The organism is Shewanella sp. 10N.7 (assembly GCF_020806285.1).
In the GTDB taxonomy this organism is placed as follows: domain Bacteria; phylum Pseudomonadota; class Gammaproteobacteria; order Enterobacterales; family Shewanellaceae; genus Shewanella; species Shewanella electrodiphila.
Genome location: NZ_JAJGZS010000005.1, coordinates 131,504 through 183,735 on the forward strand (window position 1 = coordinate 131,504; position 52,232 = coordinate 183,735).

The window sequence follows — 52,232 nt, forward strand, 5'->3', positions numbered from 1 at the left end:
GTACGGATTCTGATGTATCCGAACCGCTTGATGATAAGAAAGCTAAAATAGCCGCTGCTGTAGCGCGTGCTAAAGCGAAAAAACTCGCTCAAAAACAAGCTGAGTCAGCTGCCGATACGGATATACAAAGTTCGCCAGTGCAATCATTTCAAGAGCAGTCTTCTCAAGTGCAAGCGCCACAAGTGCAAGTTCAGTCAGAAATAGGTACAGGTACGGATTCTGATGTATCCGAACCGCTTGATGATAAGAAAGCTAAAATAGCCGCAGCTGTCGCACGTGCTAAAGCGAAAAAATTAGCGCAAAAAGCAGCTGAATCTGAAAATAAAACTGATGTTGAGTCTGATGACAGAACAAAGGCTGATGCGCTTATTTCACCAGCTAAAACCGAAACAAGTGCCCTGCCTGTTACGCCTTCTAATGTAAGCGAACCAGTAGACGATAAAAAAGCACGTATAGCTGCAGCGGTTGCAAAAGCCAAAGCGAAAAAACTGGCTAATAAACAGAAGTTGAGCGAAAAGGAATAATCATGGCATTTAAAATTGCATCCTCTCCCCATGTCAGCACCACATTGCACACCAATAAAGTAATGCAACGCGTTGCATTATGTTTAATTCCTGGAATTTTGGCTCAAGTATACTTTTTTGGTATGGGTACTCTGGTACAAATCCTAATTGCTGTATTAACTTGTTTATCGGCAGAAGCTGCAATAATGAAGCTTCGTAATAAATCGATTAAAAATGCCTTATCTGATAACAGTGCATTGGTTACTGGGATATTAATCGCTATAGCAATCCCACCACTTACCCCTTGGTGGATGACTGTCATTGGTTGCGGGTTTGCGATGGTGATTGTTAAGCACTTATATGGCGGATTAGGTAATAACATATTCAACCCTGCCATGGCGGCTTATGTATTACTGCTCGTATCCTTTCCAGTGCAAATGACTAACTGGGTAGCGCCTGCTGAATTAGCTGCGAATCAGGTGGGTATTGTGGCAGCTTTTGCCCATATTTTTGAATTTACCAGTGCGGGCTTAGATCATTTTCGAATTGCCGTTGATGGACATACGATGGCCACGCCGCTTGATACCTTCAAAACAGACTTATCAATGGGTATGACAAGTAGTGAAAGTCTACAGCGTAATGTATTTGATGGCATGACTGGTGTTGGTTGGTTCTGGATCAATTTAGCCTACCTTGCAGGTGGCCTAATTATGTTGAAACTTAAAGTAATACGTTGGCACATTAGCACTGGTATTTTATTAGCAATATTCGTTTGTTCGGGTTTCGGATTTTTACTCAACCCAGACACTCACGCAAGCCCAATGCTGCACCTATTTTCTGGCGGGACAATGTTGTGCGCATTTTTTATTGCAACTGATCCTGTCACTGCGGCGACCAGTACACGTGGAAGACTCTTGTTCGGTGCCATTATTGGTGTATTAGTTTTCGTGATTAGAACTTACGGTGGTTACCCTGATGCCGTAGCGTTTGCAGTGTTACTTGCCAACATGTGTGCACCATTTATCGATTACTATATCCGTCCTCGTTCATATGGTCATCGCGCGGGAAATTAAGCCGCTAAACTACAGGATTAAACATGTTCAATATTATTACTCGAAACGGCCTTATCCTTGCCCTGTTCGCACTCTGTTGCACAGGCTTGGTCGCTTCAGTGAATTTTTTTACCGAAGATCGAATTATCGACCAGCAACGTAAACAGCTTGCAGGTATCTTAGAACAAATTATCCCTAATCATTTGCATGATAATGAGTTAACTGAAGATTGTATTTTAGTGACCAATCAAGAGTTCCTTGGTTCTGATGAAGCGTTGCCTGTTTATATTGCTAAGATGAATAATGAACCTATAGCGATTGCAATTGAAGCTATTGCACCAGATGGTTATAACGGTGACATTAAAATCATTTTAGGTGTTAATAATGACAATGAGTTATTAGGTGTTAGAACCTTAACTCATCAAGAAACCCCAGGGCTTGGCGATAAAATTGAACTTCGTAAATCAGATTGGGTATTAGGCTTTAGCAATTTATTGTACGACCCAAATAGCAAGCCAATGGCAGTTAAAAAAGATGGTGGCGACATAGATCAATTCACTGGGGCAACGATTACACCGCGTGCTTACGTCAACGCCATTAACAATGCGCTCGCTTTTGTCAGCGCGAATAGAGAATCACTTTATAACACCGTCAATCATTGTGGACGTGAAAATGACTAATTATCGTGAAATTGCATGGCAAGGATTATGGAAAAATAACCCTGGGCTTGTACAACTACTTGGGCTTTGCCCTCTTTTAGCTGTTACTGCTACAGTCACTAATGCGTTAGGTTTAGGCCTCGCAACACTCATTGTGCTTGTAGGCTCCAATGTGCTGGTTTCTTTAGTGCGTGAATTTGTTCCCAAAGAAATACGCATCCCTGTATTTGTCATGATCATCGCCGCACTAGTGACTTGTGTACAGTTACTCATCAACGCATATGCTTATGGCCTTTACTTATCCTTAGGGATCTTCTTACCACTTATCGTAACAAACTGCGTCATTATTGGCCGCGCTGAAGCGTTTGCGTCTCGCAATAATGTTACCAGTGCTGCATTTGATGGATTAATGATGGGTGTTGGCTTTACGGCAATTTTGGTTGTTTTAGGCGGTATGAGAGAAATACTTGGCCAAGGAACCTTATTTGATGGAGCTGAACTATTACTGGGAGACTGGGCAGCGAATCTCACCATTCAAGTATTTAATGTTGATACACCGTTTTTGCTAGCAATGTTGCCACCTGGCGCTTTTATCGCTATGGGATTACTGATCGCACTTAAAAACGTTATAGATAGTAAAATTGAGCAAAAGAAACCTCAACAAGCACCAGAAGCTATTGCACGTGCGCGGATCACTAAAGTCGGTTAAATAACTGAAATATCAACATAACGAATAAATAAAATGAATAAATAAAATGAATAAACAAAAACGCTATGAAATGCTGACTAGGCTTAGAGATAATAACCCTAAGCCTGAAACAGAACTTAACTTTGCCAGCCCATTTGAATTGCTAGTCGCGGTAACGCTTTCTGCGCAAGCAACCGATGTGAGTGTCAACAAAGCAACCGATAAACTATTTCCAGTTGCTAATACAGCTCAATCAATTTACGACCTTGGTGTTGATGGCTTAAAAACCTATATTAAAACTATAGGCTTGTATAACAACAAAGCGATTAACGTCATTAAAGCCTGTAAAATGCTAATCGATTTACACGGTGGTGAAGTGCCAGAAAATCGAGAAGCATTAGAAGCCCTACCCGGCGTAGGCAGAAAAACAGCTAATGTTGTGCTCAACACTGCCTTTGGATGGCCGACGATAGCCGTTGATACGCATATTTTCAGAATGGCGAACCGAACCAAGTTTGCTATGGGCAAGAATGTCGATCAAGTTGAAGAAAAAATGCTTAAAGTCACCCCTGCTGAATTTAAAGTTGATGTTCACCATTGGTTTATCTTACATGGACGCTATACCTGCATCGCTAGAAAGCCGCGTTGCGGTAGCTGTATGATAGAAGATTTGTGTGAATTCAAAGACAAGGTTTACCCTGAAGATTGAATCAATTTATTTCAGACACAAAAAAACCGCGTTAAGCGGTTTTTTTATGGCTATTTGGTCAAGGTTATTAAAACAACGATACAAAAAAAGCACTGAAACAAATTGCGATTACTACTGAGGTACCTAGAGCCATTTTTAGTTCTGTTGTCATTATCTTGTCTCCAAATGAATATAAGTTAATTCTAGCTAATATGGATATATTTCACAGCTTTTAACCGTGATTATGTGATGTTAAACAACAAAAAATAATATTCCAAATCAATTTTTTAACTGCAATAGAAATTTGTTATGCTTACAAAAAATACCCAATCAATAACTAAAGAGCACCTATGTCGCAACTATTACATACTATGATCCGAGTCGGTAACCTTGAGCGCAGTATTGAGTTTTATACTCAAGTCATGGGCATGAAATTACTCAGACAATCAGAAAATGCTGAATATCAATATACCCTTGCATTTGTCGGTTTTGCTGAAGAATCAACTGGCCAAGCAGTGATTGAGTTAACTTATAACTGGGGCACTGAAAATTACGATTTAGGTACTGGATTTGGTCATCTCGCCATTGGCGAAGAAGATATCTATCAACGCTGTGATGCGATTGCTGCAGCTGGCGGTAAAGTTACCCGTGCTCCAGGACCTGTAGCAGGCGGAAGTACTGAGATTGCTTTTGTTGAAGATCCAGATGGTTATAAAATTGAACTGATACAGAAGAAAGCAATGAGTGAGGGATTGGGCTAATAATTATTGTTTAGTTCATCAACCAATAAAAAAGCCAGCAAATGCTGGCTTTTTTGATGCTGTAAAGTTCGATTAGAACTTCATTGAGATGCCAGCGTAGATTTGACGCCCTAGAGTGTCATAAACCTCTGGTACAGTACCAGCTTCATTACCACTAGTTACACTTACAGGTTCTTCGTTAGTTAGGTTTTTAACACCTACGTTCGCAGAGAAACCATCGGTAAAGTGATATACACCTGAAATGTTGTGGTACAGCACTGAAGAGATATCTTCACCTGTGTTTACATCATTCATTTCACCGATGTAACGGTTTGAATACATAACACTCCAATCACCACGGCTAGCCGTTAGGTTAAAGTTGTTTTTGTATTCTGCATACCCGCCGTACATACCACCGATTGTACCTGTGTAATCAACACCGTCTTGCTCAAAGTTTAACAAGTAGGTTAAGTCATTGTTGATTTTCCAATCTAAACCTAAACCTTCGAAAGTGTAAGCTAAGTTGAAATCGATACCACTTGTATCTTGATAACCAACGTTAGTTAGCGGGTTAGTCAAATCCGATAAATCGCCATTAGCGCCGATGTTAAATGTGTCACAAGCTGATGCGTCACCAGCAAAACAGTTATCTAAGCCAGCTTGAACATCAAGACGTGCAATAGCACCGTCAATCTTGAATCTCCACCAGTCTAACGTTAGTGACATACCTTCAATGTAGCTAGGTGAGTACACTAAACCGGCAGTGAAAGATTCAGATGTTTCAGCATCTAAGTCTTCATCAGATGTGTAGTTAACTAATATTTGTGGGTCTTGCTCATTGTTCCAAGGGTCAGTTAGGTAATCGTAAGAACCTGAATTACCGCCGTATAGCTCGCTCACGCTTGGTGCACGGAAACCAGTTGCAGCTACAGTACGTAGCATTAAGTCACCTGTTGCTTCGTAAGTTAAGCCAATTTTCCACGTTGCTGCGCTACCAAAAGTAGAGTAGTCATCGTAACGTAATGCAAATTCACCGGTTAGTTTATCGGTAAACGGTACACTAACTTCTTGGTATACTGAGAAAACATCAAAGCTACCATCTGTTGGATCTTGTTGAGCTGCAGTACCTTCACCAGCAACAATCACTGGATCTGGATTGTAATAACCGCTTTCATGACGGTATTCTGCACCAATTGCGAATGCAACTGCACCTGCTTCTAAGTCAAATGCTTCACCACTGATGACACCAGCAACAACGTGTTGTTCGTTACCACCGTTAGTTTGTTCAGTGTAGCTAACCGCATCAATCATCTCTTGGCTCATTGGGTCGCCACCAAACCATGCATCTTGATTTGCATAGATTGATTTTTCCATGTTGCCTTGGTGAATTGAATTATGAACCCAAGTATCAGCTTCGTTTTTACCGTATGTGTAAGAAAGATCCCAATCCATTCCAGTGTTTACATCGATAACACCAGCAAGGCCAGCAGAAATACGGAATGTATCGGTTTCTTGCTCGTAAACACGATTACCCACATCATTCATACGCTTACGGTAATTAATCATGCCTTCTTCATCAGCTGCAACGCCACCGTCAATCATAGCTTGATCAAGGGTAATACAATCGTCTTGCTTAATATTGTTTTCACAAACTTTAAGATCTAGATTGGCTGGTTGAGCTGCCATCATTTGCTTTGATTTACGTTTTGTATATAAAACATCACCAGACAAAATCATGTCATTATTTAGCTCATGCATACCATTTGCAAAGAAGCTATAGCGTTTGTTTGGCGTTTGTAGCCAGCTATCTTGTGTGTAATCATACCCATATTCACGATCACCCCACTCACCTGTTTCAGGGTTGATTTGCTTTCCACCTAAAGTACCTTCAGGAATAAACGAACTTTCACCCTGTTCAACCCAATCACGATCGCCTTGCATAACACCTTTACGTTCAGAGTATGCTAAACCAAATGTGAAGTTGCCGCGGTCAGTGTTGAAACCGTATAAACCACTTAACTCGATGTTTTCGCCGTCGCCTTCAGAAGTCGCGCCGCCATTTACATCGAATTGGAAACCTTCGAAATCTTTCTTAGTGATAATGTTAACTACACCAGCAATGGCATCAGAACCATATACTGCAGATGCGCCATCTTTTAGAATTTCTACACGTGCAATCATGGCTACTGGGATAGTATTCAAATCTACTGCGCTATCAGCACCTGAACCCGAGTTAACCATACGACGGCCGTTTAGCAATACTAAGGTTCTATTTGAACCCATACCACGTAAGTCAACTTGAGCAACACCGTCTGCACCATTGTTGGTAGTAGAACCCACAGCCATACCAGCCATTGCTGGTTGTGATTGTAAAATCTCATCTACTGAGTTGTAACCTTCCGCACGGATAGCACCTGCATCAATTACAGTTACTGGAGAAGCAGTTTCCATGTCTTGACGTTGAATACGGGAGCCTGTGACTGCAATTCTTTCTACGTTTGCAGATTCTTCTTCAGCATAAGCGCTTACTGAAACTGCTGAAGCAGCAGAAACTGAGGCTAATAACGCCACATTAATGCTGTTTGATATTTTAGATTTTTTAATCATTTGTTGCTCCCTGGTGATATCTTTTCTTATTCTGTTTACGCAATTAAATAAGTATTTAAATTTGCGTTGGACTAGATACTGAATAACCAGAGATATTTCGTCAAACCACTAACTTGTAACTTTTGAATCGTTTTTTGTTAATTAATATGCAGTGTATATGTAAACCCAAATAAGTGATAAACATCTCAAAACATTATTAGTTTAATATTTCAGTTGAATAAACTAGTAAAACACCTGTGCAATAGAATTATTACCTAGGTCACAAATAACATTTTTAAAACTTACCCGATTACAAAAGTGTGACGTAGATCACATAAATAGTTTGAACCTTGACTCGGTTAAATCAAATATCTTCAGTTTTCATTCAGAATTTAAATTATTCACAATTAAAAACACTGAAACTCAGTCCTGCTGTGACTCAGAGCTAATTGCTAAATTAAGGAGGTTTATTAACCAAGTTGATTGGCGACAATAAAGGGTGATTATTTTACTGCAGTTGTTTTATTCCTCACTATTGAATGAAGAACATTAAGTAATAACTTTTTACATTCACAGAACAATTAAGCGTTAACTAACAAAAAAATAAACATTTATCGAATTTATGAATTTCACTTTATAAAGTTTAAACAAAAGAAAATGTTAATAAGTTGGTTCTCGGCTCATTGCATAGATATTCATTTTAATTGGGCAATAAAAAAGGAAAGCCTGTGCTTTCCTTTTTCTATTTTATTGTCTTGATTTAATATTAACAATTTATTCTGCAGGTTTGATTATATCAAAATGTTGATATGCTCTGTCAGTCGCTATTCGCCCTCTTGGTGTACGCTGAATAAACCCTTGTTGAATTAAAAAGGGCTCTAGCACATCTTCGATAGTTTCGCGGTCTTCGCCAATTGCAGCCGCTAAGTTATCTAACCCTACCGGTCCGCCCATGAACTTATCAATAATGGCTAATAATAACTTTCTATCAAGGTAATCAAAGCCCTCTAAATCAACATCTAATAAATCTAATGCTTTTTGAGCGACTTCTTCAGTTACAAACCCATCATGTTTTACTTCGGCATAATCTCGCACTCGTCGTAATAACCGGTTAGCAATCCGTGGTGTACCACGTGAGCGCTTTGCAATTTCATATGCCCCCGCTTCATCTATCGGTAACTCCATCACCTTGGCAGAACGGGTGACAATGGTGCACAGATCTTTGACGTTATAAAACTCTAAACGAAGTGGAATACCGAACCTTGCACGTAATGGTGAAGTTAACGCACCCGCGCGGGTAGTTGCGCCAATCAAGGTAAAAGGCGGTAAATCAAGTTTAATAGATCTTGCAGCAGGGCCTTCGCCAATCATGATATCTAATTGGTAATCTTCCATTGCTGGGTATAGGATTTCTTCGACAACAGGGCTCAAACGGTGTATTTCATCTATAAATAACACGTCACCATGTTCAAGGTTTGTTAGAAGAGCAGCTAAATCCCCTGCTTTTTCAAGTACCGGCCCAGAAGTCGATTTGATATTGACGCCCATTTCATTCGCAACGATCATAGCTAATGTGGTTTTTCCGAGTCCTGGAGGGCCGAAGATGAGCATGTGATCAAGTGCTTCTTCGCGCTTTAGCGCGGCCTCAATAAACACCTTTAACTGGGCACGAGTATCATCCTGTCCTGTGTAATCCTCCAACATTTTAGGCCGCATAGCTCTATCAATGTGAACTTCTTGCTCGAATTCTTGTGGCTGGATTAAACGATCCGCTTCTATCATTGTGGCCTCTTTATAACATTGACTTTAGAGAGGCTTTAATTAACACCTCACTTGTCATTCCGTCGCTATAAGCACTTAGCACAGCTTTACTTGCCTGTGCTGGTTTGTAACCTAAAGCAATTAATGCAGCAATGGCATCTTCTTCTGCATTATTTTCGATGGCTGCAGGCTTATAATTACTTTGTAGAGCAAATTCACGTTCAGAACCTACTGATGCTTCTAATAAGCTTTTCAATTTATCACGCATTTCGATAACTAAGCGCTCAGCCGTTTTCTTACCGACACCGGGAAGTTTGACTAAAGTAGCAATATCATCTCTTTCGACACAATTAACAAACTCAGATGCTGTCATGCCAGATAAAATAGTTAAAGCTAACTTGGGACCGACACCATTGGTTTTTATTAATAAGCGAAACAGTGCACGCTCTTGTTTAGTGATAAAACCATATAGTAACTGCGCATCTTCACGAACCACAAAATGAGTGTATAACATTGCAACTTGATTAAGTTCCGGAAGCTCGTAAAAGCTGGTCATAGGTACTTGTAACTCATAACCCACGCCATTAACATCTAACACTATTTCAGGCGCTTGTTTCTCAACAACAAGTCCACTTAATCTTCCTATCATTTATATCGTCCATATGTGCGGCTTTGGGCTTTTCCGCCCATTGCAATTAAACTTTGAAAAGTATGGTTATGACATACAGCAACGCCCAACGCATCTGCCGCATCCGCTTGGGGGGCTGCTGGCAACTTAAAAATTTGTTGGATCATATGCTGAACTTGTGTTTTTTGCGCGCGTCCAGTTCCTACAACCGCACTTTTAATTTGAGTTGCACTGTATTCGGCAACAGGTAAACCCGCATTCATTGCAGCGACAATGGCTACGCCTCTTGCTTGACCCAATTTAAGGGCTGAATCAGCATTTTTTGCCATAAAAACTCGTTCAATAGCAAATTGGTCGGGTTGGTACTGCTTTATTATTTCAGTGACCCCATCAAAGACTTGTTTAAGTCTAGTGGGCAGATCATCTGCTGAGGTGCGAATACAACCACTACCAAGGTATCTTTGCTGTCTACCCTGACATTGAATGACACCATAACCTGTGATCCGCGAACCTGGGTCAATACCCAAAATGATTGTCATCGCTTTACGCTTCCTTGGAACAATTATTCAAGGCTTTCCATCACTTCATCTGAGATTTCAGCATTATGATAAACTTCCTGAACATCATCATGATCTTCTAGGTTATCAATTAAACGCATAAATTTTGCCGCAGTATCGGCATCTAATTCAGCTTTGGTACCTGCTATCATAGTGACTTCTGCATTGATGGCTTCAAATCCAGCAGCATCCAGTGCATCTTTAACACTGCCAAAGGCATCAGGTGTAGTCAGAACATCAAATGCACCATTGTCATGAGTGACAACATCATCAGCGCCAGCTTCTAGTGCAGCGTCCATTAATTCGTCTTCGTCAATGGCTGCATCATAAGAAATAACCCCTGATTTAGTGAACATATATGCCACTGAGCCATCAGTACCTAAATTTCCACCAGATTTACTAAAGGCATTACGTACGCCTGATACGGTACGGTTTTTATTATCTGTCATGGTTTCTACCATAACTGCTGTACCACCAGGCCCATAACCTTCATAAATAATGGTATCTAATTGCTGACCATCGAGTTCACCAGCCCCACGTTTGACAGCACGTTCAACAGTGTCACGAGTCATGTTATTTGATAATGCTTTATCAATTGCTGCACGTAGACGCGGGTTAGCATCAGGATCTGAGCCTCCTTCACGAGCAGATACCGTTAACTCTCGAATAAATTTACTGAATAGCTTACCTCGTTTTGCATCTTGAGCAGCTTTACGGTGTTTAATGTTGTCCCATTTACTGTGACCAGCCATTGTGACTCCTTCAGTTATTTTTGTTCTATATAAAAACAGACCGAGGCAAAAGCCTCGGTATGTGGGTTAACGCTTTAGTACAAACCAATGAGATTTGTAATTTTGCTGATTAACATTATTCGTCAGCGGCAGGCTTTTCTTGAGGGATAACGCTAATCCCTAAATCAACTAATTGCTGAGGATTGGCAAATCCTGGGGCATTCGTTAATGGACATGCTGCAGTCGTTGTTTTCGGGAATGCCATTACATCACGAATTGAACTAGCACCTGTCATTAACATGATAATACGGTCTAAGCCAAATGCTAAACCTGCATGCGGTGGTGTACCGTAACGTAATGCTTCGAGTAAGAAACCAAACTTTTCATTCGCTTCTTTATCATCAATGCCTAAAATACGGAATACCGCACTTTGCATGTCAGCATTATGAATACGAACAGAACCACCACCTAATTCGCAACCATTTAATACCATATCGTAAGCATCTGAAATTGCTGCACCTGGATTGGCTTCAAGTTCTTCAGCAGTTACGCCGCGCGGAGCTGTAAACGGATGGTGAACTGCATGGTAACCACCATTGATTTTTTCGAACATTGGGAAGTCAACAACCCACATCGGGCGCCACTCACCTTCAAGAAGTTCAAAGTCTTCACCGGCTTTAAGACGTAATGCACCCATTGCTTCAGCAACAACGTTTGCTTTATCTGCGCCAAATAAGATGATGTCGCCAGTTTCAGCATTAGTACGTGCGATAATTTGATTGACGATATCTTCGTTTAAGAATTTAAGTACTGGTGATTGAATACCTTCGATACCAGCAGATAAATCATTAATCTTCATCCACGCTAGGCCTTTAGCACCGTAAATGCCAGCATATTTAGTGTAGTTATCGATTTGCTTACGAGATAAAGATGCACCTGTTGGGATACGAAGCGCTGCAACACGACCTTCTTCATCGTTAGCTGGACCACTAAATACTGCGAACTCAACATCTTTAACTAAGTCAGCAACATCAACAAGTTCAAGTGGGTTACGTAAATCTGGCTTATCAGAACCATAACGCGTCATAGCTTCTGCATATGACATACGTGGGAACTCACCTAAATCAACATTCATTAATTCGTTGAATAACCCGCGAACCATAGTTTCAGTTTTTTCCATGACTTGCTCAGCTGACATGAAAGAAGTTTCGATATCAATTTGAGTAAATTCAGGCTGACGATCAGCGCGTAAATCTTCATCACGGAAACATTTTACAATCTGGTAATAACGATCAAAGCCAGACATCATCAGCAATTGTTTAAATAATTGAGGAGACTGTGGCAGAGCAAAGAACTGACCTTTATAAGTACGGCTTGGTACTAGATAATCACGCGCACCTTCTGGTGTGGCTTTGGTCAAAATAGGCGTTTCAATATCCAAGAAACCGCTATCATCAAGGAAACGACGAACCGCGCTAGTGACTTTTGAACGGAAAACAATACGGTCAGCCATTTCAGGGCGACGTAAGTCAAGATAGCGATACTTTAAGCGCTGTTCTTCACTGTTGTTTTGATGATTATCCATGCTCAAAGGAAGCGGCGCTGAAGCATTAATAATTGTTAGGGCTTGACCTAAGACTTCAATTTCGCCAGTTTTCATTTGTGCATTAATTTGACTATCAGGTCTTGCACGAACTAAACCTTTAACTTGTACACAGAACTCACCGCGTAAACTGCTGGCTACTTTGAAAACGTCTTCCAAGTCTGGATCGTAAACAACTTGAACTATCCCTTCTCTGTCACGAAGATCTAAAAAAATTACGCCGCCTAAATCGCGACTACGGTTAACCCAACCGACTAAGGTGACTTCTTGACCAAGATGAGACTTATTAACGTCTCCACAATAATGACTGCGCATTTAACTCTACCCTTTAATTCGGAAATAGGTGTCTAAAAAACAATTTAATTTGGCATTATATTAAAATAATGCAGGCAACTATAGCACTTATAATACGCCTAAAAACGCGTTTATTGAACGTGTGCTACATTTTTGCATGGAAGTATCGATTAGTTTACTGCAATTGAACAGGCTTTAGAGAAAGTTCCCGTTATAACCGAGTAAAAAAACAGCAAATAAGACAATTTTGTTTGTTCATCACCTTGAAAACTCAACCGGTGATTAAAAGCTGCGTTGATCACCACCCTGCTTTTTTACTTTGTACATCTTTTTATCAGCCATCTGTAATATGGCGATAGCATCATCACCATCATCTGGATAAACCGCAATACCGATACTGGCTGATGCAGTTAATGTTATTCCTTCAATAATGAGGGGGTCAGATAACACATTAATAATATTATCTGCGACTTTTATCGCGCATTCGCTGCTGTCGACCTTGTTAAGTAAGATGACAAATTCATCGCCTCCAAAACGCGACACGGTATCAGATTTTCGAACTACTGATTTAAGTGCTGTGGCAATGTGAATTAATAATGCGTCACCAATGTGATGACCATGTTGATCATTAACATTCTTGAATTTGTCTAAATCTATAAATAACAATGCAAACTTGGCTTGTTCACGTTCATGGGCTTTGATCGCACACGCTAAACGGTCATCGAGTAAACCACGATTAGGGAGTTTAGTCACAGGGTCGTGCTCTGCAACAAACTTTATCTTTTGCTCAGCCGTTTTTCTCAAAGTAATTTCACGTTTAAGACGTTTATTACCCAAGAAGACGATAAAGGTGATCATACTGATAATCAGCGAACCTAATAGTACAATTTTAAACCACTTTTGATATTTGTCCGCTTCAGAACGCAAGTCAACCGCCACCCATTTTTGGTACATCTGCTGTTGTTTGGTTTCATCAATCGTTTCAATGGCGCGGTTCAATAATGGAATGATAGTTTTGAGTTTTGGATAAACACCAATATGACTTTTTTGTTCTGTTAAATCTGCAACTAAGGCCATTTTTAAATCAGGAAACTCCCCTTCATTGAGCACATAAGCAAGGGTCACAACTTGTTCGATGAATAAATCGACATCACCAGAAGAAACTGCCTGTAAACCACGTTGAGTATTATCTACTTGAACAATTTCTAAACCTGGAAATTGTTGGCGCAATATATTGATCAAGTTATAGCCTTTGACTACCCCTATTCGCTTACCGTTATATTGGCTTAAATTGAACAACGGCTGTTGAGTTAACGTAGTCGCAATAGCCCAAGGTGATGGCCAATAACCTTCTGTAAACTCAAGTGCTGGCTCTCGATTTTTATTATTTGCCATACTGCCGACTAAATGAATACTGCCGTTTTGTAAGTCTTTATTGAGTTTGTCCCACTGCTGATAGGCAACAGGAATAATATCGATGCCTAGTTGCTCTGTAACAATTTCGATAACTTCTTTATTAATACCGGAAAATTCACCTAATTCATTTTGATACTCCATGGGCGCCCACTGAGTTAAATACCCCAGTTTAATTGCACCCAGTGAGTCTAAATATTTTCTGTCTTTATTACTGATATAGATTTGTTTATCGACAGTAGAAAATGTTCTATCGGCTTTATTTAAAAGCCATTTCTGTTCAAGTTTTGCCATTTCGAAATCACTAATTAGTTGAAAACCATTAGCGATGCGCTCTGCAAGTTCTGTATCTTCTACATTGGTGAGGTTATATATTTGAGTACCAAAATCGAGCTTATTATATTGATAAAACTCAGACCATGATTTTTGATGTAATAGGTAGTGTGAAGTGTAAGCACTTGCAGCAACAAAGCCTGCGATGTCGCCATCACGACTTGCCTTGATTAATTGCTCCATGGAATCGTAATAACGTATCTGCGCATTAGGAAGCACTTTCCTAAGCTCGATGATATAAGGTGATGTGGCAAACAATCCGATACGTTTACCATCAATTTCACTAATATCTTTGATTTCTTTGTTGTAGCTAAAGAATCGACTTTTAACTGAATAAAAATGATTAGCTCTATTAAGACCGGTATTGATTTCTTCACTCTCAGGGTAACCAATATGTACGTCGGCATGACCATCTTTAATGAGTTCAATGCTGCCATTCATGTCGCTTGGGATAAAGTCTATTGAAATTCCTGTTTTTTCAGACCAAAGTCGCCACAAATCGACATATAAACCATGGGGTAAACCGTCTAAACCAATATCCACAAATGGCTCTACATTCATTTGCATCGCAATCAATAGACCGTTGGATTCACGACGATAGCCAAACCAACGCTTTTCAATTTCATCGACATGGGTAGTAGACACTTTCTTAAAACCTTCATTAATAAAGGAGACCCAAGATTGATTTAGCAAAGAGACTACTGGCGCAAGTTCTATTTCTTTAATCAATATGCGTGAAGATATATGGAAATTGTTGGCTAGTTCTAAATTAATAGGAATGCCTTGGTTATAGCCTTGAATCGTTGCAAATACGTATATTTCACCTGCAACAACAGCATCGTATAACGCTTTTTTAGTCTTAAAATATTTAAATGTCAGGCTGGGTTCTATCGCGAGTAAGTCCTGTTCATGTGAAGTCCCTTCAATAATGCCTATTTTAAAAGGACGAATATCACTAATCGCTTTTTTATTAGCAATATCTTTGTGAAGGTAAAGGTAGGAATTAAGAGAAGATACTTTATCTGCATATGAAAATAGTTGCTGTCGCTCTTTGGTTATTGCCATACCAATGTGAGCATCGACGTCACCGTCACCGTCAGCGACTGATTGTAAAGATTGTTGCCATTGCATGGGATAAAACGACACTTTTACGCCTGTTGCAGATGCCCACTCGCGCCATAAATCTACCATGACACCTGCGGGGTTACCGTTATCATCAACAAATTGATAAGGGTAAGCATCTTCACTCATTGAAATGGCTAATGAATTTGGAAAAGCCAATGATGATACCGAGGCGGATTCATTTTCATCGGCTGATACAATAAATGTCATCAACGTAAACAGGAAAAAAGTAAAAATAGTGCTAATTAACTTCAAGCGCGTTCCTTTGTGCTAGTTGTCATTTTATTAGTCGTTATTTGTTATATTCGTTTTTTGACCACACACTTTATCTGGTTGAAATTTTGTTAATCAACCTTAAGCTTAATTGTAAATCATTTTAATTATATGTTCATCATACCGATTTATATCGACCAATTGTCCTACTTAATTAATTATTTAGCCAAAAAAGAGCAAATAAACAAAATAAAACAAAAAATACCAATAGGATACTTGCTGCTATTTGGTAGGATTGGCTAAAATGAAGCTATGATTTTCTCAAGTTACCTCAGATGAACTCTCAACAAGATACAATTTACGCTGCAGCAACCGATAAAATATCAGATTTTCAATTTGATAATCGGGTTGCAGGTGTATTTAATGACATGATACGACGATCAGTACCTGGCTATACCCAAATCATTAGTACGATTGGGGATTTTGCTGACCGTTATGTTACCCCTAAATCTAATATTTATGATTTAGGCAGTTCTTTAGGTTCTGCGACTTTGAGTATTCGACGCCAAATTGAGCAAAGACAATGTCGTATTATCGCTGTTGATAACAGTGAATCGATGATCGAGCGTTGCCAAGAAAATTTATCTGCCTACGTCAGTGACACTGAAGTAGAACTCATTTGTGGTGACATTAGAGACATCGACATCACTAATGCTTCAATGGTGGTATTAAATTTCACTCTACAGTTTTTACCTGTTCATGACAGGGACGAGTTAATCGCCAAGATTTATCAAGGTTTACTCCCTGGCGGTATTTTAGTTATTTCAGAAAAATTACGATTTGAAGATAACGTGATTCAAACACTTTTAGATGAACAACATCTAGACTTCAAACGCGCAAATGGATACAGCGAACTAGAAATTAGCCAAAAGCGCAGTGCACTTGAAAATGTGATGCGCCCAGACAGTTTATCCATGCACCAACAACGCTTTACTGAGAATGGTTTTAGCCATTCAACAGTGTGGTTTCAATGTTTTAATTTTGCATCAATGGTGGCCATCAAGTGATAAGTTTTAGCTCCTTTTATCAACAAATTGCCGATTCAAGCCTGCAACATTGGCTAGAAGAACTTCCAGCAATTTTAGGGAAATGGCAAAGAGAACATAAACATGGCAACTTGCCAAAATGGGAAAAAGTCCTCAATAAATTACATTATCCAGCGCCAACCCATATTGATTTATTCAACGGAGTCAAAATTGGTGACGGTAGCCAGCTGACTCCAGGACAAACAGAAAAGTTACAAAATCTACTTGGGTTATTTCAACCTTGGCGTAAAGGCCCTTTTTACATTCATGGAATCGAAATTGATACTGAATGGCGAAGTGACTGGAAATGGGATCGGGTTAAAGAACATATTTCTCCATTAGATAATCGCACAGTATTAGATGTCGGTTGTGGCAGTGGTTATCACATGTGGCGCATGCTAGGTGCTGGTGCTAAACGTGTCGTCGGGATTGATCCCTCCCCGCTGTTTTTATGTCAATTTGAAGCAGTAAAGCGTTTAGCAGGTAATGAACATCCTGTACATTTATTGCCACTGGGCATTGAAGAGCTTCCAGCATTAGATGCGTTTGATACCGTATTTTCTATGGGGGTCTTGTACCACCGTCGTTCACCCATCGATCATATAATGCAATTGCGTGATCAACTGCGTATGGGCGGTGAACTTGTATTAGAGACCTTAGTGATAGATGGCGATGAAAATGCTGTTTTAGTCCCACAAGACAGATATGGCAAAATGAATAATGTCTGGTTTTTGCCATCTGTCGATGCACTCATGTTATGGTTAAAAAAGTGTGACTTCACCGACATACGTTGCGTTGATGTGGATATTACTTCAATGGCAGAGCAACGCTCAACACAATGGATGAAGAATGAATCTTTAGTAGATTATCTTGACCCCAACGATGTAAGTTTAACGGTCGAAGGTTATCCAGCCCCAAAACGGGCAACGATAATAGCGATAAAAAATCAACCTAATCACGACCTAGTTTAATATAGTATTATAATTATCAAAGTATTAGCTTAGATTAAAGAAAACAGGAATTGTCATGTTAAAGCAGGTATTTATTTTAACCGTCACCGCCGCATTAATATCAGGCTGTGCATCAAGTGCGAAAATCACTCCCGTTGGAAGTGAGGAATTGAGTGCTAATCTTGCAACTTCACAAACTGCGATTATCGAGGCAATAAATGCTCAATGTGCTCACTCATCTACTGAAATGCAAACCTTGAGTGCTGAAGTCAACGACCTAAAATTACAAATTACTGATGCATTAGCAAAACAATCTAAAAAAATGAATGATGATGCTGCAGCACTTGCACAATTAAGTGAGCCACCACAGTGTCCAGAGTCAGTTGTCTCAGACAAAATAGTCTTAGGTGAAATTGAGCATGTATATGTTGATGAGTTAAAAGCGTCATTTGAAACCCGCATCGATACAGGTGCAGAGTCATCTTCATTAGATGCACGTAACATTGTGTTATTTGAGCGTAACGGTGTTCAATGGGTTAGGTTTGATGTGATGACCAACGGTGAAAAGCAACCTGGCAATACTTTCGAGCATAAAGTCGAGCGCTTTGTTCGTATCAAACAAGATGCTGATTTACCAGACGATCGCCGTCCTGTGATTCATGCTCATTTAAAAATTGGTCAATATGCTGCCGAAACAGACTTGAACTTAACCGACCGAAGTCACCTTGAGTTCCCGCTACTTCTTGGCCGTAAATTTATGAAAGACATTGCAGTAGTTGATGTTGGACAAATTTATGTTCATGGCAAAAAACCACAAACAGAATCGACTAAAGAAGCGCAATAGGAATTCAAATGCATTCTCGTAAGCCATTTTTTATCTTTGTAGCCCTATTATTCATATCAGGGATCAGCGCAAGTATTTACCGCAGCGTTGAACACAACGTTCCTTTTTTTCCAGGCAAACAAGTTCAAAGTTGGTCTGTTGAAGCAAAAGTAATGTTCAACGGTACTAGCAAGCCAGCTGAAGCCTCGCTTTCTCTACCTCAAGACCCTGCATTTGATGTGTTAGCAGAAAATGCTACATCTGCCGGTTATGGATTAAATATTTCTGAAGGCGAAGACCGCCGCGCGGTCTGGTCAATTCGTGAAGCATCTGGTCGTCAGTCTTTATACTATCGAGTGACATTAGTGCCTACTGGCCAACTAAAAGTTGATGCTGATGAAGAGCCTGTCACCCCAGAGCCGTTTTTATGGCAAGTTACTGAACGTGGTGCAGCTGAACAAATCATTAACCAAGTATGGGAAAGAAGTGCGAGTAACATTTCTTATGCTCAACAGTTAATGGATGTGATTAATGATAGTAACCAATCGCAAAACCTTGCATTACTATTATCAGTTAATTCGCGAACTCAGCTTTTTGTGCAAATGCTTCAATCAAAAGGTGTTCCAGCCAAGTTAGTTAGTGGCTTGATGCTAGAAGATCAACGTCGTCGTCAACAACTTAATCCTTACGTTCAAGTCTACCAAGATGGTGAATGGATTTTATTTGATGTAGAAAACAACAAGCAAGGTCGCCCAGATAACTTAGTACTATGGCAACACAACGGCATGTCAGTGCTTGATGTCATTGGTGGTAGTAATTCACAAGTTAATTTCTCAATGTTAAAGGAAACTCGTTCTGCGTTAGCGACTTCTATTGACATGATGATGAACACTGATTCGTTAGACTTTTCGCTTTATCAGCTACCCCTTGAGGAACAAAGTACCTTTAAAGGCATCTTACTCATCCCTATCGGTGTGTTAGTTGTTGTATTCCTTCGGGTCATCATTGGTATCAAAACTTCTGGTACTTTCATGCCGGTTCTGATTGCATTGGCATTTATTCAAACCACTTTACTGACTGGTCTAATCGGTTTCTTACTGATTGTCGCATTCGGATTAATGATTCGTTCGTATTTATCGCAACTCAATCTCTTGCTCATATCCCGAATATCCGCGGTGATTATTGTGGTGATATTTATTATTGGGTTGTTCACGCTTATATCTTACAAGCTGGGGCTCAGTGAAGGATTAACGATTACCTTCTTCCCTATGATTATTCTTGCTTGGACCATTGAGCGTATGTCTATCCTTTGGGAAGAAGAAGGTCCTAAGTCAGTATTTATGTCTGGGGGTGGTAGCTTATTTGTCGCCACATTAGCTTACCTCGCGATGAGTAACAGTTGGATCCAACATTGGGTATTTAACTTCCTTGGCATTCACTTAGTTATTTTGGCTATGGTACTGGTAATGGGTCAATACACAGGTTATCGCCTAACTGAGTTAAAACGCTTTAAACCACTGGCTGAGGATAAGTAATGAAGAATTACGCTTGGCCTTGGGAATTACGTCGAAATGGCGTATTGAATATGAATAAGCGCAATATCGATTACATTGGTAAGTACAATCAACGCAAATTTTATAAACGCGTAGATGATAAGCTCATTACTAAGCAGTTAGCTTTAGCCAATGATATTGCAGTACCTGATCTAATTGGTGTTGTTGAAGAGCAGCATAAAATTAACGAAATACCACAAATGGTATTAGGCAGAACTGGCTTTGTTATCAAACCCGCTAAAGGGTCTGGTGGTAAAGGTATTCTGGTTATTACCCATGTTGAAAATGGCCGTTATTACAAACCTAATGGCGATGAAGTAACGCCAAATGAAGTTTATCGCCATGTGTCTAATATCTTAAGTGGCCTGTTCTCATTGGGTGGGATACCTGATGTTGGATTAGTCGAAGGCTTAATTGAATTTGACCCAATTTTTGACGGTTTTAGTTACGAAGGTGTACCTGATATTCGTCTTATCGTCTTTAAAGGCTATCCAGTAATGGGCATGCTTCGCTGTTCAACAGCGGCTTCAGACGGTAAAGCAAACTTACACCAAGGTGCTGTGGGCGTCGGTTTAGACATTGCAACGGGTAAAAGTTTGTATGCGGTTCAGTTTGATAAGCCAGTGCTTAGGCATCCTGATACCAATTATGAACTTTCTCAAATCCAAGTACCTAATTGGGACGTGCTACTTCATACCGCATCAAGCGCATATGAAATGTGTGAATTAGGCTATTTGGGCACTGACATGGTGTTAGATAAAGTCCGTGGCCCTCTTTTGTTAGAGTTAAATGCACGACCAGGATTAGCAATTCAAACAGCGAACGGAAAAGGAATTTTAGACCGACTTAAACACGTAGAAAGCCTGAAAGGGCCGACGTTATCAGTGGAAGAACGTGTCGCTTATGCTAAAAAACATTTTTGCAGCAACCCTAACTTTTAGTTTATTGGCAACTGCTCCCGCAGTTGCCAACCCTCTAAACCTGTTTATCCAACAATGCTTGCGTTACCAGCCTTCGCTATCTGAATTAGACTTAACTCGGTCTGTTTCCCAACAGGCCGTTCAATTTGAGCAGCTCACCCTAGGCCTTAATAACATTAATGATCGTTTAAATTACTATCGTGATTTGGCCATTAATAGCCAACGAGAAAGCATATTAATGTGTCAGTTACATTTAGCTGACGAATTACAAACACTACTTTTAGAACCAAAACTTGATCAGTTAATAATGAATCTGTCGCAATCACAGCCCCCCTATTCCTCTTTGGCTGAAACATTAACTAAGGTTAAACAGCGTCAGCTCGATATTAATACCAAATCACAGCTGCATAATGCTCAGGCAACCATCAGCAGAAATTTAACAAATCAGCATATTGCTATGGTTTTCAACGATAAAACCTGTCAGCTACCGACTCAAACAAGCCATAACTCAGACACACCGACTGCCAATTCAATGTTGAAAACCACCAAGCCAAATCTGGATGTCAGTCTAGCTAAATACTTAATGTCACAACCTAACGAACAGTGTAGAAAAAATGCTTGGCTTGCTTACCAATCACGAGCAAAAGATAAAAATGCGGCGTCATTAGATATTATTAAGCAGCTTTTGCAAGCAACGGCTTTCGAGTCACTTAACACTCAAATACTCAATGCCACTTCACTTAATGAATATTTACAGCAACAAACAAGTAATATTAACCTTGCACCTTGGAACATTGGGCAACATCTTGCTTCATTACCTCACCAGCCCTACTCTGGACCTCAGTCTGCAAATGAGATTTTTACAAGTGTATTTACTCAATTAGAAAATTTGGGGATTCGAATAGAAGCATTGAATCTCAGTGACATAACCGACACTAAAACAGTTGAAACAAGCGACACAAACCGCACTAACACCAAAGATGGCGTTAAAAATACAATTTATCGTGTATGGCACCAACAACGTCTACTCGGAGAATTGTTTGTTAGCCCAACTGGTCAGACTAACACCCATGTTATTCGTTATCCCGTGATCGGACATCAATTTGCACAAGCAAGCATCAGTTATTCAGAAACTATCTCTAATAAAAGACAAGCAAATAAGTTGATTAATGCAATTGCAGAAGCTGTTACAGGTTTAGCACGGGGTAATAAATTTTATCTGATTAATAAACAGGGAAAATCTGCTGATAACCATTTATTAGGGCAATATTGGCTGTCTGCATACCTACGCCAGCAAAACGATTCTGTATTATCTCAACGCGAGCAAGTTGTTCAAGATTATCGTCGGCAATTACGTGTTATACGTTCCAAAGTTATTATTGACTTCTATTTGAATGAGCCCTCAAAGCAACAACAGTTATCAATGGCTTTTAAAGATAGCTTCAATCAAGAGTGGCAATACGCTACTGATTTAGCTTTTAGCTTCAATGGTATTGCAAATGAAGGGGTTAACTATTATTTACCTCTTTGGCATCAAAGCCTTGTTAGTATGATTTTCGAATCTAGTAAATCTTCAGTAACAGAACGTCAAGTTTTTGATATTTTGGTGGTTAATGAAGATAATTTAACCCTAATGGAGCAAATGTTCATTATACTTACTCCACCCAATGATCCATCTTCACTCATCAGGAGAGCCTTCAATGCTGGCCACTCGCAAAAGTAAATCGTTATCGTGCTTAATTGGTTTATCATTTATAGTATCTTCGGTATCAGCCTTCGCTGCCGATGACCAAAAATCAACCGCAACACCATTAACACACCAACAAGTAAGAAGTGCGATACAGGTTAACCTTGAACAAAATATGTATTCTCTGCCACCAAGAATTCAAGGGCACTATGGTTTAAGAATGTACCGAATGACGGGTGATGAAAAGTATACAAATGCAGCCTTGATAGATTTAATCACGATTACTGAACGTCAAAACTATTTTGCCTGTAATATTGATAAGCCTAAGTTTATCGAACAGCAAGCCAATGAAGCAATAAGTGTATTAGGTAAAGGCCCTCGTGCAAAAGCGAGAAAGAAAGCACTGAAGCCCTTCCCAGAATTTATCTTTTATAGTGATATTTTATTACGTTATGCCAGTCGTACGGACGAGTTAGGTTTTATGGGTCCTTGCCATCAAAAAATGGTTACGGCATTAAAAGCATATGATCTTAAACCTGCATTGACTGACCCTAAGATGATTAAATCTTGGGCTGCACAACTGATCAATTACGCGTATTGGGCAGAACAACTTGAAGTCGGAAACTACGTCGATGATTACAAACAAGCTTTCATTGCCGCTTACCCTAATGATAAAGATAGCGAATTAGATAAAAGACAATTCAGAAATAAATTGTATGGCATGACTCACTTTATCTTTGCTGCAAGCGGTTATTATCAACAAGAAGTAAGTGCCAAAGAGTTTAAATGGATTTTAGATTACTTTGATGACAACATTGACCGTATCCTTACCGATGCCACAGACGATATTATTTCTGAAGTCGGGATCAGTTTCTATTTAACAGGTTTACGTGATCATCCTGTCATTAAGAAGACGCAAAACCACATAGCAGCATCGTTTAACCCTGAATACCAACTGATCCCTTCACCACGTGGAAATCCAGATATGGTCATGGGTGAACACAGAAATGTTTTAGCCATGATGTTGCTTGATTGGCCAGAAACCCTTCATAAAGGGCCATATCTTGCTGAAACAAAAGCGACGATGAAGTACTTACCTGTACAAGTGACACCTAAAAATGACACGAGTAAAAACAAGTAAGTAAGATATTAGTGATGATTAAGGGGTAACGATTGTTACCCCTTATTTTTGCAGTTTACCCCAGCATGAGTAATTTAATACATGAGTAGAGCTAAATCCACGTTAGAGCAGTGGCGAATTATTCAATCTGTGGTTGATTTCGGTGGTTACGCCCAAGCTGCTGAACAGCTTAACAAAAGCCAATCATCTCTTAATCATGCCGTGGCAAAACTACAGACTCAATTGGGTATCCAATTACTCGAAGTTAAAGGCCGTAAAGCCTATCTCACAGAACAAGGCGAAGTTTTACTGCGTCGTTCACGACATTTAACCCAAACAGTAGATGAACTCGAACAACTTGCGAGCAATCTTGGCGAGGGCTGGGAGCCTAACTTAACCATTGCACGAGAAATCATTTATCCTCTGCACTATTTAGTGGATGCCTTAAAAGCATTTTTGCCCCATAGTCGCGGCACGCGGGTAACGATTATCGACTCTGTTATTTCTGGTACTCATGAACTAATTTTAAATAACACTGCTGATATTGCCATCTGTGGGATCCCCGCTAAAGGTCATGTTGCAGAGCCTATATGTGAGTCAGAATTATATCTAGTGTGCTCGCCCGCTCACCCATTAGCTCAGCAAGATGTTATAGCTGATGACCAAGTTTTAGCTCAACATCTACAGATTGTCATTAAAGACACAGCAACCCATAAAGCATCAGATACTGGTTGGCTAAAAGCAGAACAACGTTGGACGGTTTCTAATTTTCATGAAGCGAAAACAATTTTAAAAACAGGCATTGGTTTTTGTTGGGCACCAGCTTACTTAATTGAGGATGAGATTAAATCAGGTGAACTGCAAAGATTGGCATTGAAAGGCAGTAAAAGTCGTAAGGTACAACTTTCATTAGTGGTTCCAAATAGGGATAAACAAGGGCCAGCATCTAAATTATTAGAGTCATTGATATTATTACAACATGATATTAATCAGGTGGTTGAATAGGTAACTATTCATATTAGCTAATAAATTTGATTACTTTGAATGCAATTACTTTGAATGCAATTACTTTGAATGTAATTAGTTTGAATTGATTTGAATGACTTGAAAAGTGATGAAGTGTTATACGGCAATATTAATAGATGAATATTCTTGTGCGGCGTTAATCGCTGAATCCTTGATACGAGAAATACTCGCATTGTTAGCTTGCTCACTTCCTTCATCATTTGTTTGATCAAATGGGTATGTTGGCGTAAATTGCTGCTCATCCAACTGCTGAGCTAATTGATTGATTTGTTGAGACTCTTCAGTGCTTAGCACCTTTTCTTGTCTTTCAGATACAAGCTCTTTTTTAGCTTCATTCATTTTTCGAACCGCTTCATTAGCGACTTGAATGTCTGCTGTAGAAGGTTGAACCGGAGCCATTGCTGCAGCGTAAACCTTTTGCATTTTATTGAAAGTAGCTTGAGCATTACCTTCTATTACACCAACATCAATCTTTACTTCCCCCTCTACTGCATACCGTTTTCCGTCTGGGCCTTTTTCATAAGTATATTGGGGTGTTTGAGCAAAACTTCCGCCAACAGCTGCATGCGCCTGTTCATGGGTTTTTACTTCAGCATCCCTTTTAGATAATTCATTAATAATTTGAGTATCAAGTTGTACTTGTTGTTTTTCTTGCTCAGCTTGATGTGAATCTTGCACATCTTGTTTTACTTGTGCCTTTTGTTCAGCTTCAGCTTTGCTGTTGTCACTTTGAATGTCGTTGTTACTTTCGTTTGTACTATTATTTTCATCGACATTAGCAATAGCGTCTTTTTGATCCGTCGCCACCAGCGTAGAAGCAGCAGAGCTTTTATCGCTTTCTCGTAAGCGGGACGTTACATCATTAGTCGTATCCTCAAAAGCGCTCACTGACGCAGATGTGGTCAATGAACTCGTGTTAACAGAATTTGAATGACCACCAGCGATTTGATTAGCTTGGCCATCAATCTGGATGTCTGTAGTTTTGGAAGATGAAATGACACCTAAAACCGATACTGGTCCACTTTTCAAATTAAATTGCGGGCTCAAATGACTTGAATTAACGACACTCTGTGTTGTTAATGGCTTCGAACTCAGGGAGCCTGCGTGAAAATTTGAACTGGACTGAATTGAACTGGACTGAATTGAACTGGGCTGAATTGTGCTTGACTGAATTGTACTGGAATTGAAACTTGAAGATGAGGCCAATACTGAAGATTTTTTTGTAACACTGATCGTTTCGTTATGGTCGTTAACATCAGCGCTGACAAGTTCAGGACTTAGAACATTATGATTAATATTATTGGTATTTAATGCATTTGAAACGGGTTTATTTGTTACAGGGACAGTTGAGACCGTTTTACTTATGGCAGAATCAGCCACAACACTTTTACTACTCGAAGTATTGTGACGATTTAGAGAACTTGTCCCTTGCTGAAGTGGCTGACTTTGTACGTTCATCTCTGAATTTTAAACAGATAAATCTATAATAGTGCCAACATTTTCAGAGGCCACATCAATGACTTCAGCAGATGCCTGAGCTTGAGTCACTGCTTGTTCAGCATCAATGATCGCAGACACTTTATCTGGTGATTGTGCAGCTTGAGAACTTAACGTAACGGTATCTTGTTCAACTTTAACTGGAGTCGTTGTAGTGGGCTCAGGCGCCGCGACAGCTGTCGTTGCTTGTGCCAAATCATTTTGGGCACTCTGTAAACCTTGTATTCCTGAAGTCATTGCAGAAGGTATTTGCATTTGATCATTCCTTTTTAAACCCAAATCTAACCGTGTATACAATAAATTTATTTACAACACTCACGTTAGACTTAACTCACTAATTGGTTAATTATCATCCATGAATACAAGTTTGTACAGTACTACAATGATGAACGTAAAAGTTAAATTAATGCCAAGCCCGCTCCCAATCTTTCCAAACTGGATTTAATCCTTTAATCTGCATTTTTTCAATCACTTGCTCAACGCTACGGTCGTCACTGATTTCAAATTGATCCAGTTGAGTATGTGGATTTTGATAACCACCAGGCTCAGTAGAGCTGCCTGCACTAATATTTGTCACGCCAAGCGGCAGTAAATTGTCTCTAAACTCAGGTGTTTCACGAGTCGACAGGCTAATTTCAAGCTGTGCATTAAATAATCTGAATGCGCAGATCATCTGTACCAAACCTTCATCAGTCAGTTCCACTTTTGGCGAAACGCCACCAGTACAAGGTCTTAATCTAGGCAATGAAATACTGTAGCGAGTGCGCCAATATTGCTTTTGTAAATAAGCTAAGTGATGACCCATCACAAAGGCATCAAGTCGCCAATCATCCAGTCCCAGCAACACGCCTAAACCGATTTTATCAACGCCAGCTGCAGCCACTCTATCTGGAGTTTCAAGCCGATAAGCAAAGTCTTTCTTTTTACCGCGAGTATGATGCTTGCTATAGGTATGCGGCTGGTAGGTTTCTTGATATACCATCACAGCATCAAGCCCTAACTCAACAAGCTCTTGATATTCAGGTTGAGTTAACGGCTGGACCTCTATCGCTACATAACTGAATGCTTGCTTCACTATGGGCAATACATGCTTAAAGTAGTCAATGCCAACTTTGGTTTCATGCTCCCCTGATACTAACAATATTGAATCGAACCCTCGCTGTTTAATGATCTTCATTTCAGCCAGCAATTCATTGTCAGACAAGGTTTTGCGCTTGAGTTTATTGCTCATAGAAAAGCCGCAATAATCGCATTCATTTGCGCAAAGGTTTGACAGATATAAAGGCAAATATAGCCCGATATTTGCACCAAAGCGCTGTCTTGTTAACTGGTAAGCTTGTTGTGCCATTTGCTCTATGTATGGTTTAGCAGCTGGTGATAACAATGCCATTAAACTGTCAATACTACCTTGTGGGTGATTGAGTGCACGCTTAACATCATCTGCCGTCGTGCTATATAGGCGCATTGATAAGTCATCGAGGTTTAACCGCTTAAACTGTTCAAGAAAACTCATTGGTAACGTAAACCTTTAATCATAAATTCAGAAAATTTGTCAATGGACTGGTGTGTTTTGCTTGTTTTTCCACATTGCCCAACCCTGCAAGATAAGCTTGTCTACCAGTGTTAACAGCTTGATTAAAGCATTTAGCCATCAGCACCGGATCGGCGCTACTGGCTATTGCAGTATTAACCAATACTGCATCTGCGCCCATTTCCATTGCTCTGCAAGCTTGAGATGGCGCGCCAATCCCTGCATCGATCACTACAGGAATGTTAGCTTGCTCAATAATAATTTCTAAAAAGGGTTCTGTGGCTAACCCTTGATTACTGCCAATTGGGCTACCGAGTGGCATAACAGCCGCGCAGCCTGCCTCTTCAAGCCGGTAACATAACACTGGATCAGCATGTACATAGGGTAAAACCATAAACCCTTTTGCACAGAGTATTTCGGCCGCTTTTAATGTTTCAATCGCATCTGGCATCAGATACTTAGGATCAGGATGGATTTCTAATTTAATCCATTTTGTCGCTAACATTTCACTGGCAAGTTCAGCAGCAAATACGGCTTCTTTAGCATTTCGAGCGCCTGCAGTATTCGGTAAAAGCTTTACGCCCATTTGCTGCAATGGTGTCAGTAAGTCATCAAAATCTTTATTGTGATCGATACGTTTCATCGCTAATGTGACTAATTGCGACTGAGAGGCTTCAATAGCCGCTAACATGGTCTTAGTGTCGGAGAACTTTCCTGTGCCCGTAAATAATCTTGAATCAAATTGGTGATCGGCAATAGATAGCATATTAACCACCTGCTACAGCTGAGAAAACATCAATTTTGTCACTATGTTGGCACTCAATCTGCGCCCAGCGACTCCTCGGTACCACTTGGTCATTAAGCACAAGTGCTAACGACTTTGGGTTCAGGTTTTTCAACTCTATTAATTGTAATAAACTTGAGTTGTAACCTAGCTCTTGAGCTAGTCCATTAAATTCAATTGTAATCATGTCAATTCCTACACTAATAACTTGTCCTAAATGCAACTTGGAGTGCAAATACAACAATCTGGGTCTTGTGACATTGTGACTTTTCGCCACTGTAAGTTATGGGCGTTAAATAAGTGCAACTGCCCTTTTAATCGATCACGTTGGCTTACATCACTTGTTAGCCAATTAAGTCCTAATAACGATTGCATCGATGCCATGGATAATAAGGCTGATGTTAATACGCCTGCTTGGGCACACGATTGACTGACATTGGAGTCATCGGGATAAAGACACTGATAACATCCTGAACCGTGAAAATTGCTCTGCTTGCTATGATCAATACAGAATAACTGACCGTTTGCCCCACTTATCGCAGCACTGATCAACACGCCTTTTGCATTTACCACCGCCTGATTAATCAATAATCGCGAAGCAAAGTTATCTGTACAGTCAAATACTAAGTCCACAGAATTGACTGAATCAACTGAATAAAAGTCTTCAGCTGTGAAGCGTTTACAGACGGCTGTGATTTTACAATCGCTATAAGCAGTACTCAGTTTCTGCCTTACAATGTTAACTTTAAGCTGACCAATGTCTTGCTCGTTGAACAGCAGCTGCCTTGGCAAGTTTGAAAGCTCAACAGTGTCATCGTCCATTAAAGTAATATGTTTAACGCCTGCCGCAGCCAGTTGCTGAGCCACGGCATGACCCAGCCCGCCAACACCAATAATTAACACTGAACTTTGTAATAACTTAAGCTGACCAAGTTCACCAATTTCAGGCAACAACACATGACTTGAATAACGGATATATTGTTTATCCGTTAGCTTACTCATCATCACTGTTCCCTTTGATCATATATTTACTGTCGTTAGGCTCTTTTTCATACTGACTTTTAGTACTAATACCAGTACTGTCACTGAACCACTGATGCGACAGTTGTTTAAATGCCGTTTCAGGGTAGTTAGCTTCAGTAATCGCCCTTACTACAGCAACACTGCGCACTGTTGTTGCTTTAACAGCATCGAGCACATGTTTATTAATCCCACCTATTGCTACCGTTGGACAAACAGGTTTAAGCAAAGCAGCATAATGCGCTAACTTAGCCAGTCCTTGCGGTGCTGATGGCATCACTTTCGTAGTGGTAGGAAAAATATGCCCGAGTGCGATATAAGACGGTTTTAACTGATGAGCTAATAAGATTTCAAAGATGCTGTGACTTGATAAACCCAGCGCAATACCAGCCTCTTTTATCGAGTCCAGGTTAGCCAATTCAACATCCTCTTGGCCTAAATGAACTCCAAAAGCACCATGCTTTAGCGCTAATTGCCAATGGTCATTAATAAACACTTGCGCGTTATAGTCTCGTCCTAACGTTATTGCTTGTTGAATTTGTTGCTCAATATCCTTAAGTAATAAATTGTCTGACTGCTTAATACGTAATTGAGCTGTGGTGCAATTAGCCTTAAGCAGCGCTTCGAGCATCACGACATCATTTACGACAGGGTAAATTCCAATCTCTTGTGATAACTGGGGAAAACCATTGTCATAGCAACCACTTTGCGTGGTTGAAGTAAATAAATCACAGGGCTGGTGATCATAATAAAAGCTGATAGATGGGTATAAACTAATATCTTCAGGCCAGCCTGTTTTAGCAACTGGGCCCGTACCTTGGCCATATTGCACGCTGTTGATTAAGCCTTTTGACACATAAGCTTTGGCCATCACAATCGCATCATGCAGCACATAACCATATGCCATAAAACAGGCAATAGCACTTGATAAAGTACAACCACTGCCATGATTATTATCAGTATCGATTCGTTGAGAAGTTAACCAAATCTGTTGATATTGATGTGACTCACTGACGCCATTGACCTGCTGACATACAAATAGATCACTAGCAGTTTCCCCTTGCCATGGTTCGGCATCACCACCTTTTGCAAGCACATTGCAACGTAAGAGTTGATTTAACGCTGTTGCAGCTTGATGAAAACCGACTTTAGAGTGGGGATTGGCTATGTTAGCTAAACCTTCTAGCCTAAATAACTCTGCAGCATTAGGTGTCACTAACGTCATCAGCCCTTTAAAAGGGCTAAAATCTAATTCGTCAGTTTGATTTAAACCATCACCACAGCTGGCCACCATGACAGGATCAACAATCACCGGCACAGTCTGATTTGCGATATTTCGCTGTCTAAAAGCATTTAGCCAGCAAGCAATTGCATTTAATTGCTGCTGATTAGCAATCAATCCTATTTTGATTGCTGCAGGTTGTAAATCGTCATAGAGCGCCGTCAATTGTGCTTCTAGCATCGCCTCTGAAACGGGTTCGACTAAATTAACTGCAACTGAGTTTTGCGCAGTAATTGTGGTAATGACACTGCAACCAAAACAACCTAAATCATTTATGGTTGCTAAGTCAGTTTGAATACCCGCGCCGCCGCCACTATCTGAACCTGCTATGGTCCAGACGATAGGCTTAGTTTGCAATTGCCCAGCTTGCACGGGCTTAGCTTGCACTTTTTTAAGGTCGTATGGCCTGTGCATGCTTACCCCTCAAGCTCTTCAAGCTCAGCCTCTGGGGTGACAAGCGGTTTGTCAGATACGGCGTGGTATAGTGCTGAACCTGTGGCTTTGAATTCTGCAGACTTCTTCGCCATCGCCGCATTAACTTCAATGACTTGTTTTTCAGCATTAGCATCTGAAACTTGTTTCGCTTTAAATTCGCTGGCATCCACAACTGATACTAGCTGCTCTGTTACTGCACTTTGTGCTTGTTTTTCTTGCTTTGCTGCATATTCTCTGACTTCTTGTGTGATTTTCATTGAGCAAAATTTTGGACCACACATAGAACAGAAATGGGCGACTTTGGCAGATTCTTGTGGTAAAGATTCATCATGATAAGCGCGGGCTGTATCAGGGTCTAAACCTAAGTTGTATTGATCTTCCCAGCGAAATTCAAAACGGGCTTTTGACAATGCATTATCACGTATTTGAGCGCCAGGATGACCCTTTGCGACATCTGCTGCGTGAGCTGCAATTTTATAAGCAATTAAACCTTGTTTAACATCTTCTTTGTTGGGTAAACCTAGGTGCTCTTTTGGCGTGACATAACACAACATAGCAACGCCATACCAAGCCATCATTGCAGCGCCAATGCCTGAGGTAAAATGATCGTAACCGGGAGCGATATCCGTCGTTTGTGGGCCTAAAGTATAAAATGGCGCTTCATCGCAATGGGCGAGTTGCTTTTCCATATTCACTTTAATCAATTGCATTGGCACATGACCAGGACCTTCAATGATGGTTTGCACATCATATTCCCAAGCCACTTTTACTAATTCACCTAAGGTTTCGAGTTCTGCAAATTGTGCTTCATCATTCGCGTCGGCAATACTGCCAGGGCGCATGCCATCACCTAAAGATAAAGACACATCATAAGCGGCGCAGATTTCACAGATCTCTTTGAAATGTTCATATAAAAAACTTTCTTTATGATGGCTTAAGCACCACTTCGCCATGATTGAACCACCACGGGAAACGATACCAGTTAACCGCTTGGCGGTCATCGGCACATAACGCAATAACACACCAGCATGAATAGTAAAGTAATCAACGCCCTGCTCTGCTTGTTCAATCAAGGTATCGCGAAATACCTCCCATGTAAGATCTTCAGCAACACCGTTCACTTTTTCTAACGCTTGATAAATCGGCACCGTGCCAATGGGTACTGGTGAATTTCGGATGATCCACTCTCGCGTTTCATGAATATAACGGCCAGTTGATAAATCCATAACCGTATCCGCGCCCCAGCGGGTAGACCAGACTAATTTCTCGACTTCTTCTTCGATTGATGACGTCACCGCAGAATTACCAATATTCGCGTTTACTTTTACTAAAAAGTTACGCCCAATGATCATGGGTTCAGCTTCTGGGTGGTTGATATTTAATGGAATAATTGCACGACCACGAGCCACTTCATCACGAACAAACTCAGCCGTAATTGGTTGTCCAATCACTGCGCCAAAGGCTTCACCTGGTGCTTTTTGCGTAAGGATTTCATCGGTAACTTGCTCACGGGCCATATTTTCGCGAATGGCAATGTATTCCATTTCTGGTGTGATAATACCTTGGCGAGCATAGTGCATTTGAGTCACACACTTACCCGTTTTAGCACGCTTTGGGGGAACTAACGCTTCAAAACGTAAATGATCCAAGCCATCATCCGCTAATCGTTGCTGAGTAAAATCAGAACTCACACCTGCAAGTTGCTCGGTATCTTTACGTTCATCAATCCAACTTTCGCGAAATTTGTTTAAACCTAATCGAACGTTAATTTCAGCATCGGGATCTGAATAAGCACCTGCACAATCATACACTTTGATTGGTGGGTTTTTCTCTGTTACTGGAGCATCGTCGCTGCCACCTAAAATGGTGTCTGTCTGATGAATTTGGCGCATACCGACTAATAAATCTTCACGGGATCCGCTTAAATATATTTTCTCGGAATTAGGGTGTTGTAGCGGCTTTAACGTATCAATGAAAGCCTGGGCTTGTTCACGGGTTTGACGACGATTTGACATTAGCAACCTCAAAATTAATGAAATAGAGTTGCTTGTCTGGAGAGGTGTGTTGATGACGAGCGAGTTATACATAACTCTGTAATTTGCATTTAATGTTTAAAAAACATCCATAAATTTTGGATACTCTTTTTGTATTTTTGGTCATTCTAAAGGTAAAGAACAATCAAAATCACACTGTATGTTTCAACATCAATTTCAACGTTTGTTGAATTAAATTGGACATAAACAATAAGAAGAAATAGCAAATTAACTGCTTGTTTCCTTCGCAGGTTTTAACCTGATCAGGTTCAACGGATCCCGAATAAACGGTCTCAGCCATAAGGCACTCCGACAAGATGCAAGCAGTATACTCAGCTAATGAAATAAAATACAAGTGAAATAAAGTCAGGCAAACACAAGAATCAATCAAATTAATTCACGCGATAAGCATTTGATATTAAGCAGAAATTATAGCTATGAATATCAAATTAATATATTAAGTGAATTATTATTAAGAGAAAAAGCAATGATTGGTTTCAAAAATGGATAAATAGTCAGCAAATGTTTAAGGTAATTGCACTTTAGATAATCTATTTTGAATTGCCTTGCTCAAGGCTTGCTTCATTTTTGCACTATCACAGGGCTCAGCAAAACCTAGACCTTCTGCATGAGGATTAATTTGCGTAGGTAATGGCACAATACGATAGCATGTCTCCCCATGTTTCATAATTCTATTGGGGTCTAATCTATGGTCAAGTGTGGTTGCTTGTCGCTTGTCTTCAATCTCGATAATTTCAATATCAAACATCTCAGGCGTGAGCTCGCTTAAACTTGCCCCACTCTTTGAGGTCGCTAAATGAGCTTGCTGTGAAATTAAAGTATTAAGTGCTTGCTGATTTAAGTTTTTCAATACTTGATGCTTAACTGCATTTGTTCCTGTAAATAAGTGTTGATTTAATTCTTTGTCTTTAAACAAATGGGAGCTTACATCATCATCCTTTTCTTGCTGTAAATACATGCTGTCTATATTTGCCCAATTAAAATCTTCTTTGGTTTCAATTATCGTATTGATTTCATAAATTTCTTTAACTTCAATTAATTGGTTATCAGATGAATTCATTTCAGGTAAATTAACAGTATTGATTTTAGTTTCTACACTTGTTGCATCATCAACTCGTTCCTCTATGACTTCCTCTTTGACTGCATCTTGTATTGTAATGGCGTTATCTTGTGGTTCAGTAGCTGTGTTATCAATTTGGGTTTCATTCACGTCTGAGGCTGACGTATCTTGATTGATTAGGCTGTCTAACTGCTCAGCAGTAATAAAATAAGCATTGATCTCTTTCGTTTCAGTTTGATTTTCTTGTTTCGAGGTGGCGATTTCTACGAAAATGTTGACTGTCTGTTCAGCAAGAACTAGCAATATGACAAAAGCTAAAATATGAGCAATTGCTACCATAAACACGGTTAGAGTTAACGATTTCCTTATCGTTTTAAATTTAGAAACGGTACCAATATCTTTTGCGGATGAATAATTTGATTGAGTTATTTTACTATCTAATTTAAAAGATTCATCAAGTTGAAATGGCTCATCAAAACTTAATGATTCGTTGTGGTTTTGGCTTGCTATGGCTAAGGCTAGAGAAAAGTTTAATTCAGAAAGCTCAATGTTATCGCTATCATTTACATATTGAGAAACGGCATCGCTAGCAATAATATGACTTTGAATATCTTCTGAACAAGATTGATTGAAATTTGTAGATTCGCTTAGGTTAATCTCTTCATTAAAATTTGCATGGGGCGAGTCTTGTTTTGATGAAGCACTATCCTTTACAGCAGCTAACGACGAAGTAGATAGCTCTTTTGTTAAAAGTTTAGGTTCATGCTTGTGGGTCATTTAGCGCATCCTATCGCCTTGGTGATTATAAAACGCTATAACGCTTTATCGCATATAGTGTAAAAAAGTTAGTGTTAAAAAATGTCCGTGTTAAAACGATTTATCAAGCGATGAATAAAGCATTGGTTTGATTGTCTAGTCTTGGTCAACCTAATCTCTGCTTACAGCTGCTGTCTCTAAAGGCTAATGCTACTGACATTCACTACAAGCATTCACTACTGTTTTAATCGCTGAATATTATCTGATACTCAATCTTTAAATTAGTTCAATAAAGCATCGAGAAGACCATAAAACACATAATACTTTGCTAACAAACTGAATTAATACACTTTTAAATTTAGCTTACACATGTACGCTAAAAATCTAGTGTTTTACAATTTAAGCTGTTACTCTAATTTTCCAATTAGTTTATTAAGTTGTATACCAAGATGTCTCTTGAGTTAAATGTGGCGCCCAAAATTGAAACTAACTCATGCTCTCAGTCTGACTATTGTGCGACTGAAGAGCTAGCAAACAGTGTCACCCATGGAATAGGAGTGTTAGCAGGCCTCGTCGCCATGGTGGCAATGTTAGTTAAGGGATCGACACATTTAAATACCACTGAGATGCTTGGCATCGGAATTTACGGTCTCAGTATCGTTTTACTATTTCTAGCATCAACTTTATACCATTCAAGCAAATCACAACTTTGGCGAAAACGTTTTAAAATGGCCGATCATTGTGCCATTTATACATTAATTGCCGGCACTTACACTCCCCTTATGCTGATTAGCTTAGACGGGGAACAAGCAAATATTGTTTTGGCTGCTATTTGGATACTTGCACTGGGTGGCATCATATTCAAGACACTTTTTATCGGCCGCTTCAAAGCCTTTAGTGTCATCCTATATCTCGTTATGGGCTGGTTATGCGTTACGGTTATGAATGATCTCATCAAAGGTATGACAGATTTAGGTTTTAATCTGCTATTAGCAGGCGGAGCCTTTTACAGCATAGGTGTCATTTTCTACATTAATAAGCGTATTCCGTATAACCACGCTATATGGCATTTGTTTGTACTCGCTGGCGCATTATCACACTTTTTGTGCATCTATTTAGCCGTGATTTAAATGCTCTGTTCAAATAAAACGTCACTTTAACTTTGCAAAGATTCCTATCAAGCAACTGATAGATTATGCTGTTGTTTTTGCTGTGATGATTATTGAATGAATCCGCTTTCGCCAAAACAAAAAATCTGGTTTATCGTCAACATGATCCCTGAAGGCAATGTACTTGCCTATGGCAAAGTTGCAGATTTAGCAGGACTTCCTGGTCGTGCTCGCTATGTATCTCGAGCACTACAAGAAGCACCACCACATTTAAACTTAGCTTGGCATAGAGTTATCAATAGCCAAGGTAAAATATCTTTTAAACTCAACACGATTAATTTCCAAAACCAACAAGAGCGACTAAGATCAGAAGGAATTGAAGTGAACAAAGGCAAAATTTCACTGTCAAAATTTGAATGGAAACCCGATATGGCGACATTGGTTTTATCGTTACCTTTTTAACTCTCTTACGTAGGTACTGCTTTGGTTAAATTATTATCCGATTTTTCGAATATTACTACGACAAATAACACTTCATTAACTGCAGTAGTAATAGCAGCCCTATTGCTGCAGCCTTTTTCACCCGTTAATGCCGAAACATCCCCTATCACCACAGCACAACAATCAGATAAACACACACAGAATATTGCCACAGACACAGAAATAGAACATTCACCTAACTACCTCAAGCCCCTTGCTGCTCACAATGCTGAATATAATGTTTACTATGGCAGTATTCATTTAGGCAAGGCTCGTTATCAACTGCCGGCCTCAGATAATGGTTACTATCAATATCGTTTCGATAGCGATGTCAGTTTATTGATGTTGTCTGATGTGCGTAATATTAGCAGCGAGTTTCAATTAGTAGAGGGTAAATTAAAACCTATCCGCTACATGAGCAAACGCTCAGGAACCGGTAGCGACTATAGTGAACAAACGGTATTCGCTGAAGGGCAAGGTGTTATTCATACTATATATAAAGACGAGCGCGAAAAGTTAACATTCGAAAGCAACATTCTCGATCCATTAATGGTGCAACTGCAATTTAGAATGGATATGTACAATCCTCCAGAAAAATTGCACTACACCATGGTCAAAGAAAAAGAGTTAGATGATTACGAATTTAAGATTGTTGGTAAAGAATTAATGACACTTGAAAGTGGCTCATACGACACCATTAAAATTGAAGTTGTCAGAACCAGCAAAAAACGTCAGACATTTTTTTGGATGGCACCTGATTTAGGCTACTTACCAATAAGGTTAAGCCATTTCTCAAAAGGCAGTAAACAGCTCGACATACAAATAGATAATTATCAATTTTTAGAGCCTATAGAAAACGAAACACTTGTACCTTTTACTAAATAGACTACAAAGCAGGTGTTTGAAACACCCCATATAATAGTAAAGTTTTTTACAGACGTTCTGGTACTAATATTTGTAGATTTAAATCTACATTTGCTCAATGTCCAAGTAATTAAGTTTTAACCAAAAAAAGTGACAGTCGATTATCGACTGTCACTTTTTATTATCACAAAGATATTTCTTCTATCACAAAGAGTTCAAATTAATATCTACAATCAGTTGCAGGCCTGAAGCTCACCTTGTCTGAATAGCTTCCATTCACCCGGTTTTAAAATATGCCACTCTTCATCTTTAGTTAGTGGTCTAGTAGCAATCACAGTGACCACATCGTTCGGTGTGGTTTCTTTATCAAAATCAATAACCACATCGGTATCAATTAACTTTGCTTTGCCAAAAGGTGCACGGCGGGTGATGTAACATAAGTTATTACTGCAATAGGTCATTAAATCGATCCCATCACTCAAAATCATATTAAACACACCAAGGGCTCTTACTTCGTCGGCTAACCCAGCTATAAATGTAAACACTTGATTCATATCTTCAGGTTGCTTAGAGCCAAATTCAACTAACACTTGTTCCATAATCCAACAAAATGCTAATTCACTATCTGTATCGCCAACCGGTTGAAAACGATTAACAACAAACTTTTCTTGATAATCAGATAACTGACCATTGTGAGCATATGTCCAATACTTACCCCATAACTCACGGGTAAAAGGATGGGTATTTTCAAGTGACACACAACCACGATTAGCCTGACGAATATGGCTAACCACTATCTCACTTTTAATAGGGTAAGATTTAATCAATTTGGCAATATGTGATTCACTGCTTGGACAAGCATCTTTAAAAGTACGGCTACCCTTGCCTTCATAGAAAGTAATTCCCCAGCCATCGACATGAGGACCAGTGACACCGCCTCTTTCAGCTAAACCTGTGAAACTAAACACAATATCAGTTGGAACGTTAGCGCTCATCGCTAATAACTCACACATGGGGAAACGCCTTAAAAAGTTTTATAAGTCATAATTTTATCTAATAACTATTGTACCTAGTGCAAAACATTTTTGGGATATTTTTATTGTAGAAAATATTTTAAACAATTGTTTGAAAAAACTTGTAATCGTGTGCAGTAAGGTTTAATTTTATGTGATAGAGGTCTGACCACAAGTCACTTCTGTGAATAGGATCATTAATTTGTAAGTGCTCAATTTTTGAATGCTTTAAGGAGAAAGACATTGACTACCCTGACTTGGATCATCGCCATGATCGCAGTGCTCGGCGCAGCCACTTATATGCGAGTATCGCTACTCACGGCTACCATCGCCGCTGCAGTCGTCATGCTAATTGGCAGCGTATTAGATATTGTTGGTATCGTGGCATGGATTGTTTTTTTAGTCTTAGCACTACCGCTAAACGTAAAATCATTTCGCCAAAACTTCATTTCACGTCCATTGCTTAAAGTCTATCAGGGCATCATGCCTGAAATGTCTTCAACAGAAAAAGAAGCAATCGAAGCTGGAACCACATGGTGGGAAGCTGATTTATTTGCCGGTAACCCAAACTGGAATAAATTGCACAATTACCCTAAAGGGCGTTTAACTGCAGAAGAACAAGCCTTCCTAGACGGCCCTGTTGAAACTGTGTGTAAAATGGTTAACCAGCATCAAGTTTCTCATGAGTTAGCTGACTTACCCCAAGAAGTATGGCAATACCTGAAAGACGAAGGTTTCTTTGCCATGATTATCAAGAAAAAATACGGTGGTCTTGAATATTCTGCTTACGCTCAATCACGTGTATTACAAAAACTTGCTGGTTTAAGTAGTGAACTTGCTTCAACAGTAGGTGTACCAAACTCGTTAGGCCCTGGTGAATTATTGCAGCACTATGGAACGCCAGAGCAACAAGACCACTACTTACCTCGTCTTGCAAAAGGTTTAGAAGTACCTTGTTTTGCATTAACTAGCCCAGAAGCTGGTAGTGATGCTGGCGCCATTCCAGATTTTGGTGTGGTATGTAAAGGGGAATTTGAGGGCGAAGAAGTGTTAGGTATGAAACTAACATGGAACAAACGCTACATCACCCTAGCCCCTGTTGCTACTGTATTAGGTTTAGCATTTAAATTACGCGATCCCGATGGCTTATTAGGTGATACTGAAGATCTAGGCATTACTTGTGCGCTTATCCCAACGGATATTCCAGGTGTTGAAACAGGTCGCCGTCACTTCCCACTGAACTGTATGTTCCAAAACGGCCCAACGCGCGGTAACGAAGTCTTTGTACCATTAAGCTTCATCATCGGTGGCCCAGAAATGGCAGGTCAAGGCTGGCGTATGCTGGTTGAATGTTTATCGGTTGGTCGTGGTATTACTCTACCTTCAAATTCTGCTGGTGGCATAAAAACTGCTGCTCTCGCAACGGGTGCTTATGCACGTATTCGTCGTCAATTTAAGCTTCCTATTGGTAAGCTTGAAGGCATCGAAGAGCCAATGGCACGTATCGGTGGTAATGCTTACCTTATGGACGCTGTAAGCTCTCTTACGACTGTAGGGATTGGTTTAGGTGAAAAGCCATCGGTTATTTCCGCCATCGTTAAATACCATCTTACCGATAGAATGCAAAAGTGTGTTATCGATGCGATGGATATCCACGGTGGTAAAGGTGTTTGTCTTGGCCCGAATAACTATTTAGGTCGCGGCTACCAAGCAGCGCCAATTGCAATTACTGTTGAAGGTGCAAACATTCTTACCCGCTCGATGATCATTTACGGTCAAGGTGCGATTCGTTGTCATCCATATGTACTTGCTGAAATGGAATCCGCTTTTGATACCACATCAGGCAAAGGACTAAGTAACTTTGATAGTGCCATTTTCGGTCATATCGGATTTGCCATGTCTAACTTTGTTCGAAGCTTCTGGATGGGTGTGACATCAAGTCATTTCTCTAAATCACCATATAGCGATAAAACAAAACGTTACTATCAGCAGATGAACCGTTTCAGTGCTAACTTAGCCTTATTGTCAGACTTGGCAATGGCCACTTTAGGCGGCAACTTAAAACGTAAAGAACGTATTTCAGCACGTTTAGGTGATTTATTAAGTCAGCTATACCTAGCATCAGCAACGCTTAAACGTTATGAAGACGAAGGTCGTTTAACTGAAGACTTACCATTAGTACAATGGGCGGTTGAAGATTCACTTTATAAGTTACAAACGTCATTAGATGACTTATTAGATAACTTCCCTATGGGACTAGGTTTTGCACTGCGTGCTGTTATCTTCCCGTTTGGTCGCCCTCTTAAGCGTCCTAGTGATGTACTGGACCATAAAGTATCAAAGATTATGCAAACTCCGTGTGCCAGCCGAGACCGCTTAGGTCAAGGCCAATTCTGGACGCCTTCAGAGCACAACGTAGTGGGTATTCAAGAACAAACCTTACTGGATATTCTGGCTTCAGAGCCATTGTATGACAAGGTATGTAAAGCAGCAGGTAAACGTCTACCATTCATGTGGTTAGATAAAATTGCTGCAGAAGGTAAAGCACTTGGCGTGTTAAGCGATGCTGAAGTTGCATTACTCGAAAGAGCTGAAGTTGGGCGTTTGAAATCAATTAACGTTGATGATTTCGACTCAGAAGAACTAGAAGCAAAAACGGCTGCTGTTGCGAAACAAATACAAGCAGCGTAACGTTTTAGTCTATTAAAGCCAAAGGGAAAGCATCTGCTTCCCTTTTTTATGCCTCTAATTAAAATAACGATAGCGCAACTGCCAACATAACTTAAGTCATCTTTTTATTATTTAGTTGGTCAAATACCAAACCTCATTTCAAGCGCTGTGCCCAATTACCGTTATGCTGCGCCTCACATCGTGTTTCACTTTCAAACACGATTTGTTTGGCTTGTACTTTAATGCCCTGTTGCAATAATTTATGGGTGATTAAGTTTTGAATAAAAGTATCTTCTTTGCTCAACGCTAATTGAGTGAGCTGCGGATCATTTTCAAAAATACACACCACTTTTAACGACGCAGGGAAAGCATTGAAATTAACAGTATGGGTTAACCATTCAAATCCTGAACATTGCTCGAGTAATACCTCGCACACCTCTGTCAGCGTATCTCTAATTTGATTATCTAATTTTTTGTCGGTCTTTTTCATCTGCGCTCTACTTGGTACTTGATTGTGACAGCATATAGCTATTATCCATTGATTTTGAGCTTAGTCATTATTTTACGACTAACGTTAACTATCGGAACATATCACATGGGATTTATAAACAATGAGATATTCATTTATGCTTAGTAGTCATAAATAGAAAACAATAAAAAGCCAGTTACGAATAACTGGCTTTTAAGTTTGCTAATTAGCTCTTCAGTTTTAATATAGCTTAATTAATCATTTGAAAGTTCTTGTTCAAGCTGTTTTGTGATCGCATCTGGTGAGCTACTATTACGGGCGAATATACTATACGCCACAGGTATCACAAGTAGTGTAAAGAACGTGGCTAACAATATGCCTGAAAGTACCACCACACCAATAACAAAGCGGGTTTCTGCACCTGCTCCGCTCGACATAACTAAGGGTATTGCGCCAGCTGCTGTCGTAATACCTGTCATCAAGATAGGACGTAAACGCTGGGATGATGCTTGAATTACCGCATCATCAAACGCAATCCCTTTATCACGTAATTGGTTGGCAAACTCAACGATTAAAATACCGTTTTTAGCCGCAAGCCCCACCAGCATGATAATCCCGATTTGGCTGTAGATATTGATACTTTGATCAGTAAACCACAGGCCAATTAACGCGCCTAAAGTGGCTAGCGGAACCGTTAACATAATCACCATTGGATGCACATAACTTTCAAATTGCGCAGCCAACACCAAGAACACAATCCCTAATGCCAACACAAAGACAAAGTACATTGAACTACCAGAACTTTGATAATCTAAAGACTGGCCTTTGTAACTGATAACAGCTTCAGCAGGTAAATAAGTATCCGCAATATCATTCATATAATCTAATGCTTCACCCAAACTATAGCCATCGGCTAAGTTAGCCTCTATGGTAATAGCCCGCATTCGGTTATAGCGGTTAAGTGAACTGGCATCAGCGTACTCTTCCACTGTCACTAAATTTGATAAAGGGACTAACTCACCGCTTCGGTCTGAACGAACATAAATATTTTCAAGATCCGTTGCAGTGTTTTGATTTTCACGATTACCTTCAATAATCACATCGTATTCTTCACCATCGCGCATGAAGGTAGTGACTAATCTAGAACCTAACATCGACTCTAACGTGCGACCAATATGCGAAATTGATACACCTAAATCTGCTGCGCGATCTTTATCAATCGCCACTCTCAACTGCGGCTTAGTTTCTTTGTAATCATGATCAAGACCCGCAAGCATTTCGTTCTCACCTGCTTTTTCAATCATGATGTCACGCCACATTGCGAGTTCTTCGTAACTTGGACCACCTAATACAAACTGCACAGGTTTACCCACACCTCGACCAAAGGCTTGACGCATGATCGGGAAAGCTCTTACACCAGCTAAGTCAGATATACGCGAACGGATGTCGGTAATGATTTCATTCGCTGGGCGACGCTCAGCCCAATCTTCAAGTACGATAATGGCCATACCATTAGAGAAGTCAGCACCAGATCCAAAACCACGTGGTGCTCGAATTAACAAACGCTTGATATCTCCAGATTCAACCAAAGGCATTAAGCGACCTTCGATTTCATCCATATACTTTTCAATATATTCAAAGCTTGCACCTTGTGGGCCATTAACCACTAAGAACATCGAACCGCGATCTTCTTGTGGTGCAAATTCTTGCGGGACTTTATTAAGCAAATAACCACTGACAGCAAATGCAGCAACAACAATTAAACCGATAAAATAAGGTTGTTTAATGGCAGATTGCAGATTGGACTGGTAGATATTAGTGACAAAATCCATCATGGCATCGACTTTACGCACTAACCAAGATGATTGACCCGCAGGTTTTAGTAACTTAGAACACATCATTGGGCTAAGTGTCAGGGCGACTAAGCTTGAAAACATCACAGCTGCACTCATGGTGACAGCAAATTCTTTAAATAGTTTTCCTAAATCACCATCAAGGAAACTAATCGGCATGAACACTGCGATAAGTACCAAGGTTGTTGCAACAACAGCGAATGCCACCTCACGTCCACCAAGGTATGCCGCTTTTAATGGAGAATCGCCTTGCTCAATTCGGCGGTGAATATTCTCCAGCATCACAATCGCATCATCTACTACCATACCAATGGCTAAGATCATCGCCAAAAGGGTTAATAGGTTAATGGTATACCCAAGTGTATATAACACGATAAACGTGCCCATAAGTGATACAGGAACGGTTAACGCAGGTATCAGCATGGCGCGCACGCTACCTAAGAACAAATAAATCACAATGATCACCAGTATCATTGCAATAAACAGCGTCTGATAAACTTCTTTAATCGATGCTTCAATAAATACTGAACTGTCGTATGAGCGTTTTATCTCCATTCCTGCAGGTAATGTAGGATTGATTTCATCCACTAACGCATTGGCAGCACGTGCCACTTCTAAAGTATTTGAGGTAGATTGTTTAGACACGCCTAAACCAATCATCGACTCAGTATTACCACGGAACATAATCCGCTCTTCTTCAGAGCCAATTTGTACCTTAGCAACATCACCTAGCCTCACCAAATAGCCATCATTACCTTGTGTAATCACGAGATTGGCAAAGTCTTGTTCTGTTCTAAAACTTCTATCCACACGGACAGTAAAGTGACGCTCTTTAGATTCAATGGACCCCGCTGGTAATTCTACGTTTTCTGAGCGCAGCGCAGATTCAACATCAGCTACGGTCAAATTTCGAGACGCTAGGGCTTGTCGGTCAATCCAAATCCGCATTGCATAGACTTTACCGCCACCTAAACGAATATTAGCCACGCCATCGACCACAGAAAAACGGTCAGTTAAATAACGGCGCGCATAATCGGTGAGCTGCAATGTGGTCATTTGATCAGAGACCAGGTTTAACCACATGATGACTTCATCACCACCATTGGCTTTTTCAACCTCTGGTGGATCGGCTTCTTCAGGTAAGTTATCCAGTAAACCTGAGATTCTGTCACGTACATCATTGGCAGCCGCTTCAATATCACGGCCAACATCAAATTCTAATGTGACAGATGAGCGCCCGTCACGGCTACGGGAGCTAACATGCTTAATCCCTTCTACGCCGCTAATCCTATCTTCAATTAGTTGGGTAATACGGCTTTCAACAACCGAGGCACTCGCACCACGATAGCGGGTGTCAATCGATACCACTGGCGGGTCAATATTAGGGTATTCTCGTAATGGCAATTTTTCAAAAGACACTAAACCAAGAATGATAATCAAAATACTGATAACAGAGGCTAATACCGGTCTTTTTACAGAGATATCAGTTAAAATCATGCCGCATTCTCCGAACCAGCGACCTTGGCAAAATTAAATGCTTCAGCTGCTTCAGTTTTCACTTCATCGCCCGGTCTGACTTTAAGTAAGCCACGAATAATGACCGGCGTACCAATCTCCACGCCGTCGATGATTTCTACCCAGCCACGATTACGGATCCCAAGCGTTACTGGCTTTTGCTCTACCACATTTTCATCGTTAACTATGTATACGAACTGTTTAGATTGGATGGGGATAATCGCAGATTCTGGTAATAATAAGGTTTCTCGATTTTGTTTAATCAGTTTTACTTTCATTAACATGCCTGGCAATAAAGCAGCATCGGCGTTATCAATGATGGCGCGTACAATCACTGCGCGCGTTGAAGGGTTGACGCGACTATCGATTGAAGTCACAACGCCTTTAAAAATACGATCAGGAAAAGCGATGGCTTTTGACTCAACACTTTTGCCTAACTGTAATTCTTGAATAAAACGCTCAGGTACTGAAAAGTCGAGCTTAATCTTGCTGACATCATCTAAGGTGGTGATTTGAGTGCCAGGAGACACTAGCGAACCGACACTGACTTGTTTAAGCCCTAAACGGCCAGAGAACGGCGCATGAATGGCTCTATCTTCTAATGCCGCTTTAGCTTGCTCAAGTTCTGCGCGAGTGGTGTCGATTAAAGTTTGTAACCTATCTCGCTCAAGTTCCGCCACTGTTTTACTGGTCACAAGACTTCGGATTCGGTCAAGTTCGCGCAGATGGTCTTTCACTTTGACTTCTGCTGCTTGCACTTTGGCGAGTTGTTCACGGTTACGAAGTTGAACCAGTAAGTCGCCCTTCTGTACTTTTTCACCGTCGTTAAAATTGATTGTCGCAATTTGCTCAGTCACTTTAGGGGTAATGGTAATAGATTCGAAAGCCTTGTTTGTACCAATCGCTTCCACTTCATCACGCACAGGTAACATGGCAACTTTGGCCACAACAACATTCGGAATAGGTTTAACACGCTCTTTGGTGTTACTAGGAGATAGAGTCGATTGGTAGCCGAACCAAGCTAGACCTAATGCAACGAGTAATATAATTATTTTTTTCATCGGAATTCCGTTCGTCAAACTCATATACAAAATGTTAAAAGGATTGAAGCAAACGTTAGTTTACCCAGCAGCAAGCTGGTATCAAGGCGTTTTACCTTTACTTACAAAATACACATTTCATTAACACTTGGTTTTGTACGATTAAAACTGAATTACAGTTCACATATTAGCGGTTATCACCTCTTATGTAGATTAATTCAAACTAAATAACTATATATTTAGCCAAATTAAGCATAAAAAAAAGAGACACATAAATGTGTCTCTTTGTAATAAATTGATGCATTTTAAAGCAACATCAAATAATTATTTACTTTATAGCCTATCGTACTTTACGGTCTGCTTTCATCGCTTCGCTTAATACGCGGTAAAGCTCAGTAATAACTTCGTTATCTAACGGCTCACCGGCAGCATCTTTAATAAAGATTTCTGTTTGTTCTTTGTCTGCTGTTTCAACAAGTTCAACACGATAGTTACCACGTTCTAACGGTAATTTATCTTCGCCCCATAACGAGCTCCAGAATCCGCCGCTTTCTTCAAGAACGATGTAATAAAGGCCTTTAGCTGAGTTCATATCAACAATATCAAAACCTAGCTCAGGCATAACGATACGCAAACGATCCCATGTTTTTGTATAATCAGCTTCAGCAATCCAGAAAGCGCCTCTTTCTTCAGTTTCAGCAACGAGATCTACATCAATCCCTAAACTCTGTTCAATACGGTCAGCTTTGATTTGCTTTTCACGCTTAACACTCATATAAGCAATGGTGTTATTGAGCATATCAATGGTGTAACGACGTTGGTCTTCACCGCTTAAAAAGATTTCTTGTTCTTCGCCGTCATAAGATTCTTCATGTTCTACAAGATCGATACTCATGCTACCTGAACGGCCATGAGGACTCACGTCAACATCGTAGCGGTAGCGTTGACGAAGTAAATAAACTTTGTCATCACCAAACCAGCTTGTTTCGATAACGTCTTTGTTCTCAATCCAACCCGTTTCGAGAACACCAGCTTCATAATCTTCTTTTTCGATAGCAACATCGTACTTAGCTAAGAAGCCTTTAAGATTTTCGAACACTTCTTGCTTAAGGTCTTTTGTGCTTGCGATAGATTCAACGATAATTTTAATATTATCGGTGCCTTCTTCGACACGGGTACCTTCAGACATCGGCAGAACTAATAATGGAGGACGGATATCTAAACGTTTACCAATCAGTTCTTTGTTTACGCCTTCACCAGCTTTAGGGATATCATATTCACGACTGTACGTCGGTTCAGTTAATCCTTCTGGAATGGTAAGAAGTGGTACTTCTTTGGCATTAGTAAAATCTTCACTACCATTTGCAACTCGACGATCTGTCGGCGTACTACACGCTGTAACGGCAGCAATCAGTAAAATTGGGGTGACTTGCTTCAACATTTATCGGTTTACCTCTATATGGGCTTGTTTCATCGCTTCTAACAACAGACCATGAAACTGCTCAGAAAGTTCAGTTAAAGGTAAACGAATATGCCCTTGACTGATTAAACCCATCTGATGTGCAGCCCATTTAACCGGAATTGGGTTAGCTTCACAGAACAAATGTTCATACAGTCCTTTCATCGGCAAATTAATGCTTTCTGATAGTGCATGATCGCCTGCTAATGCAGCGTCACACATTGCTTTGAATGATTTTGGTACAATATTATTCGCAACAGAAATTACGCCGTCACCGCCTAATAATAAAAAGTCACGAGCAGTAGCATCATCGCCACTGTATAACTTAAAGTCATTACCACAAAGTTCACGTAATTTAGCCACACGGGTCAAATCACCGGTCGCTTCTTTAACGCCAATAATGTTACTCACTGAAACTAATTCAGCTACCGTTTCAGGCAACATATCAACTGATGTTCTGCCTGGCACATTATATAGAATTTGTGGGATATCAGTACAAGCAGCAACCGCTTTGTAATGAGCAATTAGGCCCTTAGGTGAAGGCTTATTGTAATATGGCGTAACCCCAAGCATACCAACGATACCTGAGTCGGCCATAGATTGGGTCAACTCAATGGCTTCAGCCGTTGCATTTGCGCCGTTTCCGCCAATAACAGGTATTCTGCCAGCAGCAAATTTAACGGTTTGAGCAACCACTTGTGCATGCTCTTTCATTGGTAGAGTCGCTGACTCTCCAGTGGTACCCACGGCTACAATCGCATCTGTGCCTTGGTCAATATGAAATTCTACTAGTCTTTCTAGACTGCTGTAATCTACTGTGCCATCACTATTCATAGGTGTGATTAAGGCAACGATGCTTCCGTTTATCATCTAAATTCCCCAAGGTTTCAGGATTCGCTATGTTACTTATGCCTACTACTAATGACAAGCATTAACGGGGCTCTCAAATGCATTTCTACAAAACTGTAAAATTATCGACTTATTTAAACACTTTTTTAGAATTTATATCTTATTTAATACATGCAGAAATAAACTTTATTTCCTTACAAATCAATACTTATTAATTATAAGTGTCTCAACATACCACTTTTCAGACAGTTTATAGCCTATTACGTACATACTTATGTGGTTTAGTTCTAGTTATGTTAGCATTACGCTCCGCAAAAAAACTTTGCGTTAGTTCGCTAGTTTACGCTCTATGATATCGAAAAAGTGAGGAAAATCCATGACCAACTATCTGGTCGTTACTGCTATGGGTGCAGATCGCCCTGGTTTAGTAAGTCGCCTAGCCCGTTTAGCAAGTGAATGTGATTGTGACATCGTCGATAGCCGTATGGCTTTATTCGGTAATGAGTTCACACTCATCATGATGATTTCAGGTTCTTGGGCTGCAATCACTAAGATAGAAACCTTGTTACCAGGCTTAAGTGTTGAGCTTGAGTTACTCACTGTGATGAAGCGTACCTCCAAACATACGCCTAAGAATTTTGTTTCTCGTATTGAAGTCAGCGTTAATGGCCAAGATCAGCGCGGCACGATGAAACGTATCACTGAATTCTTAGCTGATCGTTCTTTAGATTTAGCTGCTGTGCGTTCTCATGCTGATGATGACAACTTAACTCAAACAATTTTGTTCACGATTAACGTTCCTGAAAAAGTTGATCTAATAAAGCTTGAGAAAAGTATTCATGAACTCGCAACTGAACTCTCTTTAGATTGTTCAATCAATCATATGCAGGCAAGTGAAAAATAAAATAATTGAATAAGGACTTTACATGAATACCCTAACCGTTGGTGATTTAGCACCGCAGTTTTCTCTACAAAACCAATTTGATGAAACTATCTCTTTAACGGATGCATTAAAAGAGGGGCCAGTATTAGTCTATTTTTACCCAAAAGCGTCTACTCCAGGTTGTACAGTTCAAGCTCAAGGTTTACGTGACAGTAAAGCGGAACTTACCAACCACAAGGTTACTGTTTTAGGGTTAAGTCCTGATCCTGTTGCTAAACTGCTTAAGTTTAACGACAAACAAGAGCTTAACTTCTCGTTATTGAGTGATGAAGACCACGCTATCGCCGATGCATTTGGCGTCTGGGGCGAAAAGAAATTTATGGGTAAAATCTACGATGGCATCCATCGTTTAAGTTTCTTAATTGGTCAAGACGGTAAAGTGGCGCACGTGTTTGATAAATTTAAAACTAAAAATCATCACGAAGTTGTCTTATCAGTTATCGCTGAGCACTAATCACAGAAAAGTATCACTTTGAATTAATTCAAATACTTATACTAAAAGGCTTCGTTAACACGAAGCCTTTTTTGTTACTGATTATTGATTCATTATAAACTGACTTTTAGTCTTGAGGCTTATGTTGACTGTTGGACGGTTTTTTATCCGTTGCTTGCGTTTCATTTTGCTCAGCTTGTTGTTTTTCCGCTTGCCTTTTTTCTGCTAGCAGTTTTGCTTCTCTATCAGCCACTTCTTTTAAGTTACGTTGGATGACGTCCTGTTCTTGGGCCTCTTGTGGTAACAAGCTGATGAGCTCGATGCCTATCGGTAAGTCTTGCTCAATACCTGAGACAATTTTTACTTTTTGATCTTTAGTCAAATAAATTAATGGCATTGCAGTTTCGCCATAACGAGATTTAAAGTCTTCCAACGTAAAGTTTTCAGTGATGTTAGTCACCTTGATGACCGCACCTTTAGCCATATAACTGGCAATTCGTGCATATGAGACAGACTCACCAAATAAGCATAAACGTTGTAAATATGATTCAGACAATTGATGTCTAGCACTTCCGCCTTCAGCATTATTTAAACCATAAACTTTTTCACTGCCAAAATAGTCCTGAAAATGAAAACTCACTAGTGGGTTTAATTGTCGATAAGGTGACAGGATTAGTACTCGGCCTATACCGCTTAAGTCCATAAAGTTATCGGCATGCTCTGAAGCTGGGTTGCCAAAATACACTGGAATATTTGCCATACGCGCTTGACGAATATTATCCCAGTTATTATCAGCAAGCATGACTTTGACATTTTTCTCAGTTAACACTTTAGCTAACTCACGTGAAAATTTAGATGCGCCAAATAACAGTAAACCTTGTGACGAATCCGCTTTAACGCCTAAAAATTTAGCCCATGGGCCTGCAGTCAAACTTTGAATAACGACTGTACCGATAATAATTAAGAAAACTAATGGTACAATTGAGCTCGCGCCGTTAACCCCTATAGCTTCTAGTTTTATCGCAAATAGTGATGAGATAGCTGCTGCAACAATACCGCGCGGTGCAACCCAACTTAAAAACCATTTATCAGAGCGGGACAAGTTAGTGCCAATGCCTGAAATCCAAATGCTTAATGGTCTCGCCACCAGCATTACAACCATTAATACACCAATGCCACCCCAACCCAGATCTAACATGGCTGTTGAATTTAATCTTGCAGCTAATAAAATAAAAAGTGCAGAAATTAACAGTACCGTTAAAGTTTCTTTAAACTCTAAAATATCCGCAATATCCACGCCGCGCATATTGGCCAGCCAAATTCCCATCACGGTTACAGTCAGCAGACCTGATTCTTCTTGAATTAAGTTAGAACCAACAAACATGCCTAGCATGATGGTTAGCACAGCCGTATTTTTAAGATAATGGGGAAAGACATTGGTTCTTAACGCGACACCAATTAAATAGCCAGCTATAGCGCCCAAGCCAAAACCCAGTAGTAAAGTAATACCTAATGCTGACAATACATGAGTGGTGGGGTCTGCAGCGGCAGCAACTGCGATATATTCATAAACTAAAACCGCAAGAATTGCGCCAATTGGGTCTATCACAATGCCTTCCCATCGCAATATACTGGCAAGGTTTGATTTAGGCCTTACTGTCCGCAGCATAGGGACAATAACCGTTGGCCCTGTTACCACAACTAACGCACCAAATAACAGTGCCATAGGCCATTCAAAGCCCAATAACCAATGTGCTGCAGGGGCAATACATGCCCAAGTGATAAAAGCACCAAAAGTGACTAAATTCGTCACCATGCGGCCGTGATCTTTAATTTCTTTAAAGTTAAGCGTTAATGCGCCTTCAAACAGGATGACTGCAACCCCTAAAGAAATAATAGGAAACAGTAAATCACCAAAAATGGCGTCTGGATTTAAAATGTCTAAACCGGGTCCTAACAAAAGTCCACACAGCAATAACGGTAAAATTGCAGGTAATCGTAACTTCCAGCCGATCCACTGACACAATAAAGACAACACACCAATGAGTGCGAGCATGCCTGTGATGTGTTCCACCATGTATATATCCTTATAAAAGCGCTAACGTGCTTAGCTGTATCTTTGCCGATGTTCTTTGTATTTTACTTACAGTAATAAAATACTAAATACCTAAGTAGAGCAAGTGATAATTAATAGATTAGACGCATTTAATTAAAGATTCATTAACATCATAAGGTGTTGATTTGAAATACGTAAAAATTAAGCAAACTGTGAAAGGTAAATTTTGAGCACAAAAAAGCCCTTGTCATATGACAAGGGCTGATCTGTTTGGCGGAGCGGACGGGACTCGAACCCGCGACCCCCGGCGTGACAGGCCGGTATT

General features: G+C 40.0%; 42 protein-coding genes, 1 pseudogene and 1 riboswitch. Of the genes and pseudogenes, 20 read left to right on the forward strand and 23 right to left on the reverse strand.

What is annotated here, in order from left to right; all coding sequences use genetic code 11:
- The 6 genes and pseudogenes from LMH66_RS04940 to gloA form a co-directional block, all read left to right on the forward strand.
- Positions 1-524 (forward strand): annotated as a pseudogene (locus LMH66_RS04940) (electron transport complex subunit RsxC); the annotation flags it as partial.
- Positions 525-526: 2 nt separating this feature from the next.
- Entirely contained in the window at positions 527-1,576 is a 1,050-nt protein-coding gene (gene rsxD / locus LMH66_RS04945; RefSeq protein ID WP_229368778.1) for an electron transport complex subunit RsxD, read from the forward strand.
- A gap of 23 nt (positions 1,577-1,599) precedes the next feature.
- Positions 1,600-2,235, forward strand: coding sequence for an electron transport complex subunit RsxG (gene rsxG / locus LMH66_RS04950; RefSeq protein WP_102526053.1), 636 nt, complete (start codon positions 1,600-1,602; stop codon positions 2,233-2,235).
- Positions 2,228-2,923, forward strand: coding sequence for an electron transport complex subunit E (locus tag LMH66_RS04955; RefSeq protein ID WP_102526054.1), 696 nt, complete (start codon positions 2,228-2,230; stop codon positions 2,921-2,923). Before rsxG ends, LMH66_RS04955 begins: the two co-directional genes overlap by 8 nt.
- 46 nt (positions 2,924-2,969) lie before the next feature.
- A complete protein-coding gene (gene nth, locus LMH66_RS04960; RefSeq protein ID WP_102526055.1) occupies positions 2,970-3,611 on the forward strand; it encodes an endonuclease III in 642 nt (213 codons plus the stop codon).
- Positions 3,612-3,940: 329 nt separating this feature from the next.
- Positions 3,941-4,351 (forward strand): lactoylglutathione lyase, encoded by a 411-nt coding sequence (gene gloA / locus LMH66_RS04965; RefSeq protein WP_229368779.1) that lies wholly within the window; start codon positions 3,941-3,943, stop codon positions 4,349-4,351.
- A gap of 72 nt (positions 4,352-4,423) precedes the next feature.
- Here the strand turns inward: gloA and LMH66_RS04970 are convergent, their stop codons facing one another.
- The 7 genes from LMH66_RS04970 to LMH66_RS05000 all read right to left on the reverse strand — a co-directional run bounded on the left by LMH66_RS04970 (position 4,424) and on the right by LMH66_RS05000 (position 15,613).
- Positions 4,424-6,937, reverse strand: a complete 2,514-nt coding sequence (locus tag LMH66_RS04970; protein WP_229368780.1) for a TonB-dependent receptor plug domain-containing protein — start codon at positions 6,935-6,937, stop codon at positions 4,424-4,426.
- A 753-nt stretch (positions 6,938-7,690) separates the two neighbouring features.
- Complete coding sequence (gene ruvB / locus LMH66_RS04975; protein WP_102526058.1) at positions 7,691-8,698, reverse strand: Holliday junction branch migration DNA helicase RuvB; 1,008 nt, start codon at positions 8,696-8,698, stop codon at positions 7,691-7,693.
- A gap of 10 nt (positions 8,699-8,708) precedes the next feature.
- Positions 8,709-9,326 carry a Holliday junction branch migration protein RuvA gene (ruvA, locus tag LMH66_RS04980; protein ID WP_102526059.1) on the reverse strand — a complete coding sequence of 206 codons (618 nt, stop codon included), beginning with the start codon at positions 9,324-9,326 and terminating at the stop codon, positions 8,709-8,711.
- Positions 9,323-9,844, reverse strand: coding sequence for a crossover junction endodeoxyribonuclease RuvC (gene ruvC, locus LMH66_RS04985; protein ID WP_102526060.1), 522 nt, complete (start codon positions 9,842-9,844; stop codon positions 9,323-9,325). The genes ruvA and ruvC overlap by 4 nt, the downstream gene beginning before the upstream one ends.
- Before the next feature lie 23 nt (positions 9,845-9,867).
- Positions 9,868-10,614, reverse strand: a complete 747-nt coding sequence (locus LMH66_RS04990) for a YebC/PmpR family DNA-binding transcriptional regulator (protein WP_102526061.1) — start codon at positions 10,612-10,614, stop codon at positions 9,868-9,870.
- A gap of 115 nt (positions 10,615-10,729) precedes the next feature.
- Complete coding sequence (aspS, locus tag LMH66_RS04995) at positions 10,730-12,511, reverse strand: aspartate--tRNA ligase (protein WP_102526062.1); 1,782 nt, start codon at positions 12,509-12,511, stop codon at positions 10,730-10,732.
- A 261-nt stretch (positions 12,512-12,772) separates the two neighbouring features.
- Complete coding sequence (locus LMH66_RS05000; protein ID WP_229368781.1) at positions 12,773-15,613, reverse strand: diguanylate cyclase domain-containing protein; 2,841 nt, start codon at positions 15,611-15,613, stop codon at positions 12,773-12,775.
- 293 nt (positions 15,614-15,906) lie between these two features.
- Here LMH66_RS05000 and cmoA point away from each other — a divergent pair, with 293 nt between their 5' ends.
- The 8 genes from cmoA to LMH66_RS05040 all read left to right on the forward strand — a co-directional run bounded on the left by cmoA (position 15,907) and on the right by LMH66_RS05040 (position 24,714).
- Positions 15,907-16,638 (forward strand): carboxy-S-adenosyl-L-methionine synthase CmoA, encoded by a 732-nt coding sequence (gene cmoA / locus LMH66_RS05005; RefSeq protein WP_102526064.1) that lies wholly within the window; start codon positions 15,907-15,909, stop codon positions 16,636-16,638.
- Complete coding sequence (gene cmoB / locus LMH66_RS05010) at positions 16,635-17,627, forward strand: tRNA 5-methoxyuridine(34)/uridine 5-oxyacetic acid(34) synthase CmoB (RefSeq protein WP_229368782.1); 993 nt, start codon at positions 16,635-16,637, stop codon at positions 17,625-17,627. Before cmoA ends, cmoB begins: the two co-directional genes overlap by 4 nt.
- A 55-nt stretch (positions 17,628-17,682) precedes the next feature.
- Positions 17,683-18,450, forward strand: coding sequence for an ATP-dependent zinc protease (locus LMH66_RS05015; protein WP_229368783.1), 768 nt, complete (start codon positions 17,683-17,685; stop codon positions 18,448-18,450).
- A gap of 8 nt (positions 18,451-18,458) precedes the next feature.
- The gene (locus LMH66_RS05020) at positions 18,459-19,964 is read left to right on the forward strand and encodes a UUP1 family membrane protein (RefSeq protein ID WP_102526067.1); all 1,506 of its coding nucleotides are present in this window, start codon (positions 18,459-18,461) and stop codon (positions 19,962-19,964) included.
- Positions 19,964-20,923: an alpha-L-glutamate ligase-like protein gene (locus LMH66_RS05025; protein WP_102526068.1), complete on the forward strand. Its 960-nt coding sequence runs from the start codon at positions 19,964-19,966 to the stop codon at positions 20,921-20,923. The genes LMH66_RS05020 and LMH66_RS05025 overlap by 1 nt, the downstream gene beginning before the upstream one ends.
- Positions 20,886-22,625 (forward strand): hypothetical protein, encoded by a 1,740-nt coding sequence (locus LMH66_RS05030; protein WP_229368784.1) that lies wholly within the window; start codon positions 20,886-20,888, stop codon positions 22,623-22,625. The genes LMH66_RS05025 and LMH66_RS05030 overlap by 38 nt, the downstream gene beginning before the upstream one ends.
- Complete coding sequence (locus LMH66_RS05035) at positions 22,603-23,730, forward strand: DUF3541 domain-containing protein (protein ID WP_229368785.1); 1,128 nt, start codon at positions 22,603-22,605, stop codon at positions 23,728-23,730. Before LMH66_RS05030 ends, LMH66_RS05035 begins: the two co-directional genes overlap by 23 nt.
- A gap of 81 nt (positions 23,731-23,811) precedes the next feature.
- Entirely contained in the window at positions 23,812-24,714 is a 903-nt protein-coding gene (locus LMH66_RS05040; RefSeq protein ID WP_229368786.1) for a LysR family transcriptional regulator, read from the forward strand.
- 117 nt (positions 24,715-24,831) lie between these two features.
- Here the strand turns inward: LMH66_RS05040 and LMH66_RS05045 are convergent, their stop codons facing one another.
- The 9 genes from LMH66_RS05045 to LMH66_RS05085 form a co-directional block, all read right to left on the reverse strand.
- Positions 24,832-26,193, reverse strand: coding sequence for a putative metalloprotease CJM1_0395 family protein (locus LMH66_RS05045; protein WP_267869085.1), 1,362 nt, complete (start codon positions 26,191-26,193; stop codon positions 24,832-24,834).
- A gap of 9 nt (positions 26,194-26,202) precedes the next feature.
- On the reverse strand, positions 26,203-26,487 hold the full coding sequence (locus tag LMH66_RS05050) for a chemotaxis protein (RefSeq protein ID WP_229368788.1): 285 nt from the start codon (positions 26,485-26,487) through the stop codon (positions 26,203-26,205).
- A gap of 148 nt (positions 26,488-26,635) precedes the next feature.
- Positions 26,636-27,745 carry a 2-iminoacetate synthase ThiH gene (gene thiH, locus LMH66_RS05055; RefSeq protein WP_102526074.1) on the reverse strand — a complete coding sequence of 370 codons (1,110 nt, stop codon included), beginning with the start codon at positions 27,743-27,745 and terminating at the stop codon, positions 26,636-26,638.
- A gap of 19 nt (positions 27,746-27,764) precedes the next feature.
- On the reverse strand, positions 27,765-28,529 hold the full coding sequence (locus LMH66_RS05060; protein WP_229368789.1) for a thiazole synthase: 765 nt from the start codon (positions 28,527-28,529) through the stop codon (positions 27,765-27,767).
- 1 nt (position 28,530) lies between these two features.
- Positions 28,531-28,734 carry a sulfur carrier protein ThiS gene (thiS, locus tag LMH66_RS05065; RefSeq protein ID WP_102526076.1) on the reverse strand — a complete coding sequence of 68 codons (204 nt, stop codon included), beginning with the start codon at positions 28,732-28,734 and terminating at the stop codon, positions 28,531-28,533.
- 26 nt (positions 28,735-28,760) lie between these two features.
- On the reverse strand, positions 28,761-29,552 hold the full coding sequence (locus LMH66_RS05070; protein WP_102526077.1) for a HesA/MoeB/ThiF family protein: 792 nt from the start codon (positions 29,550-29,552) through the stop codon (positions 28,761-28,763).
- Positions 29,542-31,263: a thiamine phosphate synthase gene (gene thiE, locus LMH66_RS05075; RefSeq protein WP_229368790.1), complete on the reverse strand. Its 1,722-nt coding sequence runs from the start codon at positions 31,261-31,263 to the stop codon at positions 29,542-29,544. Before thiE ends, LMH66_RS05070 begins: the two co-directional genes overlap by 11 nt.
- Positions 31,264-31,265: 2 nt before the next feature.
- Positions 31,266-33,299: a phosphomethylpyrimidine synthase ThiC gene (gene thiC, locus LMH66_RS05080; protein ID WP_229368791.1), complete on the reverse strand. Its 2,034-nt coding sequence runs from the start codon at positions 33,297-33,299 to the stop codon at positions 31,266-31,268.
- 241 nt (positions 33,300-33,540) lie between these two features.
- Positions 33,541-33,639, reverse strand: a riboswitch (TPP riboswitch).
- Positions 33,640-33,843: 204 nt separating this feature from the next.
- A complete protein-coding gene (locus LMH66_RS05085) occupies positions 33,844-35,175 on the reverse strand; it encodes a hypothetical protein (RefSeq protein WP_229368792.1) in 1,332 nt (443 codons plus the stop codon).
- A 428-nt stretch (positions 35,176-35,603) separates the two neighbouring features.
- Between LMH66_RS05085 and trhA the strand changes: the two genes are divergently transcribed.
- The 3 genes from trhA (at position 35,604) to LMH66_RS05100 (ending at position 37,628) form a co-directional block, all read left to right on the forward strand.
- Positions 35,604-36,284: a PAQR family membrane homeostasis protein TrhA gene (gene trhA / locus LMH66_RS05090; protein WP_102526081.1), complete on the forward strand. Its 681-nt coding sequence runs from the start codon at positions 35,604-35,606 to the stop codon at positions 36,282-36,284.
- Positions 36,285-36,380: 96 nt separating this feature from the next.
- Positions 36,381-36,725 (forward strand): MGMT family protein, encoded by a 345-nt coding sequence (locus LMH66_RS05095; protein ID WP_102526082.1) that lies wholly within the window; start codon positions 36,381-36,383, stop codon positions 36,723-36,725.
- Positions 36,726-36,908: 183 nt separating this feature from the next.
- Positions 36,909-37,628, forward strand: a complete 720-nt coding sequence (locus LMH66_RS05100) for a DUF3108 domain-containing protein (RefSeq protein WP_420709401.1) — start codon at positions 36,909-36,911, stop codon at positions 37,626-37,628.
- Positions 37,629-37,840: 212 nt separating this feature from the next.
- Here the strand turns inward: LMH66_RS05100 and LMH66_RS05105 are convergent, their stop codons facing one another.
- The gene (locus tag LMH66_RS05105; protein WP_229368793.1) at positions 37,841-38,620 is read right to left on the reverse strand and encodes a class II glutamine amidotransferase; all 780 of its coding nucleotides are present in this window, start codon (positions 38,618-38,620) and stop codon (positions 37,841-37,843) included.
- A 243-nt stretch (positions 38,621-38,863) separates the two neighbouring features.
- On the opposite strand from LMH66_RS05105, the gene fadE reads away from it, so the two are divergent.
- On the forward strand, positions 38,864-41,311 hold the full coding sequence (fadE, locus tag LMH66_RS05110) for an acyl-CoA dehydrogenase FadE (protein WP_102526084.1): 2,448 nt from the start codon (positions 38,864-38,866) through the stop codon (positions 41,309-41,311).
- A gap of 133 nt (positions 41,312-41,444) precedes the next feature.
- On the opposite strand, the gene LMH66_RS05115 is transcribed toward fadE, so the two are convergent.
- From LMH66_RS05115 to dapA, 5 genes are all read right to left on the reverse strand, one after another.
- On the reverse strand, positions 41,445-41,780 hold the full coding sequence (locus LMH66_RS05115) for a Fis family transcriptional regulator (protein ID WP_229368794.1): 336 nt from the start codon (positions 41,778-41,780) through the stop codon (positions 41,445-41,447).
- Between the two features lie 233 nt (positions 41,781-42,013).
- Positions 42,014-45,109 carry an efflux RND transporter permease subunit gene (locus LMH66_RS05120; protein WP_102526086.1) on the reverse strand — a complete coding sequence of 1,032 codons (3,096 nt, stop codon included), beginning with the start codon at positions 45,107-45,109 and terminating at the stop codon, positions 42,014-42,016.
- Complete coding sequence (locus tag LMH66_RS05125; RefSeq protein WP_102526087.1) at positions 45,106-46,188, reverse strand: efflux RND transporter periplasmic adaptor subunit; 1,083 nt, start codon at positions 46,186-46,188, stop codon at positions 45,106-45,108. The genes LMH66_RS05120 and LMH66_RS05125 overlap by 4 nt, the downstream gene beginning before the upstream one ends.
- A 319-nt stretch (positions 46,189-46,507) precedes the next feature.
- Positions 46,508-47,608 carry an outer membrane protein assembly factor BamC gene (gene bamC / locus LMH66_RS05130; RefSeq protein ID WP_102526088.1) on the reverse strand — a complete coding sequence of 367 codons (1,101 nt, stop codon included), beginning with the start codon at positions 47,606-47,608 and terminating at the stop codon, positions 46,508-46,510.
- Positions 47,609-48,496, reverse strand: a complete 888-nt coding sequence (dapA, locus tag LMH66_RS05135) for a 4-hydroxy-tetrahydrodipicolinate synthase (protein WP_229368795.1) — start codon at positions 48,494-48,496, stop codon at positions 47,609-47,611.
- 355 nt (positions 48,497-48,851) lie between these two features.
- Between dapA and LMH66_RS05140 the strand changes: the two genes are divergently transcribed.
- Together LMH66_RS05140 and bcp are read left to right on the forward strand one after the other, a co-directional pair.
- Positions 48,852-49,379: a glycine cleavage system protein R gene (locus tag LMH66_RS05140; RefSeq protein ID WP_102526090.1), complete on the forward strand. Its 528-nt coding sequence runs from the start codon at positions 48,852-48,854 to the stop codon at positions 49,377-49,379.
- 22 nt (positions 49,380-49,401) lie between these two features.
- The gene (gene bcp, locus LMH66_RS05145) at positions 49,402-49,872 is read left to right on the forward strand and encodes a thioredoxin-dependent thiol peroxidase (RefSeq protein WP_229368796.1); all 471 of its coding nucleotides are present in this window, start codon (positions 49,402-49,404) and stop codon (positions 49,870-49,872) included.
- Positions 49,873-49,978: 106 nt separating this feature from the next.
- On the opposite strand, the gene LMH66_RS05150 is transcribed toward bcp, so the two are convergent.
- Positions 49,979-51,928 (reverse strand): cation:proton antiporter, encoded by a 1,950-nt coding sequence (locus tag LMH66_RS05150; protein ID WP_229368797.1) that lies wholly within the window; start codon positions 51,926-51,928, stop codon positions 49,979-49,981.
- Positions 51,929-52,232 lie beyond the last annotated feature (304 nt).

Excerpts from the sequence above, each read along its gene's own strand:
- rsxD (WP_229368778.1), top strand. The coding sequence starts at position 527 with ATGGCATTTAAAATTGCATCCTCTCCCCATGTCAGCACCACATTGCAC.
- rsxG (WP_102526053.1), top strand. The coding sequence starts at position 1,600 with ATGTTCAATATTATTACTCGAAACGGCCTTATCCTTGCCCTGTTCGCA.
- LMH66_RS04955 (WP_102526054.1), top strand. The coding sequence starts at position 2,228 with ATGACTAATTATCGTGAAATTGCATGGCAAGGATTATGGAAAAATAAC.
- nth (WP_102526055.1), top strand. The coding sequence starts at position 2,970 with ATGAATAAACAAAAACGCTATGAAATGCTGACTAGGCTTAGAGATAAT.
- gloA (WP_229368779.1), top strand. The coding sequence starts at position 3,941 with ATGTCGCAACTATTACATACTATGATCCGAGTCGGTAACCTTGAGCGC.
- LMH66_RS04970 (WP_229368780.1), bottom strand. The coding sequence starts at position 6,937 with ATGATTAAAAAATCTAAAATATCAAACAGCATTAATGTGGCGTTATTA.
- ruvB (WP_102526058.1), bottom strand. The coding sequence starts at position 8,698 with ATGATAGAAGCGGATCGTTTAATCCAGCCACAAGAATTCGAGCAAGAA.
- ruvA (WP_102526059.1), bottom strand. The coding sequence starts at position 9,326 with ATGATAGGAAGATTAAGTGGACTTGTTGTTGAGAAACAAGCGCCTGAA.
- ruvC (WP_102526060.1), bottom strand. The coding sequence starts at position 9,844 with ATGACAATCATTTTGGGTATTGACCCAGGTTCGCGGATCACAGGTTAT.
- LMH66_RS04990 (WP_102526061.1), bottom strand. The coding sequence starts at position 10,614 with ATGGCTGGTCACAGTAAATGGGACAACATTAAACACCGTAAAGCTGCT.
- aspS (WP_102526062.1), bottom strand. The coding sequence starts at position 12,511 with ATGCGCAGTCATTATTGTGGAGACGTTAATAAGTCTCATCTTGGTCAA.
- cmoA (WP_102526064.1), top strand. The coding sequence starts at position 15,907 with ATGAACTCTCAACAAGATACAATTTACGCTGCAGCAACCGATAAAATA.
- LMH66_RS05015 (WP_229368783.1), top strand. The coding sequence starts at position 17,683 with ATGTTAAAGCAGGTATTTATTTTAACCGTCACCGCCGCATTAATATCA.
- LMH66_RS05020 (WP_102526067.1), top strand. The coding sequence starts at position 18,459 with ATGCATTCTCGTAAGCCATTTTTTATCTTTGTAGCCCTATTATTCATA.
- LMH66_RS05025 (WP_102526068.1), top strand. The coding sequence starts at position 19,964 with ATGAAGAATTACGCTTGGCCTTGGGAATTACGTCGAAATGGCGTATTG.
- LMH66_RS05030 (WP_229368784.1), top strand. The coding sequence starts at position 20,886 with ATGCTAAAAAACATTTTTGCAGCAACCCTAACTTTTAGTTTATTGGCA.
- LMH66_RS05035 (WP_229368785.1), top strand. The coding sequence starts at position 22,603 with ATGCTGGCCACTCGCAAAAGTAAATCGTTATCGTGCTTAATTGGTTTA.
- LMH66_RS05040 (WP_229368786.1), top strand. The coding sequence starts at position 23,812 with ATGAGTAGAGCTAAATCCACGTTAGAGCAGTGGCGAATTATTCAATCT.
- LMH66_RS05045 (WP_267869085.1), bottom strand. The coding sequence starts at position 26,193 with ATGAACGTACAAAGTCAGCCACTTCAGCAAGGGACAAGTTCTCTAAAT.
- LMH66_RS05050 (WP_229368788.1), bottom strand. The coding sequence starts at position 26,487 with ATGCAAATACCTTCTGCAATGACTTCAGGAATACAAGGTTTACAGAGT.
- thiH (WP_102526074.1), bottom strand. The coding sequence starts at position 27,745 with ATGAGTTTTCTTGAACAGTTTAAGCGGTTAAACCTCGATGACTTATCA.
- LMH66_RS05060 (WP_229368789.1), bottom strand. The coding sequence starts at position 28,529 with ATGCTATCTATTGCCGATCACCAATTTGATTCAAGATTATTTACGGGC.
- thiS (WP_102526076.1), bottom strand. The coding sequence starts at position 28,734 with ATGATTACAATTGAATTTAATGGACTAGCTCAAGAGCTAGGTTACAAC.
- LMH66_RS05070 (WP_102526077.1), bottom strand. The coding sequence starts at position 29,552 with ATGATGAGTAAGCTAACGGATAAACAATATATCCGTTATTCAAGTCAT.
- thiE (WP_229368790.1), bottom strand. The coding sequence starts at position 31,263 with ATGCACAGGCCATACGACCTTAAAAAAGTGCAAGCTAAGCCCGTGCAA.
- thiC (WP_229368791.1), bottom strand. The coding sequence starts at position 33,299 with ATGTCAAATCGTCGTCAAACCCGTGAACAAGCCCAGGCTTTCATTGAT.
- LMH66_RS05085 (WP_229368792.1), bottom strand. The coding sequence starts at position 35,175 with ATGACCCACAAGCATGAACCTAAACTTTTAACAAAAGAGCTATCTACT.
- trhA (WP_102526081.1), top strand. The coding sequence starts at position 35,604 with ATGTCTCTTGAGTTAAATGTGGCGCCCAAAATTGAAACTAACTCATGC.
- LMH66_RS05095 (WP_102526082.1), top strand. The coding sequence starts at position 36,381 with ATGAATCCGCTTTCGCCAAAACAAAAAATCTGGTTTATCGTCAACATG.
- LMH66_RS05105 (WP_229368793.1), bottom strand. The coding sequence starts at position 38,620 with ATGTGTGAGTTATTAGCGATGAGCGCTAACGTTCCAACTGATATTGTG.
- LMH66_RS05115 (WP_229368794.1), bottom strand. The coding sequence starts at position 41,780 with ATGAAAAAGACCGACAAAAAATTAGATAATCAAATTAGAGATACGCTG.
- LMH66_RS05120 (WP_102526086.1), bottom strand. The coding sequence starts at position 45,109 with ATGATTTTAACTGATATCTCTGTAAAAAGACCGGTATTAGCCTCTGTT.
- LMH66_RS05125 (WP_102526087.1), bottom strand. The coding sequence starts at position 46,188 with ATGAAAAAAATAATTATATTACTCGTTGCATTAGGTCTAGCTTGGTTC.
- bamC (WP_102526088.1), bottom strand. The coding sequence starts at position 47,608 with ATGTTGAAGCAAGTCACCCCAATTTTACTGATTGCTGCCGTTACAGCG.
- dapA (WP_229368795.1), bottom strand. The coding sequence starts at position 48,496 with ATGATAAACGGAAGCATCGTTGCCTTAATCACACCTATGAATAGTGAT.
- LMH66_RS05140 (WP_102526090.1), top strand. The coding sequence starts at position 48,852 with ATGACCAACTATCTGGTCGTTACTGCTATGGGTGCAGATCGCCCTGGT.
- bcp (WP_229368796.1), top strand. The coding sequence starts at position 49,402 with ATGAATACCCTAACCGTTGGTGATTTAGCACCGCAGTTTTCTCTACAA.
- LMH66_RS05150 (WP_229368797.1), bottom strand. The coding sequence starts at position 51,928 with ATGGTGGAACACATCACAGGCATGCTCGCACTCATTGGTGTGTTGTCT.